Here is a 54770-nt window from a genome sequence, read left to right as displayed (position 1 = left end):
GCCTGGCCAACGGCGGATTCGAGTCCGGCATGGCGAACTGGGGCGACTGGGGCAATACCCTGGTCGTCGACGGCTCAGGTGCGTCGGGCACCTGGCGCGCCCTGCGCGTGGGCACCGCTGCCGGCGGTGCCGCCCAGGACGTCACGGGCCTCGTCGCTGGCACGCGTTACCGCCTCAGCGGCTTCGCCCTCGTGAGCGATCCCTCGGAAACGGTGATCCTCGGCGTCAACATGGTCGACCAGTGGGGCAACAACCTCGCGCAGCAGGCCGTGCGGATCACGAACACCGTCTACGCGCAAGGCAGCGTGGACATCACGGCACCCGCGAATGCGGTAAAGGCCCAGGTCTACGTCTGGAAGAACTCCGGTCCGGGCTACGCCTACGTCGATGAGCTCTCGTTCACCGCAGTGACCGGCGCCACGACGACCCCGACGACCCCGAGCGGCGCCGGCAACCTGGTGGCCAACGCCGGCTTCGAAGGCGGCCTCGACAGCAACTGGCAGAACTGGGGCAATGCCTCCACGGTGACGGGGCAGTCGAACTCCGGCTCCTATGCAGTGCGCATCGGCACCGGCGCCGGCGGCGTCGGCAACGTGGTGTCCGGCGTTCAATCCGGCCAGGCCTACCACATCACCGGCCAGGTGAAGGTGAGCGATGGCTCGGAGGTCGGACTCCTGGGCCTTGCGTTCCTGGACTCCCTGGGCAATCACCTGTCGGAGCAGAACGTGGCCGTGCGGTCCACCGGCTACACGACGGCACAGCTGGACATGGTGGCACCGGCCAACACCAGCCGCGCACTCGTGTACCTGTGGAAGAACGCGGGTAGCGGTTACGTCTATGCGGACGACATCACCGTGGCTCCTTCGGCCGGCACGAGCGCGCCTGCGCCTGCGCCCGCACCCGCGCCTGCGCCCGCACCCGCGCCTGCGCCCGCACCCGCACCTGCGCCGGCACCCGCACCCGCTCCTGCCCCGGCAACGGCACCCTCGGTCATCGACTTCGGTGTGGTGCCGCTGTCCTCCTGGCCCACCACCCTGCTGCAGACCGGCAACGCCTCGGATGCGTACTGGGTGGAAGACGGTGTCTGGGGGCCCGGGAGCCTGACGCGCGGCACCTACACCGGCATCTACGGTTCGACCTACGAGCAGTACACCGGCGTGAGCCCGAAGGTCGGGCCCAGCGGCGAGATTGCGTTCCGCATGGCGTGGAAGTGGCCCGTCGGCACCAGCGAGATCAAGAGCTTCCCCAGCGTCGTGAGCGGACAGAAGCCGGGCTGGTACAACAGCTGGACCAAGCCGGGCGGCTTCGACGTGCTGCTGCCCAACGGCAGCTACTCGCAGGTGTATCCCTCGGGCAAGACCCCGGGAACGTTCCTCCCGCTGCAGATGCCGATCGCGTCGCTGAAGACCCAGTTCAACTACCAGCACATGAGCCCGCCGTCCGGAATGGGCCACCTCGCGTACGACATCTTCCTGCAGAACACGTCCACGCAGTACAACGGCTTCGGCCCGGGCATCACGCATGAAATCATGATCCCGCTGGACTACTGGGGCGGCTACGGCACGTACCCGAACCGCAATCCGCAGTGGTACGACCATGACGTGACCATCGACGGCACCCTGTTCCACGTGTACATCGCGAAGGACGCCAGCGGCCGCGTGCTGGCGAACTGGAATGCCGGCTGGAAGTTCATCGTGTTCGAGCCGGATCGCCCCATCCCCGCCGGCACGCTGGACCTGGCGAAGATCATCAACTACGTCAGCACGCGACGGGACGTCTTCGGAACCCCGTGGGCCAACGGCAACGAGTGGGCGACCAGCGTGGAGCTCGGTGTCGAAGCGGCCCAGGGCACGGGCGACATCCAGGTGAACAACTACCGCGTCTACCGGTAAGCGCAGGGCGGCGCACGCCGCCATCAACAACCCGCAGCGGCCCACGTGGCCGCTGCGGCGTTTCTGTCTCCCCCAATTCCCGCTTCCGCCCCAGGGCCTCGCCACGACGGCCCTGCAGCCATCGAGATGCGAAGGTAACCTTCACAGGTCGCCTTCCTATCCACCATGGCTGCCGAACCTTCCGCCTCCGATTCCGCCCGACTGGCCGTCCAACTGCACGAGCTCGTCATCAAGCTGCGCCGGCGCCTGCGCGAGCAGGCGGATGCCGGCGACCTGCCGCCTTCGCAGGTGGCCGTGCTGCGCCGGCTGGAGCGCGAAGGCCCGATCACGGTGAGCGCGCTCGCGCGCGTGGCCGGCGTCCGCTCGCAGTCCATGGGTGCGACCGTCGCCGCCTTGCAGGCCGCCGGCCACGTGACCGGCGAGCCCGACCCCGCGGACGGCCGGCAGACGCTGCTGTCGCTCACGCCCGCCTGCCGCAGGTGGCTGCGCCAGAACCGCGCGGCCAAGCAGGACTGGCTGCTGCGTGCGATCGAGGGCGAACTCAGTGCGCGCGAGCAGCAGGAGCTGGCGCGCGCGCTGCCCCTGCTGCAGCGCGTCTCCGAAGCGCAGCCCGCGCACGCCACCCCGGGGAAATCCTGAAGTCCATGCCCGCCCGCCCGTTCGCCGCCGCCCTTCCCGTTCCCATCGCATGAGAGGCACCTTCCGTTCCCTCGCCGTCTACAACTACCGGCTGTGGGCGGGCGGCGCGCTCGTCTCCAACATCGGGACGTGGATGCAGCGCACGGCGCAGGACTGGATCGTGCTCACGCAACTGACGAAGCACGACGCTACCGCGGTCGGCATCGTGATGAGCCTGCAGTTCGGTCCGCAGTTCCTGCTGCTGCCGCTCACCGGTTACGTCGCGGACGGCCTCGAGCGGCGCAAGCTGCTGTTCTTCACGCAGGCCGCGATGGCCCTGCTCGCCGCCGGACTGGGCGCGCTGACGCTGATGGATGCCGTGCAGCTGTGGCAGGTGTACCTGTTCGCGTTCCTGCTCGGATGCGTCACCGCCTTCGACTCGCCCACGCGCCAGAGCTTCGTCGCCGAACTGGTGGGCGACGCGCACCTGTCGAACGCGGTCGCGCTGAACTCCACGTCCTTCAACGCCGCGCGCATGATCGGCCCCGCTGTGGCCGGCGTGCTGATCGCGGTGGTCGGCTGCGGTTGGGTCTTCATGCTCAACGCGCTGTCCTTCGTTGCGGTGCTCGCTGCGCTCGCGATGCTGCGGAAGGCGGAGATCCACCCGCGCCTTGCCGGCGCAGGCCAGCGCCGCGGCATCACCGACGGCATGCGGCACGTGTGGGGCCGGCCCGACCTGCGCGCCGTGGTCGTCATGTTCTTCCTGATCGGCGCCTTCGGCATCAACTTCCCGATCTACATCTCCACCATGGCGGTGTCGGTGTTCCACGTCGGCGCCGGCCAGTTCGGACTGCTCTCGTCGTCCATGGCGATGGGCTCGGTCGCCGGCGCGCTGATGGCGGCCGCACGCGAGAAGCCGCGCATGACGCTGCTGCTGTCGGGATCGCTGGCCTTCGGCACCTTCCTGCTGATCGCCGCCGTGATGCCGAGCTATCGCTGGTTTGCCGTGGCCCTGTTCTTCGTGGGCGTGGCGACGCAGACCTTCCCGACGACGGCGCATAGCGCGGCGCAGCTGTGGAGTGACCCGGCCCTGCGCGGGCGTGTGATCGCACTGGTGCTCGCCGTCTACGCCGGCAGCACGCCGCTGGGTGCGCCCCTGATCGGCATGGTGGCCGATACCTTCGGGCCGCGCTGGTCGCTCGCGGCAGGTGCCGCCTCGGGGTTCCTCGCCGCGCTCTTCGGGCTCCATTCACTGGCCCGTCAGCGCCGCACGCGCGTGCGTGTCCACGAACAGCGAACGTAGTGCGGACGAAGCCTCCCGGCATCGGCATATCGCAGTGCGAGGGAATCGGACCGGCGCTTGGGCGGGAGCGAAACTGACTGCCAGCCACTGCGCGCTACGCGGTTTGCATCTGTTACTTCACTGTCCAGCGCCGGCTCTGACCACGGCCTGACGCCATGCGGGCTCTCCCGGATGAAGGTCGCCGCACCGCGGCGTACGTTGTCTCTCGCTGTACGAAACGAACAGCGACCAACCCTAGGGAGACTACACATATGCGAAAGACGACAGGCTGGATCTCCGTCCTGCTGGCGGCACTGCTCGCCGGCTGCGGCGGCGGCAACGGCAGCGGCGGCAACGGAGAGCTGACGCCCCAACTGCTCCCCGTGAAAGGCGCGAGCGCCAACACGAACTTCAGCTTCGACATCTCGGCGGTGATGGGCAACCGCTACTACTTCACCGATCGCACCAATGCCGCCGTCGACGTGTTCGACACGAAGACCGGTGCGCAGGTCGCGCAGATCAAGGGAACCGGCGCGCTGGCGTTCGCCGGCCAGGGTGCGAGCAACGGCACGTCCGGGCCCGACGGCATCAACCCGGTGGGCAACCTGCTCTACGTGGGCGACGTGAACTCGGTGAAGATCGTCGATCCTGCGACCAACACGGTCGTCAAGAGCATCACGGTCGGCAACGAGAACGTGCGCGCGGACGAAGGCTGTGTCGACTCGGTGCACAACCTGTACATGGTCGCCACGCCGGAAGCCGCCACGCCGTACATGACCCTCATCAACACCCAGACGCAGGCAGTGGTCGCGAAGGTGACGTTCACCGATCGGTCCGGCAACCCGTCCGCCGGCCTCGAGGCGTGCGAGTACGACCCGAACACCGATGCCTTCTACCTCAACAACGACGGCACGACGGCCAACCCGCACGGCGAACTCACGGCCTTGTCGGGCGCGTCTGTCCGCGCGATCGCGAACGGAGCGACGGTGAACTACACCAACCTCGCCGGCACGCGCTCGTATGGACTCGGCAACTGCGACCCGACGGGCCTGGCGCTCGGCCCGGACAACGACATCGCGGTGAACTGCCGCGAGGCCACCCCGGACGCGTTGCTCGAACTGCTGATCATGGATCGCACCAACGGCACCGTGCTGGCGAACCTCAACGCGGGTGGCGGCGACCAGCTCTGGTATGCGCCCGAACGCAATCGCTACTACAACGCGGCCTCGCGCTGGACGGCCAGCGGCAAGTCTTCCGGCGCCGGCTGCACGAGCGCGTCGCCCTGCGTGCCGCGCCTGATCTCGATCGATGCGGGTAAGCGCAGGTTCGCCGGCATGGCCGACACCGGCAACAACGCGCACTCGGTCGCTTCCGACCCGGCGACATCGAACATCTTCGTTCCGATCTCCTCGGACACGGCGCCTGCGGGCTGCCCGACCTGCAAGAGAGGCACAGCGGGACTGCTCATGTTCACGCCGCCGCTCGACGGCCTCTGACCGAACCCCCGCTCGCGCCTTGCGTCCTGCGCACGTGATGCGCGAGCGGGGCGGCGGCGGGCGCCCCACGGTGAGGCGCCAGCCCTGCCTCTTCCATTGGCGAACAGCGATGAGCAAGCGCCGAGCTCATGCCCGTTCCCGACCGCAGCGCGCGCCCCGTGCATCACCCCCCAGCCGCGCCATCCAAGCGCATACTTATTTCCGCCCATCCACTCGCAAGGAGAAAGAGATGCTCGCTGGAAAGCGCATGAAGATCGCGGCGGCCGTAGCCTCCGCGTTGATGCTGGTCTCGGGCTGCACCGTGAACCAGGGCCCGCCCCAACCTTCGGACAGCACGAGGGAAGGCGTGGAAGAGGGAGCGTCCCGCACGATGGCGACGCTCTATGCGTCGGTGCCGGGTGCGCGCGACCTCGAACGCAAGGCAGTCGCCACGCTCGTCTTCCCGCGCATCCTCGAAGCCGGCTTGGTCGTCGGTGGCGAGCACGGACGCGGCGTCCTGCACGCCCGGGGGCGTCCGGACAGCTTCTACGACATCACCGGCCTGTCGGTCGGATGGCAGGCCGGCGCCCAGTCGAAGGCGATGGTCTTCATGTTCCTCACGCCGCAAGCGCTCGACAAATTCCTGGCCAGCCATGGCTGGACCGCCGGCGCGGATGCGTCGGTGGCGGTGGTGCGCGATGGCGCCAACGCCACGCTCGACACCTTGAGCGCGAAGAACGACGTTGTGGCCTTCGCGCTCACGAACTCGGGCCTGATGGCGGCCGCGAAGGTCGACGGGACGAAGATCACGCCGGTCGCGATGTAAGTGCGAAGCGCGCGCGGGCCGTCGCTGTCGGGCGGTCCGGCGCCTCACGGGCGAGGCTGGCCTAGCGTCCCTCGCGTGCGGCAGCGACTTCCGGGTCCTCCAGGGCACCGGCGGCCTGTTGGTCCCGCAGGCCGTCGACGAGCCACTCCAGGAAGCCCGCCACGTCGAGTGTCGGCGCTGCGCTCTCGCGCGTCGGGTATTCAACAGCATGCGCGGTGGTGTGATGCACACCGCTCGCCATCTGCACGAGCGCGAAGACTGCCACGGCGCAAAGGACTTGAGCAGGCGACATCAGGGTTCCACTCCTTCGCCAGCATTGTTGGTAAAGGAGGAAAGTTTTCCCTCGCCCGAACGGGTGAACGTTCGGGCTATTTGCTGTCAGCCTGCCGGCTTCGGGATCAGCGGCAGCGTGACCGTGAAGGTGCTGCCCTTGTCGGGGCCGTCGCTGGCGACATCCACTTCGCCGCCGTGGCGCGCCACCAGGTGGTGCACGAGCGTGAGGCCGATCCCGAGGCCGCCCTCGCTGCCGGGCGGCTTGGCCTCGCCCTGCACGAACAGCTCGAACACGTGCGGCAGCAGGTCGCTCGGGATGCCGATGCCGTTGTCCATCACCTTCACCACGGCGCGGTTGTCGGCGCGCGCCACGTCGATCTCGATCACGCCGCGCGTGGGCGTGTAGCGCGCCGAGTTCTGCAGCAGGTTGCAGATGACCTGGCGCAGGCGCGTGGCATCGGCCTCGACCCACAAGGGCTCGCCGCTCAGGTGCACCTTCAGGTCGTGGGCCTTTGCGGCGACGGCCGCCCCGCTCATCTCCACCGCGCTGGTGACCAGCGCATTCAGCTCGGACGGCGCCTTGCGCAACTGCACCTTGCCCTGGCTGACACTCGCGGCGTCCATCAGTTCGTCCACGAGCTTGGTCAGCTGTGCGGTCTGCCGCCCCATGACCTCGCAGCGCGCGAGCAACTCGGCGGCGGCAAGCTCCGGCTTGCGTCGCAGCAGCGCCAGGTTCATGTCCAGGGTGGAGAGCGGCGTGCGCAGCTCGTGGACGAGCGTCTTGACGAACTGGTTCTTGCGCTCGTCGGCCTGTTCCAGCGCCGCCTGCTTGTCGCGCAACTCCTGGTGGATCTTGAGCAGCTCGCGGTTCTGCTCCTCGAGCTCCTGGAGCGGCGAAGCCGGCTGGCGACGCGCGATTTCGGCGGCGATGCCCTGCACGTCTGCGGGCGAGAGGGTGCGCGCCCCGCGCGGCAAGTCGATCTCCATCCGCACCACGGTGCCGCCGGGCGGCGGGCACACGACCGACATGCGGTCCACCAGACGCCAGCTGCCGGCGAGGCCCGAGGACATGCGGCCCGATGGCAAGCGGACACCGCGGACGGCAGCATCGATGTCGCGGATGCCCGGACCGTCGTCGCTCACCTGTGCGACCAGGCACTGGCCCTGGGGCGCGGTGTCGGATGGCTCGATGCGGAACTCGAGCATCCCGCCGCCGGCGAAGTCGCGGGCGTTGCGCGCGATCTCGGAAACGGCCGTCGCCATCCGCGCCTGCTGAAGCCCCTCGAGCCCTACCAGCCCGGCCGTTTCCCGCGCATGCTTGCGGATGGTCGCGAGGTCATGGCTGGCGAGGTGGAGACGGAGGATGAGAGACTGCATGCCCGGGTACTGCGAGGGACAAGAGCAATGTACCCGATGGGGGCCACAGAACTGATGAGCCGCGCGCGCGCCGGGCATTGGGATGAGTCTCGCGCGAAGGCTGGTCCTGACGAGGCGGCCGCCCGTTGTGGTCGACGCAGCCGAGGCGTAGGCTGCCGGATGTCAAAGGAGCGCTGGATGGCTCGCATCATCGACCCGCTGGTGGCCGACCTGGTCGCATGGATCGGCAGCGGACGCCCCTACCTGGAAGTCATGGACGCGTGGAAGACGTCGTGCCCTCGCCTGCCCGTCTGGGAGGAAGCGAACGCCCGTGGCCTGTTGGCCCGCAGCCGCGACCGGAGCGGAACGGAATGGGTGCATCTCACGCCGGCGGGCGAAAGTCTGCTGCGCCAGGAGCGCGGATAGGGCAGCGCCACTCGTGCGCGAGGGCTACATCAAGACGTCGCCCGACGTTCATCCTGCCGCATCGGACAGCTCGGCCCGGCACGTGCCTGCGTCCTCGCGCATGGCAGCTTGGCGAGAGGGCTCATTGGGAATCAGGACGATCTTGCCGGTCACGCCGCCCTGCCCGAGCAGCTCCTGCGCCTGCCTTGCCTGCGCGAGCGGAAACCGCCTGAAGATGATCGGCCTGATCTTTCCCGTCCGGAGCAGGTCGAGCAGCGCACCCAGGTCCTCGCGGAACAGGTCGGGCCGGCGCCGCTTCAACCACTGGATGCTGTAGGGCACCACGCGTCTTCGTCCCGGAAGCACCCAGGCGGCTGCAATGTACAAGCCGTACATCGCGAGACCGCGCAGGCGGTGCGGACGCTCTCCGGTGATGCGCCCGCCGCGCAGCGATCCTGTGAGCCCGTACGCGATCACACGCCCCCCCGCACGCAAGGCCTCGCGCGAACGCCAGATGTGGGATCCTCCGATGCTGTCGAAGACCACGTCCAGCCCTTCTGGAACGAGCCGGTGGATTTCGCGCACGAAGTCCTGCTTCTCGTAGTCGATCGGCGTGGCGCCGTGCGCGGCAACGACCGCGGCGCCTGGCGCTGCACAGGTACCGTACATCTCCAGGCCCGCGAGCCGGCCCAGTTGCAGCAGTGCGGTTCCGACGCCGCCGGCAGCGCCGTGGACGAGCACGCGGTCGCCGCGCTTCACGTGGGCGGCGCGGTGCAGCATCTGCCAAGCCGTGACGTAGTTCAGGCCGATGCTCACGGCCTCGGCCGGGTCCACGCCGGGCGGCACGCAAAGCAGTTCTTCCCTGGGCAGGCAGACGTACTGCGCATACGCTCCGGTGATGGGCACTGCGGCGACGAGCTGGCCTTCGCGAAGGTCGCGCACTCTTGCGCCGACGCGATCCACGGTTCCCACGAGATCCCAGCCGGGCGTGAAGGGCGGAACGGGTTTTTCGGGATGAATGCCCTCGCGCATCATCACGTCGGGCAACGAAACGCCCGCAGCCAGCACGCGAACGCGCGCTTCATCCGGCTTGGGTTCGGGGCACTCCTCCTCGATCAACGACAGGACGTCAGGCCCGCCATACCGGGTGACGACGACGCGCATGTTCTTCATGGAGGGCCTCCCTGCGGGCGGCACTGCGCCTTCGGCTGAGGGAAAGGGTTCGTCGGCAGGCCAACCTGCCCACATGGCACGGATTCAATATAGGAACCCGTCGCGCACTGTCACTGATGCAGGTCAAAACGGGCGCGACCCGCTGCGCAAGGGCACGCTTCCGGCCTCACCCTGATGATGGGCCGCCGGCTTCCTCCTCCTCCTCGCCTTCCCACAATTCCCAGCCTTCGTGGATGACGAAGATGGCCAGGATCGCTCCCGCAAGAAGGTCGATGACGCGCCAGCCACTGGCAGCGACGAGCGCACCGGAGACCAGCACGCCCACGTTCACGAGAACATCGGCGCGCGTGTCGACCCAGGTCGCGCGCAGATGCAACTCGGGGCTCTGTCGGTACCGGCGCAAGGTGTGCAGGACGAAGCCGTTCACCAGGAGGGACAGGCAGGCGAACAGCATGATCCAGCCGCCGTGCGGCTCCGCGCCACCGGCCCAGCGATGCGCGACCTCCACGAAGACGCCGATCCCCAGCGCGATGAGCATGGTCCCGTTCCATCGCGCCGCTGCGCGCTGCAGCCGCTCGCTGCGTCCCACCGCGAGGAACGCGACCGCATAGCCGGACGCGTCGGCCAGCATGTCGAGCGCGTCCGCAAGCAATGCGGCTGAGTGGGCAACGCGCCAGCCGACCAACCCCACCGCGAACATGACGACATTGGCGACGAGCGCCGTCGCCAGGGTGCGGCGGTCGGCTTTCGTCTTCTCGTTGCGGATCGGTTGCGAGGTTTCTTCTTGGGTCATGGTGGGCAGGTGTCCAGCCGCGCATTCTGTCATCGCATGTCAGTGCGCCGGGCTGACGCAGGCAGGCACCCGTGACTGCGGCACAATCGCGCCCGTCGCCTCAACCTGGAGCCCGCCATGCCCCTGGAGTCCGTCCACAGGCCCCTTCCCGGACTGCGTCAGATGGTCTCCGATTCCGGCGGGCTCTATCTTGCCAACGCGGTGATCGGCTTCCTGTTCGCTGCCTCGGGGCCGGTCGCGATCATCCTCGCAGTCGGTGCGCGTGGCGGCCTGAGCGAATCGGACCTGTCGTCATGGATCTTCGGCGCGTTCTTCGTCAACGGGCTGATCACGCTTCTCTTCTGCACGCTGTACCGGCAGCCGCTCGTGTTCTTCTGGACGATCCCGGGCACCGTGCTGGTGGGCCCCGCGCTCGGCCACCTCCGCTGGGCCGAGGTCGTCGGCGCGTTCCTCGCCACGGGATTGCTCATGCTGGCCCTGGGCCTCTCGGGCTGGGTGCGGCGAGCCATGCAGTCCGCGCCGATGCCGATCGTGATGGGGATGGTGGCGGGCGTGTTCCTGCGCTTCGGCCTGGGCCTCGTGTACGCGGTGCGCGACGACGCCTGGATCGCGGCGCCGATGATCGTCGTGTTCGTGCTGCTCGGCGCCTCGGCCACATGGTCGCGCCGCATGCCACCGCTGATCGGTGCACTCCTCGCCGGGGCGGCGGCCATCGCCCTGCTCGGACAGTTCCACTGGAACGGCGGGGCGCTGCACGTGCTGGCCCACCCGACCGTGGTCGTGCCCGTGTTCTCGTGGCGCGCCATGGTGGAGCTGGTCGTCCCACTCGCGATCACCGTGCTCGTCGTGCAGAACGGCCAGGGCTTCGCCGTGCTCGATGCCGCGGGACACAGGCCGCCGATCAACGCGATCACCGTCGCCTGCGGCGCGGGTTCGATGCTTGCCGCGCTGGTCGGCACGGTCTCGACCTGCCTCACCGGCCCGGTGAACGCCATCATCTCGGGGTCGGGCGAGCACAGCCGCCACTACGCGGCCGGCATCGCAGTCGGCGTGCTGGCGCTGGCCTTCGGCCTCTTCGCCCCGCTGTTCACCCGCCTGATGCTGGCGGCCCCGCCCGCTTTCATCGCCACCCTCGCCGGACTCGCCATGCTGCGTGTGCTGCAGACGGCCTTCGGCGTCGCTTTCCGCGATCGCTTCACGCTGGGCGCGCTCGTCACGTTCATCGTCACCGTGGCCGACGTGCCGATCCTCAACGTCGGGGCACCGTTCTGGGCCCTGGTGATCGGCTACGCCGTATCGCGCCTGCTGGAGCGCAAGGACTTCGGCGCTGCCGTTGCTGGGGCAGCGGCCGCGAAGGCCGGCTCCACCGCGCGTTAGCGTCGCCGCCTGCTCAATTCGCCGTCGAAGGCGCGCCGTGCGTCATCAGGTGCAGCGGGAAGGGCAGCGGCCATTCACCGTCGACGCCGGAGCCTGACTCGCTGGGCAGGTCGAGCAGGGGCCACTCGCGCGGGCCAGCCCACAGCTTGTTGTTCCCTACGCGCGCGCACTGCGCCGGGTAGCTGTCGGTGCCGCCGAGGTCCATGAAGAGGGCCAGGCTCGGCAAGGTTTCGCGTGCGGTGCCCCACACGTGCATGGACGCCGCGCCGAATGCGCGGCACGAGGGCGAAGCGACGATGTAGCGGTCGTTGCCCGCGGCGTCGACGAAGATGCCCGTGGCGTTCGCGTACGCGCTCCCCAGGCTCATCCTCCCGACGGTGTACTCGTCGTCACCGCCCTCGTCCACGAACACGCCGACGGAGAAATCGCTCCCCGAGCCCAGCACCATCTCGTGCGTGGAGCGATAGATATCGTTGCCGACGCCGCGCTTCAGGAGAATCCCGGCGGCGGTGTGGACCCCGGAGCCCATCCCGTACCACGCCGTTGTGAAGTGGTCGTTGCCGCCGTCGTCGATCAACATGCCGAGGCCTTCGTAAAAGCCGAAGCCCTGCGCCATCAGCTGCGCTTCATAGCGATCGTTGCCCGCCAGATCCAGCAACAGGCCGATCCCGCCGGCGGTGGCGCGGCCGTCGAACAAATCCCCGCGCATGCCGTAGCCCGCGCCCTGCCCCATCGACGTGTTGCGGTCCGCGAGCTGCGGTGACGGCCGGACCAGCGGGTCGTTGCCTAGCGTGTAGCGGTCGTTGCCGCCGGTGTCGACCAGCACCGCGACGCCGCCCGGGCCGCCGCTGGCCTGCGAGTGGGTCTGCGCGGTGTACTCGTCGTCGCCACCGCCGCCCACCAGCAGCGCGAGGCCGCCGATCGCGTGGGCCTGCGAATGGCCGCTGGCCACGAAGCGGTTGCTGCCGCCCCCATCGACCAGCAAGGCCGCGCCGAAGAGCGCGGACGCCTGCGCCTGCTGCGTTCCCTCGTAGCGGTCATCGCCTTCAGTGTCCCAGAGGATGCCGTACCCCAGCGTTGCGCTGGACGGGTCGGCGCCGGGTGCGGCCGTCACATACCGGTCATTGCCGCCCTGGTCCAGCAGCACGCTGATCTCGTGCGTGTCGCTCGGTGGCAGGAACTCGTATTCGTCGTCGCCGCCGACATCGAGCACCAGCAATGGATCCTTCAGCCGGTAGCGGTTGTTGCGGCCGGTGGTGTCGACGACGATCCAGCCGAAAGGCGTTTCCAGCGACCACGCGACCGAAGGCAGCGCCGCTTCGCTTTTCACGAAACGCTGCAGGTGTTCGACGGCGCCTGCCAGGTCGAGCATCCCTGCGACGACGGCTTCGCGCTCGACCAGGGGCAACAGCTGCCGATAGTCCGGCGTCTCGAACGGCGTGAGCCGGCCGTCGAGCGCCTGCCGCCGCAGCAACTGCGGCGTCACGCCCGGGGGAAAGCGCTCGAACGCGCGTTGCAGGAAGGCGTGCGACTGCGCCATCGCGGCGAGGACACGCGCGAGCTCGTAGCGCAGGGGATTGGGAAGTTGTGCCTGGTCGGGCAGGACCGGCGCCCAGCCGGCCCCGGATTTCGTCGCAGCCATCCACGCCAGGCCGGCTGCCAGCGGGTCAGGCGCGGCGCGCAGCGATGCCTCGATCTCGCCCATGCCGAAGTCGATCGAGCGCTGCAAGCGCACGCCCCAGAGCGCCCCGGCCCAGCCGACCAGTTGATAGGGCGATCCGACCGCACCGCGCAAGGAATCTCCCAACGCACCGGCGCGGTACGGCGCATCGAGCGGCGCGGCCATCACCGCGCGGAAGAACGGCAGCTGCTGGGCGCGGGTCGGGGAGTTGTCGAGGAACGTCGGATCGGGAGCGCCGCGGGTCGTGGTGGCGCCGGCGCGCTGCAGCAGCTCCGGCAACGGGGACCGGTCCCTGGTTTGCGCGCCGGCAGGCGCCACGAGGGCGAGCGCGATCAGGAGGGCGGCCGGAAGTCCATGCATCGCCGGCTACTGTAGCAACGCGACGTGCAGGCCGGCCGGTTTCCTCCGCCGGGTGCTGCATCACGGCCACAAACCGTTCCCGGGACTCAAACCGGACTGCGCTCTCCGCTGACGTCGTACGCCCCGAATTGCTGCGCGGGTGTGCGCGTCTCCGGCAACACGTACACGATGGCTCCGTGCTTTTGCACCGTCGGCCACAACACGCCACTGAAGAACCGGGGTGGCAGGTTGATGCAGCCATTGGAGATGCGGTGCTCGCGCGGGTCCGGCATCGCCATGCGTTCGGCGCGGCGCTCGCTCGGCGAAACGCTGGCGATCGCATGCATCGAGAGCGCGGCGTCGTAGTCGATCCAGACGACGTCCTTGCCGTAGTTGTCCTTGCCGGGCCGCGCCTCGAAGCGGCCCGCCGGGGTGGTCTTCTCGCTCGGCTTGAGCTGTGACAGCCGCTTGCTGCCCACGCCCGGTGCGGAATCGTCGCCCACGGCCTTTCCGATCAGCACCGGCGAGGTGTTCCACAGCCTGCCCCAGCCGTCGAACACGTACATCTGCGCCGCCTTCTTGTCGACGATCACGAAAGGCCTGCGGTGGCTGTCGTACGTGTAGGAGACCCAGTTGGCGACCTGCACGACGTCCTTGCTGGCCCGCACTTTGCCCATGTCGGCGAGCGGGCCGTGCGCGCCCTTCGTGGCGGCACTCTTGCTGGCGTGCGGCTTCGTCGCGTGCGGCTTCGTCGCGTGCGGCTTGCTCGCGTGCGCCTCGTGCGGCTCCGACGCGAAGCATGGAGCGGTGACGAGGGCAAGGGCCAGCAGCAAGGGCGTGGCGACGGGCGGACGGGCAAGCGCTGGCATTGGGGACTCGTTCGGGAAAGGCGACTCGGGCAGGCTAATGCGGCGCGCACAGTGGCGGAGTGCGTGCGCTGCCGTTACGGCTGTAGGAATCTCGCCGGGACCGGCCTCGTGACGCCACCAACCTGTTCGGGCGTGCGGCTGATGAGCCTGTCGGACCTCGCCCTGCCGAGGCGGCACGAGCCGGCACCTGCGTCTGGCCGACGCAGGTGCCGGGCTGCAGCGCGCCTGCTACTTCGCCTTGCCCGGGTCCGCCACCGCCGGGATCGTGAGGATCTCGACGTTGAACAGCTGGCCGCGCACCTTGTCGACCTTGCGGATGTAGACGTTCTGCACGATGTCGCGGGTGGCCGGGTCGACCGACCACGGACCGCGTGGGCTGTCCACCTGCAGCCCCTTCATCGCGGCGACCAGCGCGTCGCCGCCGCCCGTGCCCCCGGTCTTCGCCAGTGCGGCATAGAGCAACTGCATGCCGTCGTAGCCACCCACGGCCATGAAGTTGGGCCGCTGTCCGCTGTTCGCCTTCTGGTACGCCTGCACGAACGCGTCGTTCGCGGGCGACGCATGCGCCGCCGAATAGTGGTGCGCCGTGAGGATGCCGAGCGCCTCGTCGCCGATGCGGTCGAGGCTGTCGTCGTCCACCACGTCGCCGGTTCCGATCAGCTGCACACCGGCGCGATCGAGGCCGCGCTCGCGGAACTGCTTGACCACGGCAGGCGCTTCCGGGGCGGGAACGAAGATGAACAGGCCGTCGGGATGGAGGTCCCGCACCTTCTGCATGAAAGGTGCGTAGTCGGGGCTCTTGAGCGGCACGCGCAGCGTGTCCAGCACCTGGCCGCCATCCGCCTTGAAGCGCGCAGCGAAGAACTGCTCCGCGTCGACGCCGGGCGCGTAATCGGTGACCAGCGTGACGACCTTGCGCATGCCGTTCTTCGTGACGTAGTCGGCCAGCGGCACGCTCACCTGTCCGACCGTGAAGCTGCTGCGCACCACGTAAGGCGATGCTTCGGTGATGGCGGAAGCCGCAGCAGACATCACGATCAGCGGCGTCTTGGACTGGGTCGCGAGCGGCGCGACCGCCAGCGCGCTGGGGGTGATCGCGAAGCCGGCGAGCGCATCGACCTTGTCGCCGACGATCAGTTCCTGCGCGATGCGGCGCGTGTTGGCCGGCACGGCGCCGTCGTCCTTGAGAATCACCTCGATCTTGCGGCCGGCCACGGTGTCCCCGTGCTGCGCCATGTACAGCCGCACGCCGGCGTCGATCTGCCGGCCGACGGAGGTGAACGGCCCCGTCATCGGCACGATCAGGCCGACACGGAATGGTTTCGTCTGCGCCGAGGCCGGCAGGCCCACGAGCGCGGCGACGCACAGCGCCGCGGCGCACACCCATCTTCTGTTCTGCATTGCTTGTCTCCTGGTTGTTCGTTCAGGCCGCGATCGGCAGGCCGGTGAAGTTCTCGGAGAACTGCAGCCGGCCCGGAGCCGTGGTCGTCATGTATTCGAGATCGGCACGCTGCAGCCGGCGCACGAAGGCGTTGTCGCCCGGGAACTGGTGCACCATCGTGCAGAGCCCGGCGGAGAAACGCTGCACCAGCCACATACGCTTGAGGCAGGTGTCGGAATAGCGCTCCAGCCACTCGCTGCGGCCGCTGCGATAGTGCTCCGCCAGCGCGCGCCCGAGCACCTTCACGTCCGCGAGTGCCGAGTTCAGGCCCTTGGCACCGGTCGGCGGAACGATGTGCGCCGCGTCGCCCGCGAGGAAGAGGCGTCCGTGCTGCATCGGCTCGGCGAGGAAGCTGCGCATCGCGGTCACGCCCTTCTGCGTGATCGGACCCTCTTCCAATGTCGGCAGCCCGGGCACGTCCAGGCGCTTGTGCAGTTCGCTCCAGATGCGGTCGTCGGACCAGGCCTGCGCGTCCTCGTCGGGCGCACATTGCAGGTACAGGCGCGTGACGCTCGGCGAACGGATGCTCATCATCGCGAAGCCGCTCTCGTGGCAGCCCCAGGTGATGTCCTTGATCGCGGGGCGCGCCTCGGCCAGTATGCCGAGCCAGCCGAAGGGATAGATCCGGTCGAACACCTTGAGCTTGTCGGCGGGAATGGCGGAGCGGCTCACTCCGCGGAACCCGTCGCAGCCCGCGACGTAGTCGCACTGCAGGGCGACCGGCTTGCCGTCCTGCTCGTAATGGATCACCGGCTGCGAACCTTCCAGCCCCTCGATGCGCGTCACCGGCGCGTCGTACAGCACCGGCAGTCCGCTCGCGTCGCGTGCCGTCATCAGGTCCGTAACCACCTCGTGCTGCGGATACACCCACGTGTTGCGGCCGCAGACCGCCTCGAAATCGATCGGATGCGATTCGCCGGCGAAGCGGAAGTCGATGGCGCGTTGCTTGAGGCCCAGCTTCGCGACGCGGTCGCCCACGCCGAACTCGCGCATCATCTCGACCGACCCCTGCTCGAGCACGCCGGCGCGCAGGCGCGTGCGCACGTGCTCGCGGCTGGCGCGTTCCACGATCACCGACTCGATGCCCTGCGCGTGCAGGATCTGCGCCAGCATCAGGCCGGCCGGTCCGGCGCCGATGATGCCTACCTGCGTGCGCGTCACGCCTGCTCCTCGAACGTGATCAGGCCCATGCCGGTGGTCATCGGCGCGTAGTAGTTCCTGTGCACGCGCTGCGCGCCCGACGACAGCGCGCCGCGCATGACCAGCCACATGATCAGCTCGATGCCTTCGACGCCGTATTTCTCCATCATCTCCTGGTGCGTGAGGGCGGCCAGGCTTTCCGGGGCGTGTTCGAGGCGGTCGAGGAACTCCTGGTCCTCCCCTGGGTTCATCAGCCCGAAGTTCGGGCCCGTGAGCTGGTGCGACATGCCACCGGTGCCGACGATCGCAACCTTGATGTCCTTCTCGTAGCTCTCAACGGCCCGGCGCACCGCCTGACCCAGGCGCCAGCAGCGGCGTGCCGTGGGCAAGGGATGCTGCAGCACGTTCACTTCCAGCGGCACGCAGGGAACGGGCCAGCCGTTCTCCTGGGGATCGAAGCAAAGGTGCATGGGCACGAGGAAGCCGTGCTCGACCGCCATCTCCTGGCAGATCGTGAGGTCGAACTCGTCGTACACCAGCGAGCGGCACAGGTGCTGGGAAAACGCGAGGTCGCCGGCAATGGGGGGGAGCGGCCGCACGCCGAAGCCTTCGTCGGCGATCGGATAGCTGTCGGCGCAGCCGACCGCGAAGGTCGGGTACTTGTCGAAGAAGAAGTCGGCCCCGTGGTCGTTGTAGACCATGATGCACACGTCGGGCTTGAGCTCGTTCAGCCACTCGCGCACGGGGACGTACGCATCGAACAGCGGCTTCCAGGCCGGTGTCGCGGTCTTGCCGCGATCGTAGGCGCCGCCGATGGAGGGAACGTGCGAGGTGCCGATGGCTGCGACGATGCGTCCCATCACGTGGCTCCCCGGTCGTTGCGCGTGGCGAGGAACTGCTCGTAGGTTTCGCCGCGCATCCTGGCGCCCATCGCGTACAGCCCGTTGCCGGTGACGACGCCGAGCTTGATGAGGAAGTAGATGTTGCCGCCGGCGGCGAGCAGCCCCTGGAAATCGCGGTCGCGCACCAGCTGCTTCTCCCCGGGCGCCAGGCGGAACGCGTCCATGAACGCTTCCTCGTCGCGCTTGAACGCATCGCGGTTGGCGGCCTGCGAGAGCGCGTTGCACATCTTGTTGATGCGAAAGCCCCGCCAGGACTGGGCGAGGTCGAAGACTTCCGAGCCGTGAATGCGGGCCGCGGGGTCGAGTTGGGTAGGGGTCATGGGGAAGGAGCGCTCGAAACGATGCGTCCAGTCTAGGAGACGACCCGATAATTCATCTATACAACTACCGCCGCGCGACGCTCCGCGAAAACCCGAATGTCACTCGCCGAACCGAAGACCGTCGATGACTTGCTGAACTACCGCATCAGCCGCCTGTTCGCCAGCAGCGGCGCGATGGTGATCCGGCTGTGCGAAGGCCGCTACGGCATCACGCGTCGCGAATGGCGCCTGATCGCGCTGCTCGCGGCGCACGGCGCCATGTCGCCCTCGGAGCTGTCCGAACGCGCGCATCTCGAACGCGCCCGCACGTCGCGCCACATCACGGAACTCGCCGCGCGCGGACTCATCCGCCGCGTGCCGGACCCGGAGGACGGCCGGCGCGCGGAAGTGGACCTCACGCCGCGCGGCCGGCAGCTTTACGACGAGCTCTTCCCGCAGTCGATCCGATTCAACGGCCAGGTGCTCGCGGCGCTCACGCCCGCGGAGGTCGATGCTTTCGAGCAGGCGCTCGCCAAGCTCACGGCCCAGGCGGAGCGCATCGCCGCAGGCAAGCCGGTGCCCGAGAAGGCGGATCGCCGGCACGGAGGTGCGCGTCGGGTTCGCGGTGGGTGAGCGGGGGGCGGACTGCCTGCAGGGGGCGCGAATCAGGCGATCTGGCAGGGAACCGGTTCGTCCTCGTTGCGCAGGTAGGCAGCGCACACACGGTGGTATCCGTCGGCGACGAGCAGCCTCGCTTGCCCGGGAACGCGAACGAGCAACACCGGGGACAGCTTTTCTCCGCGCTTGATCTTCTTGAGTTGCTTCGCGACGTCAGGATCCGTCTTTGGCTTCGGCTCCAGCCCGGCGGCCCTGAGCACGTCCTTCGCGGGGAATTTCTGGATCGCTGCGTCCCTCAGGGAGGCAGTGAGGGTCTGCGCATCTTCCGGGCGGAACAGGAGACCCAGGTATCGGCGCGCGGAATCGAAGTCCTCCGGCGCGACACGCTTGGAGCCTCGGCTAGTCCCCAAGCAACTTGGCAGAGCGATCGAATTCGGTGATGAACGCTTCGCCGAGCTCACGGCTCGCTTCTCGCGTAGTAGGCAGCACCCTCAACCAGCTCAAGCTCCGCCTGCGCGTCGAGGGAGATCTTCACGAGATCGCGCGGCGGGCGCGGGTTACCGCATCATCGAGCGACACGAGAGGAGCACCCACTTCAACCTCGGCCAGGCGACGCTCAACCTCCTCCGCCCACGCTGCGTCGATGTCGGGATCGCTCGACACACTCGCGAGGAGGTGGTCTGCCAAGAGCACGCGCTCCTCTGAAGAGAGTTGCAGCGCTTCGGCTTCGATCTTTGCAAATGAGGATGCCATTCGAACGCTCCGGTCGTGGTGAGCAATCTAACTACCCTGCCGTCTAACGTGAAGGTGACCGGCACGTTGCGGCGAGGGGCCGCACGGACATAGCTGTGCGGCCCCGAAGTACCGATAATTGAGCTCCCGCGATTGGCGCTCGACGAAGCCGGAACGAACCTCCTCGTCCTAGGCAAGCGCTTGATTGACCTGTCAGGCGCCGTGCAGTTGCTTCAAGCGATTGCCATGACCCTATTTGGCAGCAGGTTTGTCCACCGGCATGCTTCTCTCGGCAATCAGACCAGATACCGCCTCATGGAATGGCTTGCCGGGATTGGCAGAGCAATAAGTGGTCAACCACTGATTCATCGAGTCCGGGTCAGGAAGGTCCGCATACCTTTGTGATTTCATGTAGAGGGCGACGTTCAAGCCAGTCATGAAGCCCTGCGCCCATTGGTTGTACGTAGCCTTGTTTGGCGTAATGCCCTGTTCTTTGCGAACGGCCAGATATTGATTGCACGACGCGATGCCGAGACCTCGCATAGTCACCGGACCACCGTCGGCGGCAGCAGCCGCAGTGGACGCCAGCAGTCCAGCCGCCAGCAAGATAAGAACCTTCATAACTCCCTTTGCAAGTAAGAACTTTGCGGTCTAACGTAAAGGTGACCGGCACGTTGCGGCAAGGGGCCGCACGGTGCAGGATATCCAACGGCACTGTGCGGCCCCTTGCCGCAACGTGTCCGATTCGACCGTTCTGTTATACGGCGACATCCACGTAGTCGACCGTGCTCTCACCAGGAGGAACAGGGAGACCGTCTTCGCGGAGACCTTCGAGATGGAACACGATGGCCTCGCGAATCTCGGATTCGGCTTCCGCGAGAGTTGCGCCAGTGGCGATGCAGCCCGGAAGATCCGGAACGTATGCGGAGTAGTTGCCCTCCGCTTTTTCGATCACGATCGCGTAGCGCATAGCAGCCTCACTTCAACCCGGCCTGCTTCCGGATGCTGTTCAGAGTTCCAAGGGCCACGTCGTCGCTCGGCTTCCCCGGCACGGTGACCCGCCCAGGTTTGGTCGGGTGCTTAAACTGGCGGTGGCTCCCGCGAGATGCCACAAGGTACCAGCCGTCCTCATGGAGCAGGCGGAGCACCTCGGCAATCTTCATCGCCAAAAGGATAGCAGGAGCGGCCTAAGGCTCCAAACGGGCCGTTGCACTCGCCGTATAACGTGAAGGTGACCGGCACGTTGCGGCAAGGGGCCGCGAGGTGCAGGATATCCAACAGCGCCTCGCGGCGCCTTGCCGCAACGTGTCCGAGTCGACCGACCTGTTATGTGGCAGTCTCACCGTACTCTTTCCAAGCTTCGTTGCTGATCAAGGTGGACTGAAGAATCTTGAGTCCGTCGCAACCCGGAATCGTTCGAAGCAGCTTCTTCGTTTCGAAGTAAAGCTTGCGGTTCATCCACGGACTGAGCGTAACTCGCTCGATGGCGGTCAATGGGATCGGAATGTCATACGAGTTCAGTCGCTCCCCAGGAGATTCGAAGATGACTCGGTACTCTTCCTCGTGCTCGTACGCATACCTCTTCAAAAATGGGAGCTCCTCGATTCCGAGTGGTCGTCCGTCAATTTCGTCAAGCGAGAGGTACTTAACAAGTCCACGCCGGACACCGTCAACCTTATCGAGAGCGGCAATGAGTCTTCGCCGATCGAACTTGACGCAAACGCCGCTGCCGCCGTTCGCAAAGACATGCCAATGGTGATATGTCTCATCCGACTCAGAGAAGCACGCGGCGAGGAGCGAGCGAAGCTTCTTCCCGCGTCGGTACAGGGTCATGAAGTGAATGTCGTTCGTGTCGTCCCACGAATCGGGATTCAGCAGCGTGACGCACCTGTTCTGGAGCAGGTACACGAGCGCCGACAGGTCCATGTATCTCCGGAGGTATCTCGACGTCACAGCGTGCCCTCTGCCATATAACGTGAAGGTGACCCGCACCTGGCAGCGAGGCGCCGCGAGGTGCAGGATATCCAACGGCGCCTCGCGGCGCCTTGCTGCCAGGTGTCGGTGTCGACCGTTCTGTTAGATGCGCTCATCCCTCGCACATGGCCGGAGAATAGTTCGACACGACGCCGTTTCGGAACTCGACCCTGCACCTACACACGTGGCTGCCATAGCTCTCGACACCGAGCCTCCCCGCGTTCCCACCGGAATAGATCAATAGCCTTCCACCGTTAGCCTCGGCCAACTTTCTAACTTCACCCGCCGTCTGGCCGGGGCGGAGTTGGGCACAGATTTCATTCGAGCGGGAGTATGCACGGGCGTCGCTCCATGAGCCGAAGAGAAACCAGGCGACAGCGGCCGCACAAAGCCCGAGGCCGACTCGCAGCACACTCTTTCCGATGGCAACGAACGAGCGCATCTAACGTCGGAGATGACCGGCGGACAGTAGGCCGGCGAAGCCGGCCGATAGGACGTCCGTGTCGATCGACCTGTTAGACAGCATTCGCAGCCTCTGTGTTCCCGTCAAACCAGCTTGTGAAACTTCGGCTTGGGAGAAAAGACCTTGGGCGCCTTTTGCTTAATGTGCAACCACTCAGGCGCATTGACGCTGATGAGGCGATGAGACTCAATAATCAGAGACTGCTGCGCCGCCTCATTCAGCGCTCCCTCTATATCGAGAACCGTGGCTTCCGGGTATTTCTCAATTTGCTCTTGCACCTTCTGTGCTTTGGCGCTGGGTTTCGTGTAGTAAGGTGGCGTGGGCTGCTTGCCGAGAGTGCACATCGATCGCGCCACGGCGTGGTAGGCGTCATTGAACAGGCCCATGAATCCATTCGGGTCCGCAAGCGAAACCACCCACAGCCCTTTGGATCGGTCGTACTTAACGCCTGCGTGGTTCGCGTACTCAATGGACTCAGGCACGATACCGAGACGCAGACCGCGGCCGCCCTCAAGCTGAGTTACGTTGGATTTGACTGTGGCTGCGAAGTTGCGCGTGTCACCTTCCGCCGACAGGAAGAGATCAGTCTTCCAGATGTGCCGTATGCGCTCATTCAACTCGGCTTCCGCAGCTTGACCCTTTGCCGCCACCTGAACCCAGGGGCCGAACCTGAAAGGACGACCACTTCCCTCCGGAAGAAGGAAAGCATCGTTACCTGCGTCTTCTACGACAGCGTCGAGGAAACCAAGGTATCGTGCGCGCTCATGGCCGAACAAGAGCGAGCGCGGAGCGGCATCCTTCACAAATGATGACGCCTTTCGGAGCGCGCTGTGAATAGGTTCGACGACTTTCGGTTCGCCACCGGATATCGCCTCATGCACAGCCCACTCAAAGCCGTCACCTCGCATGCCCTTGTCCCGCTCGAGCCGAATGACCTTGGCAAGTTGCCGCATACGGACGTTCTTAATTTCCGTATTGAGGTCAGCTAAGTCTTCCGCGCTGAGAGAGTCAAGTAGTGCGCGAATAATCGACCGGGCCACCGCATAGAGTGCGCGGCCATATTCGTCGATCGGTGCGTTCTGCTCCAGAAACGTTACTTGCGGGGCGTTTGCCATAGTTATCGAACGGATGAGTTGTGCCGGATTATGTCCGCAAGCAGCCGGGCCTCCGATGCGGTCTAACGTGAAGGTGACCGGCACGTTGCGGTAAGGGGCCGCACGGTGCACGATTTCCAACGGCGCCGTGCGGCCCCTTGCCGCAACGTGTCCGAGTCGACCGACCTGTTAGAGCTCACTTGCCGCGCCCCAAAATCGAGACGTTCCTCTTAAGAAATGCGAGAACAAACTCGTCCATGCTGCGCACGTCGACCCCCTTGGGTGAGAGGTAGGTGACCTCTATGTCTTCCATGTATCGACGACTGACGCTGTTCTTCACGAATGGAGGATAGGCGATTTGTACACCGACGAGAGATCCGTCGCTTCCGGTGAACACATGCGTCTCAGGTTCCTCGCCGTGGCGAGTTCGGTACGCGTAAACACGCACGCCACGCTCTTCTCTCGCGAGCCACTCTCGGGCACTGGGATTCGCTGGTCGCTGCGGCAACGCGTGACTCACCATCCACTCAGTCCGCGTCTTATGGCCACCGCGTGGCTCAAGAGTGATATTCAGAACTGAGGGGGATGGGGCCGCCAAAGGGCTCACTGAGACCGACTTTCCCGAGGGGTACTCCACGTGAAAAATGAGGAAGCCCGTGTTACGAGGTTGAGTCGTCTGAACGCTGGGGGCGAGTGCAAGGGTGACCTCGCCACGAGATGAGGGTGAACGGAGGGTGACGATCTGCTCGCCCGCGTTGACTGAAACCGCACCACAAAAAAGCAGCGTTGCAGCTGCGCATCGCGCTACAAGCACAGGGAACTCCCAATTTCTTAAACAATGCACTTCGGTGCGCTCTAACGTGAAGGTGACCGGCACGTTGTGGCGAGGGGCCGCGCGGTGCACGATTTCAAACGGCGCCGTGCGGCCCCTTGCCGCAACGTGTCCGAGTCGACCGACCTGTTAGACCGCATACGCCACCTCTCCGCTTGCCACCGCCTTGATTGCAGGCCCGAAGCTCGTGATGTTTCCTAGCGTGGCGTTCTCGTGCAACCGAATGGCAGCTGCAGACGCGTGCTCTTTATCATGAGTAGTGTGTGCGTCCGAGACCAGCGTGACGGAGTAGCCCAGCGCAGCTGCACGCCTGACGGTGGTATCTACACAGAACTCGGATGCATAGCCGCACACCACGAGATGCGAGACGTCCAGAGTCTCGAGAAGGTGCTTCAGGTTGGTCCTGAGGAATGAGTCGGGCGTTGTCTTGCGCACGAAGTGGTCGTCCCCATGACGTTCCAGCCGCGCTTCGAGTTGCCAGCCGGTACTCTCGAATTCCAGAGGAGCTCCAGGACTCTCGTGCTGAACGAACACAACGGGCGCGCCAGCAATGCGTGCACGACTGGCCAAAGAATTGATCCGCGCGACCACAGCATCTGCTTCTAACGGAGGTCGCTCAACCTCGAAGAGCCCGCGCTGGACGTCGATGATTAGAAGAGCCGACTTCATCGTAGAGATAGTAGGCGATGCCTGCCCGTGCGGTCTAACGTAATGTAGACCGCTGCTCACGACTTGAAACCCCGTAAGTGCGGGATAAAAGTGCCGAAGCGGATGCGGCAAGTTCTTGATTCGCCAACTCATTCGAGAGGGAATGCGGGATAACAGGTCCCACGAGTCTCGACCTGAAACCCCGCAGGGCCGCGACCTGCGTCAGTGTTCGCTGCACGTCCTTGAGCGACTTGCCTTCCGCCACGCCTCTCTCCTTCGTTCAGACGATGCGCACGCTTGGTCACTGGAATCGGCCGCCATACACTGTCTTTTCATGCAGCTCCATGCCAGTGCCACCTCGCACCCAGCCCGTCTTGCAGTCCGCGCGCCTGTTGGACCAGGTGCGGGAGCGGGCACGCTATCTGCACTATAGCCTTCGCACCGAAGAGGCCTACATCTACTGGGTGCGCTTCTTCGTCCGGTGGCACGGGCTGAGGCATCCACGCGACATGGGTGCGCCGGAGGTGCAGTCCTTCCTCACCATGCTCACCACCGAGCGGCACGCGTCCTCGTCGACGCACAACCAGGCGCTGAGCGCCATTCTCTTTCTGTACCGGGAGGTGATCGGCGCCGAGTTGCCCTGGCTGGAGGAGCTGAACCGACCGGGGTACACCCGCCGCATTCCCACGGTGCTCAGTCCCGAAGAAGTGACCAGGCTGTTGCAACAGATGGACGGGACTGCTCGTCTTCTGGCGCGCCTCCTTTATGGCACCGGAATGCGGTTGATGGAGGCCCTTCGCCTGCGCATCAAGGACGTGGACTTCGACAAGCAGGTCATCGTCATTCGGGAAGCCAAGGGCAACAAGGACCGTGTCGTCATGCTGCCTCGATCTCTGCAAGCCGATCTGCGCAGCCAGCGGGCGGCCGCCCGTTCTCAGTGGGACCAGGACCGGCGCTCCGGGCATGTCGGTGTCGATGTGCCGCACGCGTTGGAGAAGAAGTACCCGAAGGTGGGCCAGACCTGGGGGTGGTTCTGGGCTGAAGGTGTCCGCGGGCACCACGACGAGTCCGCTGGACGCGATCTCCATCGGGTGAGGGCTTCTTCCGGCCGGAAGCTTCCGTCGGCCGGGCTGTGACTCGGTACCGTCGAGTTCGCCCGCCCCGATCGGCAATCCGCCACCCGGTCCCGGCCCGACCCCGCCCTTCACACGGCCCCATCGCCGCGAATGAATGCGAACCGCCTTCGCATTCCTGCCGAACGAAGCCCACGACACGCCTCAGCTTGGCTATAGTCCGCGGTTCCGTTCCATGATGTACGGCTTGGGAGGCAAGGAGATGGACAGCTGGTGGAGCCTTGGCGAGTGGTCCGGTTTTCCGGGAACGAAGCTTGCGCTGGACAAGATCACTTGCCCGTTCTGTTCGGAGCCGGGCAAGTTCACGACGGAGTTCCACGCCGAGAAGAAGCAGCCCAAAGGCGCGAAGGTCCTGAATTTCGATACGCTCAAGTGCAGCAACTGCGCATCGTTCGTCCAGGTCTTCTGGTCCGCCGGCAACGAGCGCCATGACTTCCGCACGCAGCCCTGGTCGCTCTCCTTCGACAAGCCGCCCGAACACTATCCGGCCGACGTGGCGCGCTACTGGCTGCAGGCCAAGAAGAGCCTCGTGGCCTGCAACTACGATGCGGCCGTCGTGATGGCCCGCAGTGCCGTGCAGCTCGCCCTGCGCGCGCATGAAGCGAAGGGAGCCACTCTCCTCGATGCGATCGACGACCTCGCGAGCAAGGGGCTGGTGCCGCCGGTCCTGCAGGATTGGTCGCACAACGTGCGCGAGCTTGGAGAAGAGGCGGCCCAGCCCCGGACCGCGCAATCCCCGAGCGCCGCCCAGGAAGCGGCGGAAGTCGTCAATTTTTCGGACTTCATGTTCGAGTACCTGTACCTGTTCCCGAAGCGGATCGGCGAGTTCCGCGAGCACAAGCCGGGGTAGGCTCACACGAGCGCGATGATGTCGGTCAGCCCGACATCGATCCCGGCCTGCGACAGGAGCGTCGTGACCTGTCCGCGATGGTGCGTCTGGTGGTTGAAGAAGTGGGTCATCGCCTGCCAGGCGGGATGCTCGCGCTGCACCTTCTTCGTGTTTGCATACCTGAGCGTGAAGAGCAGGAAGCCGGAAGGCATGTCGCGCACCCAGTTCTCGATCGCGAGGTCGAGTTCGGCACGCGTCGCCCGCAGGTGCGACCAGTCTTCGTGGATCACCGTCTCGTGGACGGCGCCCTCGGGAAGCTTCAGCAGATCGTCCGCGAGCGCGGGGAAGTCCCAGCCTTGCGATGCGAAGCGCTGCAACCAAAGGCGATCGCCCCACAGCAGGTGGTTCAATGTTCCATGGATCGACCGGAAGAAGGCGCCCCGGTCGCGACGTCGCTCGGCATCCGGCAGCTGCTCGCACGCGTCGTACAGACGCTCATTGAACCAGCGGTTGTAGCGGGCGAGGAACTGGTAATTGGCGAGCAGCGTGTCGGCACCGATGTCCATGCCGCATTCTGCAACCGTGCGGCGGGGCGGGTCCAGCAACGCGTCGCTCACGCACCAACCGGCGGCCGCCGCAGGTGCCAGTCCGTCGCTTCCTGCAGCGCCCAGCCTGTCCGCAGCGCCGTCGCCTCGTCGCCACCGCGGCAGACGATCTGCAAGGAGGTCGGCAGCCCGCGCGCGTCGGCGCCGTTGGGCAGCGCCAGCGCCGTGAGGTCCAGGTAATTGGCGAAGCGCGTGTAATGCGCCGGGGCCTTGCCCTGGTCCACTTCGTCGATGGGGATCGCCGTCGTCATCGTCGTCGGCGTCAGCAAGGCGTCCACGCCCTCCATGGCGCCGGCGAACTGCTGCTTCATCGTGTCGCGCATGCGCAGCGCCTCGATGTACTGGCGCGCGCTGACGTCTCGGCCCGCGGCAATGCGCGGACGCACATGCGGGTCCAGCGGCGCCTGTTCGTCGTCAATCAGCTCGTGGTACAGCGCGTAGCTTTCTGCAGCCATGATGCGCAGGTTGTGCGCGGCGACATCGGCAAAGGCGAAGGGAAGCTGCAGGGAAACGATCTCGGCGCCCAGCTTCTCCAGTTCGGCCAGCGAGCGGTCATAGGCCGCCAGCACCTCGGCCGACGAGAACGGGCGCTCGGCATCCGGCATGCGCGCCAGGCGCAGCCCGCAAATGCCGCGCTTGAGCGTCGGCAGCGGTTCCGTGTAAGGCAGCCCGCGCGTGACCGGGTCCAGCGGGTCGGCGCCCTGCATCGCGGCGTACAGGAGGGCGGCGTCCTCCACGTTCCGCGTCATGGGCCCGGGCGTATCGAGCGTGGGGCTCAGGGGCAAGACGCCGTAGGTGCTCACACGCCCGATGGTCGTCTTCAGGCCCGTGATGCCGCACCACGATGCCGGCAGGCGCACCGAACCACCCGTATCGGTCCCCACCGCCCACGGCGCCAGCGCGGCGGCCACGCTCACACCGGAGCCACTGCTCGAACCGCCCGGCGTGCGCGCACGTTCCGCATCCCACGGGTTCCAGGGCGTGCCGCGGCGCGTGTTCGTGCCCCAGCCGCCCATCGCGAATTCGACCGTGTGCGTCTTGCCCAGCACGATCATCCCTTGCGCAATCAGCTTGCGCGCGAGGGTCGCCGTGCGCGTCGCCATGCGCGCTTTCCACGCCTCGGAGCCGCCGGTGACGACCTTGCCGTCCAGCTCGATCAGGTCCTTCAGCGCGACCGGCACGCCGTGCAGCGGGCCGACCGAATGGCCGGAGCGGATCGCCGCGTCGGCGGCTTGCGCCGCCAGCCGCGCGTCCTGCGCGAACACCTCGGTGAAGGCATGCAGCTTGGGCTCGTACGCCTCGATGCGAGCCAGGAAGGCGTCGACGAGCTCCACCGGCGACAGCTTGCGCTGCTGGATCTGGCGTGCGAGCTGGTGCACCGGCACCCGGGTCAGGTCTTGTTGCGTCATTGCGTCTCCTTGGAGGTGCGCCCAGGGCGCAGTGAACGAACCTCGCACATCGGTCCCACGGTCATCGAGCTGCCCCGCCACGGCATTCTGGCGACATCGCCGTCATCCGGCGGATCACGCAATTGAATCCAGCTGACCTACAGAGTCATCGACCCGGGTGGGCCGACACTGCGTCCGTCGGCGCATCCGACTGGAGACTTCGATGACCACCCAAACCATCGCCAATGTTGGCCACCTTCGCTCGCAGCTGACGGCGATCAGCAGGGACGCCGAACTTGCGTTCGAACGCGCTTTCGATCTCCAGCAGGCCGGTGCGCCGGCGGAGCGGGTCGACGCTGCCATCGCGGAGATCACCCGGCTGCAGGAGCGCGCCCGCCGCCTGCGCGAGCAACTGGGACAGGAGCCCGTGCTGCATTGAAGCGTCCTTGACTGCTTCCGGCTCGTTGCAGCCGGGGCGCCGGATCGCTACGGCTGCCGGGCTCAGTCGATGCGCGCGCCGGACGCCTTCACCACCTTGGCCCACTTCACGATGTCTTCCTGCAGCACGCGGCCGAACTGCTCGGGCGTGCTGGCGTAGGGATCGGCGCCGGCGGCCGCGAATTTCTCCTGCACGTCCTTGTCACGCAGGATCTCGTTGACGTCCGCGTTGATCTTGCGGGTAACGGCCTCCGGCATGCCGGCGGGCCCGAGCAGGCCGAACCACGGACTGATGTCGAAGCCGGTCAAGCCGCTTTCGCCGAGGGTCGGGACCGTGGGGAAGGCCGGGGACCGCTTCGAGCCGGTGATCGCGATCGCGCGCAGCTTCTCGTTGCGGATGTGGCCCGCCACGGAAGGCAGGCTGCTGAAGACCATCTGCACCTGCCCCGAGATCGTGTCGGTCATCGCGCCCGCCACGCCCTTGTAGGGAACGTGCACGAGCTGCGTTCCGGCCTGCATGTTGACCATCTCGCCCAGCAGCTGGTTCAGCGAACCGTTGCCCGCGGAGCCGAAGTTCACCTGGCCGGGGTGGGCCTTGGCATACGCCACCAGCTCGGACATGTTCTTCGCCGGGAACTGCAGGTTCGTCACGAGCGCAAAGGGCACGGTGGCGACCGTCGCGACCGTCGTGAAGTCCTTGTACGGATCGTACGTGAGGTTCTTGTAGACGCTTCCGTTGATGGCCTGCGTGCCCACGTAGCTCATGAGAAGGGTGGTGCCGTCGGCCGGCGCGCGCGCGACGAACTCCGTACCGACGTTGCCGCCGGCCCCGGGGCGGTTCTCCACGATCACCGGCTGGCCCCAGCGCTCGGAAAGCTTCTGGCCGACGATGCGCGCCAGCGCGTCGGAGGCGCCACCGGGCGTCTGCGGCACGATGAGATGCACGGGCTTCGTCGGGAACGTATCTGCGCTGGCGGCAGTGGTAGCGATGGCGCCGGCCAGGGACAAGGCGACGGCCAGGAAGGGCTTCAGGCGAATGGACATGCGGGAACCTCGGGGAAAGATGCGTTCAGCGCGGCGTGTCGCCGGCCAGCGTGATGCGGTGCATGACACGGCGGAAGCCGTGATAGTCGTTGATGGGATTGTGCTGGGCACAGCGGTTGTCCCAGAACGCGAGTGAGCCCGGCCGCCAGGCGAAGCGGCAGGTGAATTCCGGCTTGACCTGGTGCTGGAACAGGTACTGCAGCAGCGGCGTGCTTTCCTCCGGGGTCATGCCCCTGAAGTGCGAGGTGTGCGCGACGTTCACGTAGAGCGCCTTGCGGCCGGTCTCGGGATGCGTGCGCACGGCCGGGTGCTCCGCGACGTAGTCCTTCCTGGCGTCGGCCCGGCCGTCGGAGGCAATGCGGTCCTCGCGCGTTTTCGACACGTCGGCCTTGGCTGAACTGTTCACCGCCACGAGGCCGTCGAGCAGTCGGCGCATGCCCTCGGAGAGGCTTTCGTACGCCAGGTACTGGCTGGCGAACAGGGTATCGCCGCCGAAGGGCGGTACCTCGCGTGCCAGCAGCATGGAACCCATGGGCGGCTGCTGCAGATAGGTCGTGTCCGAATGCCAGATGCCGCCGAAGTTGGTGCGCTCGTGCTCCAGCTTCATGACCGGGATGATCACGGGATACCCTTCGATGCCCTTGACGAAGGGGTACTCGATCGGTTGGCCCATGGCCTGCGCGAACCGCAGGAACTGTTCGGAGGTCAGGTCCTGGTCCCGGAAGAAGATGACCTGGTGATCGAGCAGCGCCTGGCGGATCGCAGCGGCAAGGCTTTCGGTGAGATCGCGCGAGAGGTCGACTCCGCCGATTTCGGCGCCGAGTGCGCCGGCGAGACGCTGGATGACAAGAGAGGACATGCGGTCCGCATGCTAACGCCTTGGCGTCGTTTCTCCACTGCGGGAATCCCTCGTTGCGAAGCACGCGGCCATCCGCCGGCTCATCGGTCACGTGCCCGCGCCATGCCCGCGATCAGTACCCGAAGCGCAGCGCCTGCGCCTGAGCGCACTCGTCCATCACCTGGAAAGACCGGATCACCGGCTGCGGACCCGTGACGAACGGGTTCGGCGCTGCCGCCCCGTCGGCGCGCAGCGCCTTCATCTTCACGAGGGAGCCATCCCAGCCGGAATGGTTGGACAGCAGGACGTCGACGGGGAGCTTCCCGGCCATCGTGGCCATGCGCTCGGCATTCGCTGAATAGCTTTCCAGCCGGCTGAAGTCCTTGCCGAAGTTGAATGATGTGCCGCCCCACAGCAATGCGTGGTGCACCTGGCCGTGGCTGCGCACGTCGAACAGCAGCGACAGCGTGCCCAGCGTATGGCCGGTGGTCACGAAGAAGGTCAATTTCGTGTCGCCGAACGTCATCACCTGGTCGTCACGCACGGTGATGTCGCGTGCGGGCGGCGCGTCCCACAGCTTCGACGTGAACTCCAGCTGGCCTTCCATGGTGTTCCAGTCGGACTCGCTCGCGATCACGTGCGGATGGTATTTGCGCACCAGGTACGCGGCGCCCCCGTAGTGGTCGCCATGGGCGTGCGTGACCACGATGTACCTGATGCCGCGTGGGTCCAGGCCCAGCCGCGCCATGCCGCCTTCGATCACCTCGTGCGCCTCCTGGCCGTTGTTGAGGGAATCGATCAGGACGAACCCCTCCGACGTCTTGAGCAGCCAGGCGCTTACCCAGTCGCCACCGACGAAATACAGGTTGTCGAACACCTGCATCGCCGGCGGCGCCGGCTTCGCGATCAGCTTGCGCAGGTAGTCGTCCATCTTCTCGTCCGGCTTCGCGCGTTCGGCCGGCTGCGGCTCGCACAGCCGCATCAGGTAGCCGAGGTCGCTGCCGGCGAGCTGGCGTGCGTGTGCGACATGCGCGTCGACGGTGGCGCCCGGTGCTGCGGTCGGCGCATTTGCGCAGGCGCCGAGCAAGCACGCGAGCGTCAGCGTGGACAGGAACTTCTTCATGGATACGTCTCCTTGGATCTACGCGACTTCAGAACTTCGCGCGGCGTTCGAGGAAGTCCAGCAGCACGCGGTTCACTTCATCCGGCTTCTCGAAATAGGCGGAGTGCCCCGCCTGGTCGATCACGGCCAGCTCGCTGCCACGCACCAGGTCCTGCAGTTCACGCATGACTCTCACCGGCACGATCGGGTCCTCGCTGCCCACCAGCAGCAGCGTCGGACACGCCACGCGGCACAAGGCGTCCAGGGGTATCAGCTTGTCCGCCCCGAGTGCGCCTGCGAGCGCGGCGCCCCACTCCCCGTCCGGAATGGAATGCGCGCTGGGATTGAAGTGGTTGATCTGCGCGTACAGCTGCGCCTTGTCCGCGCAGTTCTCCAGGAACCAGCGCCCGAGCGAGCGCTGCTCGATGCTCGCGGCCTTGTGCGTGATCCTGCGCCGGGCGATGGCGTCCAGCAGCACCGGGTGGTCGATCGCCAGGGAACTGTCGCAGGCGGCGAACGCGGCAACGCGTTCCGGATGCGCCAGCGCGGTCTTCAGGCCGACGAAACCACCGAGCGACTGTCCGACGAATGCGGCACGCTGCACGCCCGCTGCGTCCAGCACCGCGAGCGCGTCGGCGACGAAGTTGTCCAGGTCGAACTCCTGCACTGGCGCCACGGACCGTCCGAAGCAGCGGATGTCCATGGTGATGCAGGTGTGCCTTGGACTGAAGACTGGCAGTTGCTGCCACCAGGTCGCGGCATTCGAACCGGCGCCGTGCAGGAACAGGACGGCCGGGCCCTCGCCCTGCCGCTCGTAATAGAGGCGGCGCCCCCGGGATTCGGCGAACGGCATCAGTTCGCCCGGATGTGGAGGCTGCGCACCAGTTCGCCCCAGCGCTCCGTATCGCTGCGAACCAGTTCCGCGTATTCCGCAGGGGTGCTCGTCCGGGGCGACAGGCCGATCGCGTCCAGCCTCTGCAGCAGGGACGGGTCCTTCAGCGCGGCATCGAGAGCCGCGTTGACCTTCCGCACGATGGGCGCGGGCGTCCCCTTGGGCGCAGACAGGCCCACCCAGGCCGTCATCGTGAGCTGCTTGTACCCCAGCTCCGCGAACGTCGGCGCCTGCGGGATGAGCGGGCTGCGCTCCGGGCTGGAGACGGCCAGCAGCCGCAACTGTCCGCTCTTCACATACGGCAGCGCCGCGCTCGACGGGACCACGATGACGGGCTCGACGCCGGCCAGCACGTCCTGCATCGCCGGTGCGGCGCCCTTGTAGGGAACGTGCGTGAGATGGATTCCGGCCGCGCGCTGCAGCAGCTCCATCACGAGATGCCCCGTGCTGCCCGCACCCGAGCTCGCGTAGTTGATCTTGCCTGGATTGCGCGTCGCCTGCTCCACCAGATCGGGGACGCTCTGAATCCCGGCGTCACTTCGCGCGACCAGCCATTGAGGGCCGCCACCGATCGTGCCGATGTGCTCGAAGTCTTTCACGATGTCGAAATGCAAGCCCGCGTATTCGGCTTGCGCCAGCGTGTTCAGCATGCCCGTCATCGTGAGCGTATAGCCGTCCGGCGCTGCTGAGGCGCCGGCCTGGGTGCCCAGGATGTTGCCGGCGCTCGGACGGTTGTCGATGATGACCGGCTGCTTGAGCGTCTGCGCCATGTGCTGGGCGATCGGCCGCATGGTGGCGTCGTACGGACCTCCCGCAGGTGCAGGGACGATGACCCGGATCGGATGGGTCGGCCAATCCGTGCCCTGCGCCTGCGCCTGGCCAAGGGGGACGGCCAGGCATGCGGCCGCCAGCAGGGGGAACAGGAATCTCACGCTTGTCTCCTTTGGTTTTCGCGCATCTTCCCGGCCCAGGCCATTCGCGCCAAATTAAATTCGCGGCCGGTCCATTAGACTTTGCGATACCTTGCAGCACACGGCCACGTCCCTCCTGCACCGCCTGCTCGCGCGGGGCAAGTTCCGCCACGCCCAGGTGCTGCTGCAGCTCGCCGAGCTGGGGAGCGTGCAGCGCACCGCCGAGGCGATCGGCATGACGCAGTCGTCAGTCACGCAGACACTCGCCTACCTCGAGAAACTGCTGGAAGTGCGCCTGTTCGAGCGGCATGCGCGCGGGGTGCGCCCTACCCCCGCCTGCAAGGACCTGCTGCCCGTCGCCCGGCAACTGCTGCTGGGCGTCGCCAACACCGCGCAGATCGTCGCGGCGCGCCAGCAGCAAGGCGATGGGGTCGTGCGCGTGATCGCGTCGGCGTCCGCCACGAACGGACTGCTAATCGACGCCTTGCCGGAGTTCAGCGAACGGCATCCCGGGGTCCAGGTGCATCTCGGCGAGGCGGAAGGCGAGGACCAGTTGCTCGCCATCGCGCGCGGCGAGGTGGATCTCGTCGTGTGCCGGCGGCCGCCCGTGATTCCGGAAGGCTGGGAATTCCATCCGCTGCGCGAGGACCGGTTCGTGATCGTCTGCCGGGCGGACCACCCGCTCGCGCAGCGCAAGCGCCTGAAATGGGCCGATGTCGCACAGGCCACCTGGCTGTTGCTGCCCGCTGCGGTCGCGGCACGCCAGCGTTTCGACGAGCTGGCACTGCGCTTCCCCCAGCCGCCACGAAGCCACCCTGTCGTCACGCGCTCACTCCCCATGATGTGGCGGCTGCTCCGCCTGCACCCCTTGCTCGCGTTGCTGCCCTTGAACCTCGCGCGCCCCTTCCTGGACGAGGGAGCGCTGGTGCAGTTGCGCATCGGCGAGGCCGTTCGCATCGACCCGATCGGCTTGCTTCAGCCGAAGGCGGGAATGGCTGCGGCCGCGGTGCGGCTGGGGGAGTTCCTGGCTCGGCGTGCTGAGGCGGGACCGTCGGCGTAGGACCACGGCTACCCATCATCGGGCGTTCGCCGCGGAACGCCTTGGTCCGGACGATCTCCATCCTGGTAGCTCGGGCGATTCATGCCCATCACCCAGGAGAGATCGATGACCAAGCTGAACGAGAAGGATCGCGACGGACTTGCCGAGTCGCAGTTCGCGTTCGAGAAGCAGCGCAAGGAGCCGCTCGAAAACGCCAGCCATGTGCGCAACGCCGTTGCCCGCTTCAACCAGGTGGAGGGCGTCAGCGATGCGGACCGCGATGCCGCATGGAAACGCATCAAGGCCGCTGCGAAGAAATTCAACGTCGAAGTGCACGAGAGCGACTGGCGGGAGATCGGTCACAAGAAATCCTGAGGACAGCAGTCAGCGGACGCCGCAGGCACGACGGTCACGTGCGGCCCGGACTTGGGTGTCGCGCTGTGAGTCTCGCCCGACACACGCGTCATCGCCTTCCCTCATGCGCCCGGCGCGGTGGCCTTCGAATCGTGGCACGCCCGCCGAGTCCAACAGGATGACCTCACAACCATAGCAAGAAGGAGTGCAACGATGAAGTTCCAGACCCTCGCCCTTGCCGCCGCGGTTTCCCTCGGCGGCCTCGCCGCCGGACAGGCGTTCGCCCAGGACCGCGACGTGACGGTCACGCACGAGACGCCGAGCGGCGACGTGGTGACACGGCACGTCCATTCGGGAGACGGCGCCGACGGGCCGGTGGTGCATCGGTCCACGCGGATCGTTCACCCGGACGGCAGCGTCGAGTGGCGCCGCACGACGCGCGTCACCCACTATGCGCCCGTGGAACCCGCGAGGGCGCATCGGACCGTGGTCATCCATCGCCACTATGACCCGGAGACCGGGCAGATGGTGGTGACGCGCACGGTTCGCCGCGACATCGACTGACGCGCGCCCTCGCGCAGCAAACAAACAGGCCCGCCATGAGCGGGCCTGTTGGTTTGTCGCTCGGGAGATGGCGACCCGATGGTCGTCGCAGGCGTGCGCGCTGCAACGACCAGGGACGCCTACCCCGGCGTTCTCATCGGACGGCTCAGGCGGCCGCCTTCTTCTTCGCGTGGTGGTGGCCCACGACGGCACCGACTGCAGCGCCCGCCTTCGCGTGATGGCCCGCAACGTGTCCCACCGCTGCGCCCACTGCGGCCCCCTTCAGGGCTCCAGCGTTGGCGGAGAACGGTGCGGCAACTGCGAAGATGGCTGCGAGGGCAGAGGCAACGACGATTCTGTTCATGATGGCTCCCTTGGGAAAGTTGGAATGACTGCAATCTAAGCATCTGCCTGCCCCGGAACGGTCGGACGGCCCACGCCACGACGGTAGGACAAACGCGGTACGAAGATCTCGCCGAACGCTGGAAGAGCGAGCACCCTCGCCGAGTCTGAACGGGCGCTGACCGCAAGCCACGCATAAGCACGCGCCGAATGCCCTCCGTCGGTTGCGCGTGCCTCTTCATCGCCACGCAACGAACTTTGCAAGCCGTTCACGGTAGCCCGTGCACGTGAACTGCTGGCATCTCGTTGTGGCGAGGTCACGACTTGGTGACGCCACAGGAGAACGACAATGATCCGAACCGCCTTCGCCATCGCGGCGCTTGCGAGCGCTTCCGCCGCGTTTGCGCAAACGAGCGCGCCTGCGGGCGCTCCGCAGGAAGTTCTGCAACGCCAGGCCCATCAGCAGCAACGCATCGACAACGGCCTGAAGGACGGCTCGCTGGGCACGCGCGAAGCGGCTCGGCTGGAGAAGAAGGAGGCAGCCCTCGACCGCACCATCGCGCGCGACGAGAAGCACGGGCTGACGCTGCAGGAGGCGCACCGCATCAACCAGCGCGAGAACGCACTGAGCCGCCGGATCCACGCAGAAAGGACCAACGGCGTGCGCGGCAACCCGAACAGCGCCAGCAGCCGCCGCATGCAGGCGGACGTGCAGCGCAACGCGAACGAGGACCGCCGCATGGCACAGGGCGCGGGCGCCGGGCAGCTGTCGCCGAAGGAGATCTCCACCGTCGAGCGCGGCCAGGCGCACGTCGACCGCCGCGAAGCGCAGGCCGGAGCCGACGGTCACGTGGGTGCAGGCGAGCAGGCGCGGGTCCAGCGCGCCGAGAACCGCCAGAGCCGCCACATCCACCACGATCGCGCGGTGAACTGAGATGCGTACTGGGCACTGATGGATGGAGCCGTCGCACGAGCGGAGGCTCCGCCGCGTGCCGGCCAGCCGTGTGCGTCGGCACACGGCTTCGGGATCGCATCCTGTCCTGCGGTGCTACTGGTGCGCGCCGGGCACCGCCACCGGCGCCGCGCCGCAGGAGGGCCGCACGTCCGGACCGCAAGCGCGCGGTGCCAGGTCCTTGTCCACGCAGATCCGCACCTCGGTGAGCGCGCCGCCGCCGCAGTTGACGACGATGGCCCGCGACGGCAGCGACGGATTCGCGCCGCGCAGTGCCCGCACGATGTCCGCGGCCCGCATGCTCGCCGTGCGGTCGCCCGGCTGCAGCTCGGACGGGATGCGGATGCTGTCGCGTGCGCTCGCCGCGGCCTGGAAGTAGTCGCGCGGCGACAGCCCGGAACAGGTGCCGTGCCGGGCCCATTCATGGGCAGCGAGCTGCGCGCTCGGGTACACGGTCGCGGCGACCTGCGACTCTTGCGGCGTGAGCAGGCGGCCCGAGCAAGTCTGCGGGTATCCGCCTGCCGCGTACTGCGGCCACAGCCCATGCAGCACGAAGCCGTGCGGTTGCGCGCATTCGTCGCTGCGGTCGCGATGCGTGGCGCAGAAGGTCGGCGCCCACGAGAGGCTCAGGACGTAGTAGTCGAACTCGACCGCACCAGGGTTCCGGTCAGCTTCGTGGTGATGCCGGCGCGCATGGGACGTGCCTGCCGCCATGCTCACGACGAGTGCCAGGACGATAGTGACCAGTCTTGCCATTCCACTCTCCTGCGGGGATCGGCCGCGAGCATAAGGCCGCGCGGAATTTCCGTGGGACGAGTGGCGGCGGCACCTGCGCGATCCCGCAGCAGCTAGGATCGTCCACGTCCTTTTCCTGTGCTCCCCATGCGCACCGAACTCCCACCTTCAGCGAGCCGCGTCGCACCCCGCACGCTCGAGCGCGTGTCCGCGGCCGTCGTGGTGGCGCTCGCATTGCTTGCCGTGCTGTGGCTGCACGTGCTCGGCGTCCTGATCTGCGCGCTCGTTGCGCATTCCGTGTACCGGCGCCTGATGCGCCTTCTCGAGAGGAAGCTGCCGGCGCGGACGGCGACGGTGGCCGCCATTCTCTTCACTGTGCTGGCGCTCGCCGTCCTCGCGTGGGCGGTATGGCAGGCCACTGCGTTACTGAGTTCGCCCACGGGCGGTGTGCCAAGCCTGCTGCAGTTCCTGGCCGAGACGCTCGACCGCCTCCGCAGCAGCCTGCCCGCCTGGATCGCGGACCGCATCCCGAAGTCGGCCGACGATTTCACCCGTGTGGCGGCGTCGTGGTTGCGTGGGCACGCGCAGAAATTGCAGCTCTGGGGACACGCAGCGCTGCGTGCCGCCGCGCACGTGCTGGTGGGCCTCATCATCGGCCTGCTCGCGGCGTTCGAGCGCAAGCCGAGGGCCGCGTCACCCTGGGCAGTGGCTTGCGCGGAGTCGCTGGCCAATGTGGCTCGCGCATTCGACCTGATCGTGTCCGCGCAGGTTCGCATTGCCCTGATCAACACTGTCCTGACGGCTGCCTATGTGTTCGTCGTGCTGCCGCTTGCAGGGACGCACCTGCCGCTGGCAAGGACGCTGGTCGCAGTCACGCTGCTTACCGGGTTCGTTCCCATCGTCGGCAACCTCGTGTCGAGTGCGGCCATCGTCATCGCTTCGCTCGCCGCCGGCACTGGCGTCACTGTGGCGTCCGTCGCCTTCCTGCTGGGAGTGCACAAGCTCGAATACTTCCTGAACGCCCACTTCGTGGGACGGTCTGCGAACGTGCCCGCGTTCTGCCTGCTCGGCGGCATCGTGGCGCTGGAAGCGGCGTTCGGCGTGTCCGGCCTGCTGGCGGCACCGATCTATTGTGCGTGGCTGTTCGGGGAGTTGCAGGCGGCCGGTCTGCTGGCGCCCGATCCACCGCGATAACCCGCTTCAGGCCCAGCGAGGCCCATGGCGGCGGCATCCGGTGATCACGGATGGATCTTCTCGCCGCGGGCAAGCATCTCCACGAGCGTCTCGATCCGCCTCGTACGCGTCTCCGATCGCTTTGCGGTCTGGACCCGCCACAAGACGGCATAGCGGTTCGCGCCATCCAGCTGGGCGAAGAAGCTCCTTGCATCGGGCCGTGCATCGAGGGCTGCCTGCAGGTCAGGCGGCACGACTGCCGTGCGCGGGCCATCGTAAGCCGCATCCCATCGCCCGTCCCCCTGGGCGCGGACGATCTCCGCCATTCCACTTGGCTGCATGCGACCCGATCGGATCAAGCCCTCCGCCTTCTCGCGATTCGCCTTCGACCACAGGCTGCGCGCGCGCCTTGGCGTGAACCGCTGCAGCCAGTGCTGTTCGTCCACGGCCTTCTTCTGCCCGTCGATCCAGCCGTAGCAAAGCGCGATTTCCACGGCATGCGCATACGTGACCGTCGGTTCCCCGGCGCCAGTCTTGGCAATCAGCAGCCAGACGCCATCGGACGATGCGTGGTTCTTGCGCAGCCACGCCTCGAACCCGCGGGAGGTCGCAAAGCGAAGCGGCTCCGGCGTCGAGGCCATTCCCTTGACCATGATCCCAGTGTACGTGCGGCACAGTGACCGGAGCTGTCTGCCCCTGGCCGGACGGTCCCGCGGCGATTGATCGCCTTCACCGCGTCACAGGGCCCATGGAATCCCTGCGATCCGCCTCCTGCTGCTTCCGGTCGTTCGCAGCCAGCCCATACCAGCCCAGTTCCGCCGGCGGCAGTGCTCGCCCTTGCGGCGCCTGGAGCATCGCGTCGTACAGCGCGGGCGGCACGTTCACCTCCTTCAGGTAAGCCCTGACGAAAGCATCCAGCCTGGCCTGCTTGCTCTCCCGTACTTCGGGCGGGAGGTGATCGTCGTCGGGGTCGTACGGCTTGTGGACGCCGACGACCGCTCCGGGCTGCACCACGCGGTAAGGCGCGCCTGCCAGCACATAGACGCAAGCACTGAAGCACGAGGATCCTGCTTCTACTATCGCGACACCCTTCATCTGCCGAAGCAGTCTGCCGATGGCGATCGCCGAGACGAGCTGGCCTCCTCCGGAGTCCAGGTGCACCACCATGCCCTGCCGTCTGCGCTCGATCAGGCTCTGCAGGTCACGCGGCAGGATCTCCCCCTTGAGCCAGGTTGCGCCTGCGACGCCGACGACTTCGGCACGGTCAGGCGCAACGAACGCGGCCAGCGCGAACGCAAGAAGGGAGGCCAGGAACCGGGATACCGACATGAAGCCCATCACGCACTTCAAGAGGGTTTCACACTGTGCGGGAGATCTTCAATGGCACGAATGGCTCCCCTGGGCGAAGTCACGAAGACCTGGCGCCTGTTGGGCACCTATGCCACGACCGGAGCCAGGATGCAAAATGCCCGCCGAAGCGGGCATTGCCGAAAGCGCAGGGAAGCCTTACTTGCGGGCTTCTTCCTTCTTGGCATCGGCCTTCACTTCGGCCTTTTGCTCCTTGGCATCTGCTGCCACGTCGGCCTTGGTCTTCTTCGCATCGGCTGCGTGGACCTTCTGGTCTGCCTTGGCGTTGGCAGCGGCCTTCTCGGCGTTTTTCTGGGCGGCCGCAGCCTTCTTGGCAGCCTTGGCCTCTGCCTTGGCCTTCTTCTTCTCCGCAGCCGAAGTGGTCTTGGCTGCCTTCGTGTCCGCCTTGGCTTCGGCCTTCATTTCGGTCTTGGCAGCGGCGGAATCGGCGGCCGTGGGAGCGCTGGCTTGCGCAAACGACGACGCGGCAAAGAAGGTGGCAGCCAGAAGGGCAAGAAGCTTGTTCATGATGGTGATCTCTCGGTAGGGAAGCGAAATGAGTTGCCGGACTGGCCTCCCTGCTTTAACGCTGTAGCGTAGGGAACCGTTGACCGTTGAGCGTGAATCAATTCGCGCGTCGCATGCGGTCCATTTGCGCCAATGGATCCAGACCTGCAATCAGCCTCAGGTGGCCGCGAGCAAGAACCTGGCAGTTCGAGCGCGCGCGAATCAATGGCCACGCGGCGCGGGAGCGGGACGGTCGCGACCGGCAGCCCGGAGTCGTCAGTTCTGCGAAAAGAGAGGTACGGCGCCGAGAATCTCGCGCACGGCCTGTGCGAGCTCGTGACGACGGTATGGCTTGGCCAGCAGTTTGACGCCGTCGTCCAGGCGCCCGTCGTGGACGATCGCGTTTTCCGCGTAGCCCGAGGTGTAGAGGACCCGCAGACCCGGGCGTCTCGCCAGGGCGCGGTCGGCCAGTTCGCGCCCGCTCATTCCCGGCATCACCACGTCGGTGAACAGCAGGTCCACCTTGCGTTCGTCGTCGTCCAGGATCTGCAACGCATGTGACCCGTCGCCGGCATGCAGGACCGTGTACCCCAGCGACACCAGCTGCGCGTGCGCGTAGCGCCGGACCGGTTCGTCATCTTCCACCAGCAGGATCGTCTCCACGCCGCCGGCCGGTTTCGCGTGCAAGCAGCCCGCGGCCGGGGCCGCCGCGCCGTCGGCCCGGGGCAGGTACAGCTTGACTGTCGTCCCGCGTCCCGGCTGCGACTCGATGTTGACGTGGCCGCCCGACTGCTTCACGAATCCGTAGGTCATCGCCAGACCCAGCCCGGTGCCTTTGCCCTGCTCCTTGGTCGTGAAGAACGGCTCGAACACCCGCCCGACGTGCTGCGGTGCTATCCCCTCCCCGGTGTCCGACACGGAAAGCATCACATATGCGCCGGGCTGGGAGTCCGGGCACCGCCTCGCATCCTCAGCGTCCAGCGTCACGTTGGCCGTCTGGATCGACAGGCGTCCTCCGCCCGGCATCGCATCGCGGGAGTTCAGGCACAAATTGAGCAACGTGTTGTCCAGCTGGGCCGGGTCCACCTCTGCCGCCCACAGCAGCGGCTCGGCCTTGAATTCGATCCGGATGTGCTCTCCCAGCGTGCGCCGGAGCATCGCATCCGTCCCCATGACCAACTGGTTGATGTCCACCTTGCGCGGCTCGAGCGCCTGTTTGCGCGCAAATGCGAGCAACCGTTGCGTGAGCTCCGCGCCTCGCTGGGCGGCGTCCATCACGACATGGGCCATGCCATGCAGCGGGCCGCATTCGCCACGGAACGCCAGCTGCTCGGCCAGCATTTCCGCGTTGCCCAGGATCACGGTCAGGAGGTTGTTGAAGTCATGCGCCACCCCACCGGTCAGCTGGCCCACCGACTCGAGCCTCTGGGTCTGGCGCAGTCGCTCCTCCAGGGCCATCCGCTCGCTGATGTCGGTCGTGCTGCCCATCATGCGCACCGCGCGCCCCGCGGCATCGCGCGTGATGTAGCCGCGGCCGATCACGTAGCCGGCACCGCCCTGCGGGGGCTGGATGCGATAGGTTTCCGACCACGTCGGCGCCATCCCGTCCATCGCATCGCGGATTCGCTGCAGGACACGTTCGCGGTCAGACGGATGGATGTGGTCCTGCCACGATCGACTGCTCACGACCGTGCCGGGGCCGCACAGCTCGTTGAAGTTCGCGTTGCACCAGACGGTGTCGCGTTCCAGGTCCCAGTCCCAGATCGCATCCTTCGACGCACGCGCGAGGATGGCCAGGCGTTCATCGCTCTCGCGCGCGGCATGCTGCGCCGCCCGCAGCTGCGTGAGGTCCTGGATCGCGCCTTGCAGCCGGACGATGGTCCCGTCGTGGCCGCGCACCGCCTCACCGCACACGCGCACGCAGATGATCCGACCGCCCCCTGTCAACATGTCCGCCTCGACGTCGAACGGTTCGCCGGTGCGGCGGCAAGCGTCCAGCGCGGCGACGATCCGCCCGCGGCCCGGTTCCCGGTAAAGCGCGAGCGACGACAGCAGCGCCGGCGCTGCCGACTTGTCGAACTCGAGGATCTGGTAGACCTCGTCCGACCAGAGCACATGCTCGGTCGCCAATTCGATGGCCCACCCGCCGATGCACGCGATGCGGCCGGCAAAACGCAGCAGCGAATCCTTTTGCCGCGCCTCCTCTTCGGCCAGCCGGCGCTCGGTGATGTCCTGGAAGGCCCCCTGCAGCCGCACGATGCGTCCGGAAGCGTCGCGCACCGCTTCGCCCATCGATCGCACCCAGATCGGCCTGCCCTTGGCCGTCAGCTTCGGCAGTTCGAATTCGTAAGGCGTGCCATCCTCGATGCACCGCTGCACGAGCGCCTTCACCCGGTCGCGATACTCGGGGGGAAACAGGGCGATCCCTTCCTCGACGCGCGGCATGTGCCCCGCCGGCACCTCATGGATCGCGCAGGTTTCGTCCGACCAGGTCAGCCGGCGCTCGGCCAGGTCCATGCTCCAGCCGCCGATCCCCGCCACGCGGCTTGCCACGCGTGCCAGCATCGTGTTTTGCGCGAGCTGGTCGGCGGCGCCCTTTTGCTCGGTGATGTCCATCACCATCCCGATGCGCGCGGTGATGGTGCCGGCGCTGTCGAACCTGGCGGTGCCTCGCTCGCTCATCCACCGCACGGAACCGTCCGGGCGCTGGATGCGGTACTCCGCTTCGAGCAGCGGTGCTTGCGCGGTCACCTTCGCGTGCACCGCGAGATACCTGGCACGGTCCGCGGGAACGACGAAGCCCATGAACTGTTCGAACTCGCCTCGGAAATCCTCCGGTGCGATGCCGAAGAGCTCGCAGGTCGCATCCGACCACTGCAGGATGCGCGTGCGCCCGTCGAACGCCCAGCTGCCCATGTGACCCATGCGCTGGGCAGTCAGCAGCATGGTGGCCTGACCCCGCAGCGCCTCCTCGGCTCGCTGGAGGTCCGTCATGTCGCTGAAGCACACAGCCACGCCTGCGATCCGGCCATCACCGTCGTTGACGGGAGAGCACACGTAATCGACGGGAAAGCTCGAGCCGTCCCCGCGAAAGAAGACCTCGTTGCGGACGCGCCGGCGCTGTCCGTCCATCAGCGTGTGGTGGATGGGGCATTCGCATTCCGGGTAGACCTCGCCCCCGGGGCGGTGATGGTGCACCAATGAATGCGCATCCGCACCGAGCAGCCCGCGGTGGGTCCAGCCGAGCATCGCCAGCGACGCGGCATTCTCGAAGACGATCTTCCCTTGGCGGTCGATGACATGCACGCCTTGCCCCAGCGACTGGAGCAGCAGGGAGCTGTCGGCTTCACTGATGCGCGGGACGCTCATGTGCGTGCGATGCTCACGCGGCGCTCGCGGTCACCTTGGACAGCGCCTTGCGAACGTCGGCCAGGCGTGGCGGTTTGGCAAGAACCTCGTCCACTTTTGCGCACCAGTCGTCCGACGCGTCCAGCCGCGCACCCCAACCTGTGAGCAGGAAGACCGTCGTGCCCGGGCTCGTGGCCTTGACGCGGCGCGCCACCTCCCCGCCGTCCATGTGCGGCATGCCGAAGTCGGTGATAACCAGGTCGAACCCGGGGCCGGCCTCCAGCGAACGCGCGAAGGTCGCCACCCCCGCGGGGCCACCCAACGCGCGTGTGACGTGTTGGCCGTCGTACTCCAGCATGTCCCCAAGCGTCGTCAACACCGCCGGGTCATCGTCGATCAGGAGCACTCGCAGGGCAGGCGAACCGCGCTGCGGCGGCTCGGTTGATTCGCGAGGCGCAGCGGGCGGCCGCGCACCCGCATCGGATGCTTGGGCCGAAGCCAAGGTAAACGCGAAGAGCGCGCCGCCTTCCTTCAAGGCTTCGGCACGTACGGTGCCACCGTGCCGCTCGATGATTCGCCTGAAATTGGCCAGCCCCATGCCGCTGCCCTCGAATTCGGCGATCGGGTGCAGCCGCTCGAACGGGCGAAAGAGCGTGTGCGCATAGTTCGCATCGAATCCGGCACCATTGTCGACCACGCGGATTTCATGGCCATGCTCGCAGCAAGATGCCTCTACCCGGATGCGCGCGGGCTGCACTCCCCGAGTGAACTTCAGGGCATTGGACAGCAGATGAACGAAGGCATGCTGCAGCAGGGAAGCGTCCCCGCACACCATCGGCATTCCGCCTATCGTCCACTCGATGTCCCGCCCCGCACAATCCGGTGCCAGCCCTTCCCGCGCGCGCTCCAGCACCTGTGCCAGGGCTACGGGACGAAGGTGCACTTCCTGATTGCCAAGTCGTTCGTAGGCGACGAGGTCGTTGACCAGACGGTTGCCGCGCAGGCTGGTATCGACGATCCGTTGCAGGTAGTGTTGTTCCTTGTCGTCAAGCTTCGCCCCGGCCCTATGAAGGAGGGCGGTTGCAAACCCCTCGTTCGCCTGCATCACCGCCTGCAGGTCGTGTGCGATCCGGCCAGCGAATGCATCGCGGTCCCTGAGGGTCGCTTCCAGCCGAGTGGTGGAGGCGGTCGCCCGCACAGTCTCCATTGCAAGTTGTTGGCGCAGCATCCGTAGCTGCATCGCACGCGCAACCATTCTTCGCAGCGCGCCAGGCACGAACGGCCACGGCAGAAACTCGAGAACGCTGATCTCGGCGGGATCCGCGCCGCTTGGGTCACCGGCCTCGTCACCGACCAGCGCCGCCACAATTTCCGGTTGGATCGCCGCGGCGTTCTGCGCCAGGGCTGCCCGGTCAAAGCTGCACGCCCCGCTTTCAATCAAAAGGATGTCGTAGGTATGGCCGCCCAGGTCGACCAAGGCGTCTTGCGGATCGGAAAATCCCGTCGCGTGGAATCCGTTGTCGCGCAGCCAGGAGCAAATCTCTTCAAGCCGGGACCCGTCCTCGGCTACCACCATCAGCCGTTGCGACACGGTCATTGCAAACTTTCGTTATCTCGGCATTCGGGGGGCCGCGAGCCGGACCTCGCCTTTTTGTTGTCCCTGCAAACGAACAGACCTTGCACGCCTGGACGAGTGTAAGCCGAAGCGATGTTAGGTCGTCCTTGGAGAATTGACCGTACGCTAACGGACATTGCACTCGCGCGTCGTGTCGGTCATCCCGAACTGCAATGGGCGCTGTGTCTCGCGCTGCATGACGATGGCGCTCGCGGCTCGGTCATTCGCGACGGTTGCGGGGAGCGCGCAGCGTCATCGGGCCGCCGCGATCTGCCGCCATGGCACAGTGGCGGCCATGGCATGGAACCTGATTTCTCTTTCCGAAGCGCCGGCCGCGCCGTGGCGCAACGGCGGCGGCGTGACGCGCGAGCTGGCGGTGAGGCCCACGCGCGAAGACTGGGCCTGGCGGATCTCGGTCGCCGACGTCACGGCCGACGGGCCGTTCTCGCATTTTCCGGGCGTGCAGCGCTGGTTTGCGGTGGTGCGGGGCGAGGGAGTGCGCCTTGCCGTGGACGGCGAAGTCCATGAGGTGCTGGGCACGAGCGCGCCTCTCCAGTTTGACGGCGCGGCGCAGGTGGATTCCTGGCTGCTCGCCGGGCCGACCCAGGACCTGAACCTGATGGTGCACCGTGAGCGCGCCTCGGGCGTCATGACGCGCCTGGCCGCCGAGCGCCGCTTCACGACCGCCGCCGAGGGCGTGGTGGCAGTCTTCGCGCTCGGCGCACCGGCGTCGGTTCGCCGACACGGCAACGACAGCCTCGTCGAAGTGCCGCCATACAGCCTCGCCTGGGCGGCGCTGCCGGCCGCTACCGCCCTCGAGATCGCAACCTCCGGCGCGCTCTGCATGGAGATCACGTCGCGGCGATGACACCGGGCAGACGCCGCGCCGGTCCACCACAAAAAACGCGAACTCATTCCCACTGAGTGGGACGCAAGCCTTTCCAACACCGTTGCAACGCTTAGATACTGGCCCGATGCCCACGACAGAGGCCCAGACCACTGCCACGTCCGACCGCGTCCTGCAGGTCCTGGCCGTGCTCGCGCAGCATGGTCGGGTGCTGAGCGCGGGAGAGTTGATGGCGCATACGGGACTGGCGCGCAGCACCCTGTACCGGCTGCTCGCGCGCCTGAAGCGCTGGGGTTTCGTGGTGGAGAACGAAGGCAGCTATGCCCCGGGTCCGCTCAGCCTGCAGCTGGCCCTGGGCTTCGATCTTTCCTCGCACCTGGTGCACCAGGCGCGCCAGGAGATGATCGCCCTGGCCCGCCAGTCCCGCGAGAGCGTGGGCCTCATCGTCGCCGTCAACGATCGCGCGATCTGCGTGGAAATGGTGGACAGCGAGCAGTCTCTGCGCTGCTCGTTCGAGAAGGGCCGCAGCGTGCCGCTGCGTGCGGGCGCCTCGGCCAAATGCCTGCTGGCCCACCTGCCCGACACCGCTCGCGAGGCGCTGCTCGCCATCCACTACCCACAGCCCACGCAGCGGCAAGCGGCCGAAGCGGAACTCGCCGCCATCCGGCAGGCAGGCTACGCGATGACCGCAGGCGAGGTCGACCCCGGCGTGTGGGGCGTCAGCGCTCCCCTCTTCGGGCCGGGCCGCCGCGCCGTGGGCGCCATCACGCTGATGGCGCCGGTGATGCGGGCGGAAGGCCAGGAGTCCGCCCTGACCGACATGACCGTGGTCGCCGCTGCGCGGATCTCGCGCGGGCTGGCGCTGCCCTGAAACGATTTCAACCAAGGAGACTCACCCATGAACATCCGCCGTCATTTCCTCGTCGCCGCGCTCACCGTGGCCGCCCTCGGCAGCAGCGTCGCGCGGGCCGAAGACAACGTGCTGCGCGTCGGCACCGATGCGACCTTCCCGCCCATGGAGTTCACCGACAACGGCAAGCGCACCGGCTTCGACGTGGACCTGGTGGAGGCCATCGGCAGGAAGCTGGGCAAGCAGGTGGAGTGGGTCGACATCGACTTCAAGGGACTGATCCCCGGCCTGGTGTCGCACCGCTTCGACATGGCCGTCTCCGCCATCTACATCACCGACGAGCGCAAGAAGGTCGTCGATTTCACGGAGCCCTACTACGCCGGCGGCCTGGTGGCCATGGTGAAGGACGGCAGCAGCATCAAAAAGCTGGCTGACCTGGAGGGCAAGAAGGTCACGGTGCAGGTGGGCACCAAGTCGGTCGGCTTCCTGCAGGAGCACTACCCCAAGGTGCAGCGCGTGGAAGTGGAGAAGAACCAGGAGATGTTCAACCTGGTGGACATCGGCCGCGCCGACGCCGCCGTCACCGGCAAGCCGGCCGCCTACCAGTACGTGCGCACGCGTCCCGGCCTGCACGTGCTGCCGGAGCAGCTGACCACCGAGGAATACGGCATGGCGCTGCGCAAGGACGAGCCCCAGCTCACCAAGGCGGTCAACGGTGCGATCAACCAGCTCAAGGCTGACGGCACCTACGCCGCGATCGTGAACAAGTGGTTCCCCGCGGCGGCCAAGTAAGCCGCCGCCTGCGGATCGTCCCCCATGGATCTTGACTTCTCGCCCGTGTGGGCCGGCTGGCCCCAGTTGCTGCACGGCGCGCTGGTCACGGTGGAGATCACCGCCGTCTCGCTGCTGCTCGGTTGCGTGCTGGGACTGTTGATCGGCATCGGCCGGCTCGACCCGCGGCGGCGCATCGTGTACAGCCTGTGTACGGCCTACGTGGCGGCGATCCGCGGCACCCCGCTGCTGGTGCAGCTGTTCATCTGGTTCTTCGGCCTGCCGCAGTTCGGCATCATGCTGCCCGCCTTTGCGTGCGGCATGGTGGGCCTGGGCATCTATTCGGCCGCCTACGTGTCGGAAATCGTGCGCGGCGCGATCCAGTCGGTGGACCGCGGACAGATGGAAGCAGCGCGCTCCATCGGCCTGTCCGCCGGCCAGGCGATGCGCAGCGTGATCCTGCCGCAGGCGATCGTGCGCATGATCCCGCCGCTCGGCAACGAGTTCATCGCGCTGATCAAGAACTCCGCGCTGGTGTCGCTGCTGACCATCCACGACCTGATGCACGAAGGGCAGAAGATCATCAGCGTGTCCTACCGCTCGCTCGAGGTGTACCTGGCCATCGCGGTCATCTACTTCATCCTCACCGGCCTGACGACGCTGGCGCTGGGCCGGCTGGAAGTGCGGCTGCGCGCCGGGGGGATGGTGCAATGAAGCCGCAGGAAACGGGTGCGTCGCCCATCATCCGCATCCGCGGGCTGCGCAAGTCCTTCGGCGGCCACAGGGTGCTGGACGGCATCGACTTCGAGGTGCAGCCTTCGCAGGTGGTCGTCGTGATCGGCCCCAGCGGCTCGGGCAAGAGCACGTTCCTGCGCTGCTGCAACGGGCTGGAGCAGCCCGAGGGCGGCCGCATCGAGATCTGCGGGCAAACGCTGGTGGACGAGGGCCGTCCGCTGGCCGAAGCCGGCCTGAACGCGCTGCGCCAGGAAGTGGGCATGGTGTTCCAGTCCTTCAACCTGTTCCCGCATCTCTCGGTGCTGCACAACGTGACGCTCGGCCCGCGCAAGCTGCGCAACCTCTCGCGCGCCGAGGCCGAGACACGGGCCCGCGCGCTGCTGGAGAAGGTGGGCCTCGCGCACAAGGCGGACGCCATGCCTGCCAGCCTGTCGGGCGGCCAGAAGCAGCGCGTGGCGATCGCCCGCGCGCTGGCGATGGAGCCGCGGGTGATGCTGTTCGACGAGCCGACCTCGGCGCTGGACCCCGAGCTCGTGGGCGAAGTGCTGCAGGTCATGAAGCTGCTGGCGAGCGAGGGCATGACCATGCTGGTGGTCACCCACGAGATGGGCTTCGCGCGCGAAGTGGCCGACGAGGTGGTCGTGATGGACGGCGGCGGCATCGTCGAAGCAGGACCGCCGGAAACCATCTTCCGCAACCCGAGCCAGGAGCGCACGCGCAGCTTCCTGCAAGCCGTGCTGTCCCGCGCATGACCCGCTCCCTCTTCGCGGAGCACGTGCTGCTGCCCAACGGGTGGGCGCGTGACGTGCTGCTGGAATGGGATGCGGGCGGCACCTTGCAGGTCGTGCAGCCGGGCGCGCAACCCGCTGCGGACGTCGAGCGCGCTGCCGGCCCCGTGCTGCCCGGCATGCCCAACCTGCATTCGCATGCGTTCCAGCGCGCCATCGGCGGCCTGACCGAATACCGCGGCGAAGCGCAGGACAGCTTCTGGAGCTGGCGCACGCTGATGTACCGCTTCGCCTGCGCCATCGCCCCCGACCAGCTGGAGGCCATCGCCACCGGCCTGTACGTGGAAATGCTCGAGGCCGGCTACACCAGCGTGTGCGAGTTCCACTACCTGCACCACGACGCCGCTGGCCGGCCGTATGCCGACGACGGCACGCTCTCGTACTGCCTGCTGCGCGCCGCCGAGCGCGCGGGCATCGGCTTCACGCTGCTGCCGGTGCTGTACCAGACGGCCGGCTTCGGCGGCACTGCGCCACGCGCCGAACAGCGCCGCTTCGTCCGCAGCACCGAGTCCATGCTGCGCCTGCTCGAGCGCCTGCGCCCGGTGTGCGAAGCGCAAGGCGCGCGGCTCGGCCTGGCGCCGCATTCGCTGCGCGCGGTGCCACCCGACAGCCTGCGCGAGGCGCTCGCGGGGCTCGACGCCCTCGATGCGACTGCGCCCATTCACATCCACATCGCCGAACAGACCGGCGAGGTGGACGACTGCGTGGCCTGGAGCGGCCAGCGGCCGGTGGAATGGCTGCTCGATCATGCGCCGGTCGACCGCCGCTGGTGCCTGGTGCATGCCACGCACATGACCTCCGATGAGAGCCGGCGCGCGGCGGGGTCCGGCGCCGTCGCCGGCCTCTGCCCCACCACCGAAGCCAATCTCGGCGACGGCATCTTCGATGTGCCGGCCTGGCGCGCCGCCGGCGGCCGCTGGGGAGTGGGCTCCGACAGTCACGCCTGCGTGAACGCGGCGGAAGAATTGATGATGCTCGAATACACGCAGCGCCTGCATGCGCGCCAGCGCAACGTGATCGCCGGCGAGGCGCAGCGCTGGGTGGCCACCGCCATGACCCTGGAATCCGTGGCCGGCGGCGCGCAGGCGAGCGGGCGGCCGGTGGCGGGCCTCGCCGGCGGACAATGCGCCGACCTGGTCGTGCTGGATGGCGCGCACCCTTTGCTCGCAGGCTTGCCGTCGCCGGATGCGATGCTCGCCACCCACGTGTTCGCGAGCCACCGGCATTCGGCCATCCACTCCGTCTGGGTGGGCGGCCGCCGGCAGGTGAAGGACGGCCGCCATGCGCTGCACGAAGCGGGCGCGCGCGAAGCCGCGGAGGCCCGGCGCGCGCTGATCCGTGCCCTCGACTGAAAGTTACCGACTTCCCGACCATGCCTGATTCCGCTCCCCCGCCCTTCGTCTTCCATCGCGGCACGCAGCCGCTGCTGCTGTCCATTCCGCACATGGGCACCTACGTGCCACCGGCGATCGCGGCCCGGCTCACCGACGAAGCGCGCCACGTGCCGGACACGGACTGGCACCTGGATCGCCTCTACGCCTTCGCGCACGAGCTCGGCGCTTCAGTGCTGCAGGCCACGCACTCGCGTTACGTCGTCGACCTGAACCGGCCGCCGGACAACGCGAGCCTCTATCCCGGGCAAGCGACCACGAGCCTGTGCCCGGACCTCACGTTCGACGGCACGCCGGTGTACCGCGATGGCCAAAGCGTGGGCGATGAGGAAATGGCGCAGCGTCGCGACACGTGGTGGCGTCCGTACCACGAGCAGCTGCGCCGCGAGCTCGATCGCATCCGCGCGCAGCACGGCGTGGCCATGCTGTGGGACGCGCACTCGATCCGCTCGGTGCTGCCGCGGTTCTTCGAAGGCAAGCTGCCCGACCTGAACATCGGCACCGCCCAGGGCACCAGCTGCGCACCGGAGCTGGAACGGCGCATCCGCGACATCGCGGCGGCGGCGCCGGGCCACACCTCGGTCCTCAATGGCCGCTACACGGGCGGCTACATCACGCGCCATTACGGCCGCCCCGCCGAAGGCTTCCACGCGGTGCAGCTCGAGATGACGCAATGCAGCTACATGGAAGAGCGCTTGCCGTTCGACTACGTGCCCGCGAAGGCGGACGCCATCCTGCCTTGCCTGCGGCGGATGCTGGAGGCGATGGTGGAGTTCGCAAGCCGTCGGGCCTGACGGCAGCGCGGGCGTCGCAGGCGAGTGCCTGCAAGCCAGCCTGTGGACCGCTGGCGCCGGAGCATGCCCGGCACAGACGGGACAGACGGGACAGGTAGACTGAATGGAGCGCTTCCCGTGTTGCCCCATGTCTCACTCCTCGCCCAGCTCCTGGAGCCCCGCTCCGCTCTCCGAACAGTCGATCGTCGTCCGCTTCGTACGACATCGGGATTGCCTGGAAGCGGTGATGCACGGCTTCGTGAACGCAGTGGCCTGTGCGGCCGCCCTGCACGAGATCGCCGTCGAGGTGCACAGGACCCATGCGAAGCGTTTGCTGATCGACACCGGCCCGGTGATTGGCCAGCTCACGAAGAGCGAACATGCCACCGTCGGCGAACAGGTGGCGGCGCTCTTCCCCGGCATCCGCGTTGCCGCGATCGCGCCTGTCGGCCGTCCGGTGGGTGAAATCGCACCTGCTGCGCGCAGCAAGGGGGCCGACTACCTCGGGTTCGGCACGCGTGCCGAGGCGCTGGCCTGGTTGCTTGCCGACTAGCTCTGCCTGCTGGAAGCGCAAGGGCGTGATCGTGCTGGACTCCCGGATGGCCGGTTGCGACACAATGGGCGCATGCAACACGTTCGATTTGGCTGCACCGGCCTGAAGGTGTCCCGTCTGTGCCTCGGCACGATGACGTTCGGCCTGCAGTGCGACGAGGAAACCTCCCGCGCGATCATGGATCGCGCGTTTGACGCAGGCATCGACTTCTTCGACACGGCGGACGTCTACCCCCTGGGCGGCGGGGTGGAAATCGCCGGCCGCACGGAGGAAGTGATCGGCCGCTGGATGCAGGGGCGCCGCCACAGCCTGGTGATCGCCACCAAGGCGGCCGGGCGCACCGGCACCCGGGCCTGGGACGAAGGCAATTCACGCAAGCACCTCCTGGACGCGATCGACGCGTCCCTCAAGCGGCTGGGCACCGACTACGTGGATCTCTACCAGCTGCATTGGGACGATGCCAACACCCCGCTGGACGAATCGCTGGAGGCCCTGGACGTCATCGTGCGTTCCGGACGCGCGCGTCACGTGGGCGTGTCGAACTTCGTGGCCTGGCGGCTGGCGAAGATGCTCGGTCGCGCGGACTTGCTGCGCGTGGCCAGGCCCGTCTCGGTCCAGCCGCGCTACAGCCTGCTGTTCCGGCAGTTCGAGCGCGACCTGTTGCCGCTCGCGCAGGAGGAAGGGCTTGCGGTCATTCCCTACAACCCGCTCGCAGGCGGCATGCTGACCGGCAAGTACAAGGTGGGCATGCAGCCGCAGGAGGGAACGCGGTTCACCCTGGGCAACGCAGGGGCCAGGTACCAGGAACGCTACTGGCATGAGCGCGAGCTGTCTGTATCGACGACCTTCGCGCAGGTCGCGCAGCAGCATGGTGTCGTGCCGGCGCAGGCCGCGATCGCGTGGGTCCTGGCGAACCCGGCGATCACCAGCGTCATCATCGGTGCGAGCAAGGCCGCGCAGCTCGCCGACAGCGTCGCCGCTGCAGACCTGGCGCTGGCGCCGGAGCTCGCTGCACGGCTCGAAGAGCTGACGCGCGAGTTCCGCTATGGAGATGCGGTGCGGTGAGCGCGCGAGCGCAGGATCTCGCCGACTGCCTGCCATGCCGGCAGCAGGTCACATGCAAGCAGCCCTGACTAAAGCACGTCTGCCGCCGACACGGACGGTGTCTCGGCAATGCGCGCGGAAATCGCCGCGCACGCGTCCAGCAACGGCCGCACGTAGGCCTCCTGAGGCTCACCCTTCTGGCGGAACAGGAGGGTGCTCACGCTGATTGCGGCGACCGGCATTCCGCGTTCTCCGCGGATGACCGCGCCGTAACAGCAGATGCCCGCCTCGTTCTCCTCGTTGTCCACCGACCAGCCGCGCTGCCGGGTGCGCGCCAGTTCCTCGCGCAGTGCAGGCAGCTCCACCAAGGTGTTCGGCATGTAGCGCGTGAGCTGCAGGTTGGCGAGCAGCGGCTCGAGGTGTTGCGCATCGAGCGCAGCGAGGTAGGCCTTGCCGACAGCCGTCGCATGCAGCGACACGCTGGTGCCGATGCGCGACGCCATGCGCACTGCGCTCGGGCTTTCCAGCTTCTCGATGTAGACCATCGATCCCGCGTTGGGCACGGCGAGGTGCACCGTCTCGCCAGTCAGATCGCGCAGCCGCTTCAGTTCGTCGACAGCCGCGAGCCGCAGTTCCGAGCGGCCCCAGCTGCGCGCTGCGAGCTGCATCAGGCGCGGCCCGAGCGCCAGTCCGCCATTTCGCGCCTCCAGCAGCATCCCTTCGGCGACCAGGGCAGCGACGATCCGGTGCACCGTCGGCCGCGGATATCCGCTTGCACGCACCAGGGCCGCCACGCTGGCAGGCTCGCCTCCCTCGGGCCAGTCGGCGACCAGCTGCAGGACGTGCATGAATTTGCCGAATGCAGCGGTGCCGGCGACGGCGGCCGGTGGGGACGGGGAGGACATGAAGGTGAGAGGGTGCGACCCGCAGGAGAAGCGGGTGGCCATTATCGGGGTGGCTGCTCCCGCATCCGGAGGGCTCAGCTCACCATGTAGCCGCCGTCCACGGGCAGGATCACGCCAGTGATGAACGCAGCGGCCGGCGTGCAGAGGAAGACCGCCGCGCGTGCGACGTCCTCGGGCGTCCCCCAACGCGCCATGGGCGTGCGGGCGAGGATGGGCCCGGAGCGCGCAGGGTCCTCCTGCAGCGCGCGCGTCAGCGGCGTCGCGATCCAGCCGGGGGCAATCGCGTTCACGCGAATGCCATCGGCCGCGTAGGCGATCGCCAGCGACTTCGTGAGCTGGCCGACGCCGCCCTTGCTGGCGGCGTAGCCAGGCACCAGTCCGCCGCCGAAGAAGGTCAGCATGGAAGCCGTGTTGACGATGCAGCCACGACGCGCCTTGAGGCGATCGCGCGTCGCGGAGCACACGCGCATCGTGCC

The 54770-nt window shown here is 67.2% G+C and carries 60 protein-coding genes (2 of these 60 running past the window's edge); 25 read left to right on the top strand and 35 right to left on the bottom strand.

The window, feature by feature from the left end; genetic code table 11:
* The 5 genes from JJB11_RS14415 to JJB11_RS14395 all read left to right on the top strand — a co-directional run.
* Positions 1 to 1892, top strand: the 3' portion of a protein-coding gene (locus JJB11_RS14415; RefSeq protein ID WP_201172367.1) for a carbohydrate binding domain-containing protein. 208 nt of this gene lie to the left of the window's left edge; the window shows 1892 of its 2100 coding nt (coding positions 209-2100); the start codon falls outside the window, past its left edge; its stop codon occupies positions 1890 to 1892.
* 165 nt (positions 1893 to 2057) lie between these two features.
* Positions 2058 to 2531, top strand: a complete 474-nt coding sequence (locus JJB11_RS14410; protein WP_201172364.1) for a MarR family winged helix-turn-helix transcriptional regulator — start codon at positions 2058 to 2060, stop codon at positions 2529 to 2531.
* A gap of 49 nt (positions 2532 to 2580) precedes the next feature.
* Complete coding sequence (locus tag JJB11_RS14405; protein WP_201172362.1) at positions 2581 to 3813, top strand: MFS transporter; 1233 nt, start codon at positions 2581 to 2583, stop codon at positions 3811 to 3813.
* Positions 3814 to 4064: 251 nt separating this feature from the next.
* Positions 4065 to 5288, top strand: a complete 1224-nt coding sequence (locus tag JJB11_RS14400) for a YncE family protein (protein ID WP_201172360.1) — start codon at positions 4065 to 4067, stop codon at positions 5286 to 5288.
* Positions 5289 to 5517: 229 nt separating this feature from the next.
* Complete coding sequence (locus tag JJB11_RS14395; protein ID WP_201172358.1) at positions 5518 to 6093, top strand: BPSL1445 family SYLF domain-containing lipoprotein; 576 nt, start codon at positions 5518 to 5520, stop codon at positions 6091 to 6093.
* A 61-nt stretch (positions 6094 to 6154) separates the two neighbouring features.
* Here the strand turns inward: JJB11_RS14395 and JJB11_RS14390 are convergent, their stop codons facing one another.
* Complete coding sequence (locus JJB11_RS14390) at positions 6155 to 6385, bottom strand: hypothetical protein (protein WP_201172356.1); 231 nt, start codon at positions 6383 to 6385, stop codon at positions 6155 to 6157.
* An 86-nt stretch (positions 6386 to 6471) separates the two neighbouring features.
* Complete coding sequence (locus JJB11_RS14385; protein ID WP_201172354.1) at positions 6472 to 7743, bottom strand: ATP-binding protein; 1272 nt, start codon at positions 7741 to 7743, stop codon at positions 6472 to 6474.
* A gap of 177 nt (positions 7744 to 7920) precedes the next feature.
* Here JJB11_RS14385 and JJB11_RS14380 point away from each other — a divergent pair, with 177 nt between their 5' ends.
* Positions 7921 to 8148: a hypothetical protein gene (locus JJB11_RS14380; protein ID WP_201964851.1), complete on the top strand. Its 228-nt coding sequence runs from the start codon at positions 7921 to 7923 to the stop codon at positions 8146 to 8148.
* Between the two features lie 48 nt (positions 8149 to 8196).
* Here the strand turns inward: JJB11_RS14380 and JJB11_RS14375 are convergent, their stop codons facing one another.
* Positions 8197 to 9300, bottom strand: a complete 1104-nt coding sequence (locus JJB11_RS14375; RefSeq protein ID WP_201172350.1) for a medium chain dehydrogenase/reductase family protein — start codon at positions 9298 to 9300, stop codon at positions 8197 to 8199.
* Positions 9301 to 9466: 166 nt separating this feature from the next.
* A complete protein-coding gene (locus tag JJB11_RS14370) occupies positions 9467 to 10093 on the bottom strand; it encodes a cation efflux transmembrane domain-containing protein (RefSeq protein ID WP_201172348.1) in 627 nt (208 codons plus the stop codon).
* Positions 10094 to 10210: 117 nt separating this feature from the next.
* Between JJB11_RS14370 and JJB11_RS14365 the strand changes: the two genes are divergently transcribed.
* Positions 10211 to 11470 (top strand): benzoate/H(+) symporter BenE family transporter, encoded by a 1260-nt coding sequence (locus JJB11_RS14365; protein WP_201172346.1) that lies wholly within the window; start codon positions 10211 to 10213, stop codon positions 11468 to 11470.
* A gap of 13 nt (positions 11471 to 11483) precedes the next feature.
* On the opposite strand, the gene JJB11_RS14360 is transcribed toward JJB11_RS14365, so the two are convergent.
* From JJB11_RS14360 to JJB11_RS14335, 6 genes are all read right to left on the bottom strand, one after another.
* Positions 11484 to 13511, bottom strand: coding sequence for a hypothetical protein (locus JJB11_RS14360; RefSeq protein WP_201172343.1), 2028 nt, complete (start codon positions 13509 to 13511; stop codon positions 11484 to 11486).
* Between the two features lie 86 nt (positions 13512 to 13597).
* The gene (locus JJB11_RS14355; protein ID WP_201964850.1) at positions 13598 to 14359 is read right to left on the bottom strand and encodes a L,D-transpeptidase; all 762 of its coding nucleotides are present in this window, start codon (positions 14357 to 14359) and stop codon (positions 13598 to 13600) included.
* 228 nt (positions 14360 to 14587) lie between these two features.
* Positions 14588 to 15760 (bottom strand): ABC transporter substrate-binding protein, encoded by a 1173-nt coding sequence (locus JJB11_RS14350; protein WP_201172340.1) that lies wholly within the window; start codon positions 15758 to 15760, stop codon positions 14588 to 14590.
* A 22-nt stretch (positions 15761 to 15782) separates the two neighbouring features.
* Entirely contained in the window at positions 15783 to 16961 is a 1179-nt protein-coding gene (locus JJB11_RS14345) for a 4-hydroxybenzoate 3-monooxygenase (protein ID WP_201964849.1), read from the bottom strand.
* Positions 16958 to 17800 carry a class III extradiol dioxygenase family protein gene (locus JJB11_RS14340; RefSeq protein WP_201172337.1) on the bottom strand — a complete coding sequence of 281 codons (843 nt, stop codon included), beginning with the start codon at positions 17798 to 17800 and terminating at the stop codon, positions 16958 to 16960. Before JJB11_RS14340 ends, JJB11_RS14345 begins: the two co-directional genes overlap by 4 nt.
* Positions 17800 to 18162 carry a protocatechuate 3,4-dioxygenase gene (locus JJB11_RS14335; protein WP_201172322.1) on the bottom strand — a complete coding sequence of 121 codons (363 nt, stop codon included), beginning with the start codon at positions 18160 to 18162 and terminating at the stop codon, positions 17800 to 17802. The genes JJB11_RS14340 and JJB11_RS14335 overlap by 1 nt, the downstream gene beginning before the upstream one ends.
* Before the next feature lie 96 nt (positions 18163 to 18258).
* On the opposite strand from JJB11_RS14335, the gene JJB11_RS14330 reads away from it, so the two are divergent.
* Positions 18259 to 18774, top strand: coding sequence for a MarR family winged helix-turn-helix transcriptional regulator (locus tag JJB11_RS14330; protein ID WP_201172315.1), 516 nt, complete (start codon positions 18259 to 18261; stop codon positions 18772 to 18774).
* A 32-nt stretch (positions 18775 to 18806) separates the two neighbouring features.
* On the opposite strand, the gene JJB11_RS14325 is transcribed toward JJB11_RS14330, so the two are convergent.
* From JJB11_RS14325 to JJB11_RS14285, 9 genes are all read right to left on the bottom strand, one after another.
* Positions 18807 to 19220 carry a hypothetical protein gene (locus tag JJB11_RS14325; RefSeq protein ID WP_201172314.1) on the bottom strand — a complete coding sequence of 138 codons (414 nt, stop codon included), beginning with the start codon at positions 19218 to 19220 and terminating at the stop codon, positions 18807 to 18809.
* 70 nt (positions 19221 to 19290) lie between these two features.
* Entirely contained in the window at positions 19291 to 19512 is a 222-nt protein-coding gene (locus tag JJB11_RS14320) for an addiction module protein (RefSeq protein ID WP_201172313.1), read from the bottom strand.
* A 231-nt stretch (positions 19513 to 19743) separates the two neighbouring features.
* Entirely contained in the window at positions 19744 to 20112 is a 369-nt protein-coding gene (locus tag JJB11_RS14315; protein ID WP_201172312.1) for a hypothetical protein, read from the bottom strand.
* 136 nt (positions 20113 to 20248) lie between these two features.
* A complete protein-coding gene (locus JJB11_RS14310; protein ID WP_201172300.1) occupies positions 20249 to 20461 on the bottom strand; it encodes a type II toxin-antitoxin system HicB family antitoxin in 213 nt (70 codons plus the stop codon).
* A gap of 7 nt (positions 20462 to 20468) precedes the next feature.
* A complete protein-coding gene (locus JJB11_RS14305) occupies positions 20469 to 20654 on the bottom strand; it encodes a type II toxin-antitoxin system HicA family toxin (protein WP_201172299.1) in 186 nt (61 codons plus the stop codon).
* 163 nt (positions 20655 to 20817) lie between these two features.
* On the bottom strand, positions 20818 to 21417 hold the full coding sequence (locus JJB11_RS14300; protein ID WP_201172298.1) for a DUF2971 domain-containing protein: 600 nt from the start codon (positions 21415 to 21417) through the stop codon (positions 20818 to 20820).
* A 594-nt stretch (positions 21418 to 22011) separates the two neighbouring features.
* Positions 22012 to 23163 (bottom strand): hypothetical protein, encoded by a 1152-nt coding sequence (locus JJB11_RS14295; protein WP_201172296.1) that lies wholly within the window; start codon positions 23161 to 23163, stop codon positions 22012 to 22014.
* A 55-nt stretch (positions 23164 to 23218) separates the two neighbouring features.
* Positions 23219 to 23362 (bottom strand): hypothetical protein, encoded by a 144-nt coding sequence (locus tag JJB11_RS14290; protein WP_201172295.1) that lies wholly within the window; start codon positions 23360 to 23362, stop codon positions 23219 to 23221.
* Between the two features lie 621 nt (positions 23363 to 23983).
* A complete protein-coding gene (locus JJB11_RS14285; protein ID WP_201172293.1) occupies positions 23984 to 24523 on the bottom strand; it encodes a cysteine hydrolase family protein in 540 nt (179 codons plus the stop codon).
* Between the two features lie 353 nt (positions 24524 to 24876).
* Here JJB11_RS14285 and JJB11_RS14280 point away from each other — a divergent pair, with 353 nt between their 5' ends.
* Both JJB11_RS14280 and JJB11_RS14275 read left to right on the top strand, forming a co-directional pair.
* The gene (locus tag JJB11_RS14280; RefSeq protein ID WP_201964848.1) at positions 24877 to 25638 is read left to right on the top strand and encodes an integron integrase; all 762 of its coding nucleotides are present in this window, start codon (positions 24877 to 24879) and stop codon (positions 25636 to 25638) included.
* A gap of 199 nt (positions 25639 to 25837) precedes the next feature.
* Positions 25838 to 26485 carry a DUF4145 domain-containing protein gene (locus JJB11_RS14275; RefSeq protein ID WP_201172292.1) on the top strand — a complete coding sequence of 216 codons (648 nt, stop codon included), beginning with the start codon at positions 25838 to 25840 and terminating at the stop codon, positions 26483 to 26485.
* 2 nt (positions 26486 to 26487) lie between these two features.
* On the opposite strand, the gene JJB11_RS14270 is transcribed toward JJB11_RS14275, so the two are convergent.
* Both JJB11_RS14270 and JJB11_RS14265 read right to left on the bottom strand, forming a co-directional pair.
* Positions 26488 to 27030 carry a DinB family protein gene (locus tag JJB11_RS14270; protein ID WP_201172291.1) on the bottom strand — a complete coding sequence of 181 codons (543 nt, stop codon included), beginning with the start codon at positions 27028 to 27030 and terminating at the stop codon, positions 26488 to 26490.
* A 47-nt stretch (positions 27031 to 27077) separates the two neighbouring features.
* Positions 27078 to 28478, bottom strand: coding sequence for an amidase (locus JJB11_RS14265; RefSeq protein ID WP_201172288.1), 1401 nt, complete (start codon positions 28476 to 28478; stop codon positions 27078 to 27080).
* Between the two features lie 202 nt (positions 28479 to 28680).
* Here JJB11_RS14265 and JJB11_RS14260 point away from each other — a divergent pair, with 202 nt between their 5' ends.
* The gene (locus JJB11_RS14260; RefSeq protein ID WP_201172286.1) at positions 28681 to 28896 is read left to right on the top strand and encodes a hypothetical protein; all 216 of its coding nucleotides are present in this window, start codon (positions 28681 to 28683) and stop codon (positions 28894 to 28896) included.
* A gap of 62 nt (positions 28897 to 28958) precedes the next feature.
* On the opposite strand, the gene JJB11_RS14255 is transcribed toward JJB11_RS14260, so the two are convergent.
* The 5 genes from JJB11_RS14255 to JJB11_RS14235 all read right to left on the bottom strand — a co-directional run bounded on the left by JJB11_RS14255 (position 28959) and on the right by JJB11_RS14235 (position 33703).
* On the bottom strand, positions 28959 to 29939 hold the full coding sequence (locus JJB11_RS14255; RefSeq protein ID WP_201172282.1) for a Bug family tripartite tricarboxylate transporter substrate binding protein: 981 nt from the start codon (positions 29937 to 29939) through the stop codon (positions 28959 to 28961).
* A gap of 25 nt (positions 29940 to 29964) precedes the next feature.
* Positions 29965 to 30798 (bottom strand): TauD/TfdA dioxygenase family protein, encoded by an 834-nt coding sequence (locus JJB11_RS14250; RefSeq protein ID WP_201172279.1) that lies wholly within the window; start codon positions 30796 to 30798, stop codon positions 29965 to 29967.
* A gap of 112 nt (positions 30799 to 30910) precedes the next feature.
* Positions 30911 to 31900, bottom strand: a complete 990-nt coding sequence (locus JJB11_RS14245; RefSeq protein WP_201172264.1) for an MBL fold metallo-hydrolase — start codon at positions 31898 to 31900, stop codon at positions 30911 to 30913.
* A 28-nt stretch (positions 31901 to 31928) separates the two neighbouring features.
* On the bottom strand, positions 31929 to 32732 hold the full coding sequence (locus JJB11_RS14240; protein WP_201172261.1) for an alpha/beta fold hydrolase: 804 nt from the start codon (positions 32730 to 32732) through the stop codon (positions 31929 to 31931).
* Positions 32732 to 33703, bottom strand: a complete 972-nt coding sequence (locus JJB11_RS14235; RefSeq protein ID WP_201172259.1) for a tripartite tricarboxylate transporter substrate-binding protein — start codon at positions 33701 to 33703, stop codon at positions 32732 to 32734. The genes JJB11_RS14240 and JJB11_RS14235 overlap by 1 nt, the downstream gene beginning before the upstream one ends.
* Positions 33704 to 33794: 91 nt before the next feature.
* Between JJB11_RS14235 and JJB11_RS14230 the strand changes: the two genes are divergently transcribed.
* The 3 genes from JJB11_RS14230 (at position 33795) to JJB11_RS14220 (ending at position 35639) form a co-directional block, all read left to right on the top strand.
* A complete protein-coding gene (locus JJB11_RS14230) occupies positions 33795 to 34742 on the top strand; it encodes a LysR family transcriptional regulator (RefSeq protein WP_201172256.1) in 948 nt (315 codons plus the stop codon).
* Positions 34743 to 34847: 105 nt separating this feature from the next.
* Entirely contained in the window at positions 34848 to 35096 is a 249-nt protein-coding gene (locus JJB11_RS14225) for a DUF6582 domain-containing protein (protein ID WP_201172254.1), read from the top strand.
* A gap of 192 nt (positions 35097 to 35288) precedes the next feature.
* The gene (locus tag JJB11_RS14220) at positions 35289 to 35639 is read left to right on the top strand and encodes a hypothetical protein (RefSeq protein WP_201172252.1); all 351 of its coding nucleotides are present in this window, start codon (positions 35289 to 35291) and stop codon (positions 35637 to 35639) included.
* A gap of 145 nt (positions 35640 to 35784) precedes the next feature.
* Here the strand turns inward: JJB11_RS14220 and JJB11_RS14215 are convergent, their stop codons facing one another.
* Positions 35785 to 35982, bottom strand: a complete 198-nt coding sequence (locus JJB11_RS14215; protein ID WP_201172250.1) for a hypothetical protein — start codon at positions 35980 to 35982, stop codon at positions 35785 to 35787.
* Between the two features lie 327 nt (positions 35983 to 36309).
* Here JJB11_RS14215 and JJB11_RS14210 point away from each other — a divergent pair, with 327 nt between their 5' ends.
* Positions 36310 to 36894, top strand: coding sequence for a hypothetical protein (locus JJB11_RS14210; protein ID WP_201172247.1), 585 nt, complete (start codon positions 36310 to 36312; stop codon positions 36892 to 36894).
* 114 nt (positions 36895 to 37008) lie between these two features.
* Here JJB11_RS14210 and JJB11_RS14205 read toward each other — a convergent pair whose 3' ends face one another.
* A complete protein-coding gene (locus JJB11_RS14205; RefSeq protein ID WP_201172243.1) occupies positions 37009 to 37668 on the bottom strand; it encodes a ribonuclease T2 family protein in 660 nt (219 codons plus the stop codon).
* 183 nt (positions 37669 to 37851) lie between these two features.
* On the opposite strand from JJB11_RS14205, the gene JJB11_RS14200 reads away from it, so the two are divergent.
* Positions 37852 to 38841, top strand: coding sequence for an AI-2E family transporter (locus JJB11_RS14200; RefSeq protein ID WP_201172240.1), 990 nt, complete (start codon positions 37852 to 37854; stop codon positions 38839 to 38841).
* A 44-nt stretch (positions 38842 to 38885) separates the two neighbouring features.
* Here the strand turns inward: JJB11_RS14200 and JJB11_RS14195 are convergent, their stop codons facing one another.
* From JJB11_RS14195 to JJB11_RS14175, 5 genes are all read right to left on the bottom strand, one after another.
* Positions 38886 to 39473, bottom strand: a complete 588-nt coding sequence (locus tag JJB11_RS14195; RefSeq protein WP_201172227.1) for a YdeI/OmpD-associated family protein — start codon at positions 39471 to 39473, stop codon at positions 38886 to 38888.
* Between the two features lie 76 nt (positions 39474 to 39549).
* Entirely contained in the window at positions 39550 to 40158 is a 609-nt protein-coding gene (locus JJB11_RS14190; RefSeq protein WP_201172218.1) for a COG3904 family protein, read from the bottom strand.
* 168 nt (positions 40159 to 40326) lie between these two features.
* Positions 40327 to 40695, bottom strand: a complete 369-nt coding sequence (locus tag JJB11_RS14185; RefSeq protein ID WP_201172215.1) for a hypothetical protein — start codon at positions 40693 to 40695, stop codon at positions 40327 to 40329.
* Between the two features lie 255 nt (positions 40696 to 40950).
* Positions 40951 to 44043 carry a PAS domain-containing hybrid sensor histidine kinase/response regulator gene (locus JJB11_RS14180; protein ID WP_201172213.1) on the bottom strand — a complete coding sequence of 1031 codons (3093 nt, stop codon included), beginning with the start codon at positions 44041 to 44043 and terminating at the stop codon, positions 40951 to 40953.
* Positions 44044 to 44056: 13 nt separating this feature from the next.
* Positions 44057 to 45619: an ATP-binding protein gene (locus JJB11_RS14175; protein WP_201172194.1), complete on the bottom strand. Its 1563-nt coding sequence runs from the start codon at positions 45617 to 45619 to the stop codon at positions 44057 to 44059.
* Positions 45620 to 45932: 313 nt separating this feature from the next.
* On the opposite strand from JJB11_RS14175, the gene JJB11_RS14170 reads away from it, so the two are divergent.
* The 9 genes from JJB11_RS14170 to JJB11_RS14130 all read left to right on the top strand — a co-directional run bounded on the left by JJB11_RS14170 (position 45933) and on the right by JJB11_RS14130 (position 53410).
* The gene (locus tag JJB11_RS14170; RefSeq protein WP_201172192.1) at positions 45933 to 46505 is read left to right on the top strand and encodes a HutD/Ves family protein; all 573 of its coding nucleotides are present in this window, start codon (positions 45933 to 45935) and stop codon (positions 46503 to 46505) included.
* Positions 46506 to 46611: 106 nt separating this feature from the next.
* Entirely contained in the window at positions 46612 to 47355 is a 744-nt protein-coding gene (locus tag JJB11_RS14165) for an IclR family transcriptional regulator (RefSeq protein WP_201172191.1), read from the top strand.
* Between the two features lie 27 nt (positions 47356 to 47382).
* Positions 47383 to 48126: a transporter substrate-binding domain-containing protein gene (locus JJB11_RS14160; RefSeq protein WP_201172189.1), complete on the top strand. Its 744-nt coding sequence runs from the start codon at positions 47383 to 47385 to the stop codon at positions 48124 to 48126.
* A 24-nt stretch (positions 48127 to 48150) separates the two neighbouring features.
* Entirely contained in the window at positions 48151 to 48819 is a 669-nt protein-coding gene (locus JJB11_RS14155) for an amino acid ABC transporter permease (protein ID WP_201172187.1), read from the top strand.
* Entirely contained in the window at positions 48816 to 49592 is a 777-nt protein-coding gene (locus JJB11_RS14150) for an amino acid ABC transporter ATP-binding protein (protein WP_201964847.1), read from the top strand. The genes JJB11_RS14155 and JJB11_RS14150 overlap by 4 nt, the downstream gene beginning before the upstream one ends.
* On the top strand, positions 49589 to 50980 hold the full coding sequence (locus tag JJB11_RS14145) for a formimidoylglutamate deiminase (protein ID WP_201172184.1): 1392 nt from the start codon (positions 49589 to 49591) through the stop codon (positions 50978 to 50980). Before JJB11_RS14150 ends, JJB11_RS14145 begins: the two co-directional genes overlap by 4 nt.
* Before the next feature lie 20 nt (positions 50981 to 51000).
* Entirely contained in the window at positions 51001 to 51813 is an 813-nt protein-coding gene (hutG, locus tag JJB11_RS14140) for an N-formylglutamate deformylase (protein ID WP_201172180.1), read from the top strand.
* 226 nt (positions 51814 to 52039) lie between these two features.
* Positions 52040 to 52345, top strand: coding sequence for a hypothetical protein (locus JJB11_RS14135; protein ID WP_201172178.1), 306 nt, complete (start codon positions 52040 to 52042; stop codon positions 52343 to 52345).
* A gap of 72 nt (positions 52346 to 52417) precedes the next feature.
* Positions 52418 to 53410 (top strand): aldo/keto reductase, encoded by a 993-nt coding sequence (locus JJB11_RS14130; RefSeq protein ID WP_201172176.1) that lies wholly within the window; start codon positions 52418 to 52420, stop codon positions 53408 to 53410.
* Between the two features lie 68 nt (positions 53411 to 53478).
* Here the strand turns inward: JJB11_RS14130 and JJB11_RS14125 are convergent, their stop codons facing one another.
* Positions 53479 to 54294 (bottom strand): IclR family transcriptional regulator, encoded by an 816-nt coding sequence (locus JJB11_RS14125; protein ID WP_201172174.1) that lies wholly within the window; start codon positions 54292 to 54294, stop codon positions 53479 to 53481.
* Between the two features lie 74 nt (positions 54295 to 54368).
* Positions 54369 to 54770 carry the 3' portion of an SDR family NAD(P)-dependent oxidoreductase gene (locus tag JJB11_RS14120; protein WP_201172172.1) on the bottom strand. It continues 318 nt past the right edge of the window, so the window shows 402 of its 720 coding nt (coding positions 319-720); its start codon lies beyond the right edge, outside the window; its stop codon occupies positions 54369 to 54371.

This window comes from Ramlibacter ginsenosidimutans, from assembly GCF_016654015.1.
GTDB lineage: Bacteria > Pseudomonadota > Gammaproteobacteria > Burkholderiales > Burkholderiaceae_C > Ramlibacter > Ramlibacter ginsenosidimutans.
This window is presented reverse-complemented; position numbering and strand designations above follow the sequence as displayed.

Coding starts and splice junctions, on each gene's coding strand:
- JJB11_RS14385 (WP_201172354.1), bottom strand. CDS start 7,743: ATGCAGTCTCTCATCCTCCGTCTCCACCTCGCCAGCCATGACCTCGCG.
- JJB11_RS14165 (WP_201172191.1), top strand. CDS start 46,612: ATGCCCACGACAGAGGCCCAGACCACTGCCACGTCCGACCGCGTCCTG.
- JJB11_RS14240 (WP_201172261.1), bottom strand. CDS start 32,732: ATGCCGTTCGCCGAATCCCGGGGGCGCCGCCTCTATTACGAGCGGCAG.
- JJB11_RS14285 (WP_201172293.1), bottom strand. CDS start 24,523: ATGAAGTCGGCTCTTCTAATCATCGACGTCCAGCGCGGGCTCTTCGAG.
- JJB11_RS14205 (WP_201172243.1), bottom strand. CDS start 37,668: ATGGCAAGACTGGTCACTATCGTCCTGGCACTCGTCGTGAGCATGGCG.
- JJB11_RS14315 (WP_201172312.1), bottom strand. CDS start 20,112: ATGAAGGTTCTTATCTTGCTGGCGGCTGGACTGCTGGCGTCCACTGCG.
- JJB11_RS14410 (WP_201172364.1), top strand. CDS start 2,058: ATGGCTGCCGAACCTTCCGCCTCCGATTCCGCCCGACTGGCCGTCCAA.
- JJB11_RS14390 (WP_201172356.1), bottom strand. CDS start 6,385: ATGTCGCCTGCTCAAGTCCTTTGCGCCGTGGCAGTCTTCGCGCTCGTG.
- JJB11_RS14360 (WP_201172343.1), bottom strand. CDS start 13,511: ATGCATGGACTTCCGGCCGCCCTCCTGATCGCGCTCGCCCTCGTGGCG.
- JJB11_RS14400 (WP_201172360.1), top strand. CDS start 4,065: ATGCGAAAGACGACAGGCTGGATCTCCGTCCTGCTGGCGGCACTGCTC.
- JJB11_RS14225 (WP_201172254.1), top strand. CDS start 34,848: ATGACCAAGCTGAACGAGAAGGATCGCGACGGACTTGCCGAGTCGCAG.
- JJB11_RS14300 (WP_201172298.1), bottom strand. CDS start 21,417: ATGGACCTGTCGGCGCTCGTGTACCTGCTCCAGAACAGGTGCGTCACG.
- JJB11_RS14220 (WP_201172252.1), top strand. CDS start 35,289: ATGAAGTTCCAGACCCTCGCCCTTGCCGCCGCGGTTTCCCTCGGCGGC.
- JJB11_RS14310 (WP_201172300.1), bottom strand. CDS start 20,461: ATGCGCTACGCGATCGTGATCGAAAAAGCGGAGGGCAACTACTCCGCA.
- JJB11_RS14320 (WP_201172313.1), bottom strand. CDS start 19,512: ATGGCATCCTCATTTGCAAAGATCGAAGCCGAAGCGCTGCAACTCTCT.
- JJB11_RS14125 (WP_201172174.1), bottom strand. CDS start 54,294: ATGTCCTCCCCGTCCCCACCGGCCGCCGTCGCCGGCACCGCTGCATTC.
- JJB11_RS14305 (WP_201172299.1), bottom strand. CDS start 20,654: ATGAAGATTGCCGAGGTGCTCCGCCTGCTCCATGAGGACGGCTGGTAC.
- JJB11_RS14145 (WP_201172184.1), top strand. CDS start 49,589: ATGACCCGCTCCCTCTTCGCGGAGCACGTGCTGCTGCCCAACGGGTGG.
- JJB11_RS14195 (WP_201172227.1), bottom strand. CDS start 39,473: ATGGTCAAGGGAATGGCCTCGACGCCGGAGCCGCTTCGCTTTGCGACC.
- JJB11_RS14130 (WP_201172176.1), top strand. CDS start 52,418: ATGCAACACGTTCGATTTGGCTGCACCGGCCTGAAGGTGTCCCGTCTG.
- JJB11_RS14215 (WP_201172250.1), bottom strand. CDS start 35,982: ATGAACAGAATCGTCGTTGCCTCTGCCCTCGCAGCCATCTTCGCAGTT.
- JJB11_RS14170 (WP_201172192.1), top strand. CDS start 45,933: ATGGCATGGAACCTGATTTCTCTTTCCGAAGCGCCGGCCGCGCCGTGG.
- JJB11_RS14340 (WP_201172337.1), bottom strand. CDS start 17,800: ATGGGACGCATCGTCGCAGCCATCGGCACCTCGCACGTTCCCTCCATC.
- JJB11_RS14245 (WP_201172264.1), bottom strand. CDS start 31,900: ATGAAGAAGTTCCTGTCCACGCTGACGCTCGCGTGCTTGCTCGGCGCC.
- JJB11_RS14175 (WP_201172194.1), bottom strand. CDS start 45,619: ATGACCGTGTCGCAACGGCTGATGGTGGTAGCCGAGGACGGGTCCCGG.
- JJB11_RS14275 (WP_201172292.1), top strand. CDS start 25,838: ATGGACAGCTGGTGGAGCCTTGGCGAGTGGTCCGGTTTTCCGGGAACG.
- JJB11_RS14405 (WP_201172362.1), top strand. CDS start 2,581: ATGAGAGGCACCTTCCGTTCCCTCGCCGTCTACAACTACCGGCTGTGG.
- JJB11_RS14150 (WP_201964847.1), top strand. CDS start 48,816: ATGAAGCCGCAGGAAACGGGTGCGTCGCCCATCATCCGCATCCGCGGG.
- JJB11_RS14330 (WP_201172315.1), top strand. CDS start 18,259: ATGTCACTCGCCGAACCGAAGACCGTCGATGACTTGCTGAACTACCGC.
- JJB11_RS14395 (WP_201172358.1), top strand. CDS start 5,518: ATGCTCGCTGGAAAGCGCATGAAGATCGCGGCGGCCGTAGCCTCCGCG.
- JJB11_RS14190 (WP_201172218.1), bottom strand. CDS start 40,158: ATGGGCTTCATGTCGGTATCCCGGTTCCTGGCCTCCCTTCTTGCGTTC.
- JJB11_RS14350 (WP_201172340.1), bottom strand. CDS start 15,760: ATGCAGAACAGAAGATGGGTGTGCGCCGCGGCGCTGTGCGTCGCCGCG.
- JJB11_RS14260 (WP_201172286.1), top strand. CDS start 28,681: ATGACCACCCAAACCATCGCCAATGTTGGCCACCTTCGCTCGCAGCTG.
- JJB11_RS14160 (WP_201172189.1), top strand. CDS start 47,383: ATGAACATCCGCCGTCATTTCCTCGTCGCCGCGCTCACCGTGGCCGCC.
- JJB11_RS14210 (WP_201172247.1), top strand. CDS start 36,310: ATGATCCGAACCGCCTTCGCCATCGCGGCGCTTGCGAGCGCTTCCGCC.
- JJB11_RS14335 (WP_201172322.1), bottom strand. CDS start 18,162: ATGACCCCTACCCAACTCGACCCCGCGGCCCGCATTCACGGCTCGGAA.
- JJB11_RS14365 (WP_201172346.1), top strand. CDS start 10,211: ATGCCCCTGGAGTCCGTCCACAGGCCCCTTCCCGGACTGCGTCAGATG.
- JJB11_RS14250 (WP_201172279.1), bottom strand. CDS start 30,798: ATGTCCTCTCTTGTCATCCAGCGTCTCGCCGGCGCACTCGGCGCCGAA.
- JJB11_RS14180 (WP_201172213.1), bottom strand. CDS start 44,043: ATGAGCGTCCCGCGCATCAGTGAAGCCGACAGCTCCCTGCTGCTCCAG.
- JJB11_RS14355 (WP_201964850.1), bottom strand. CDS start 14,359: ATGCCAGCGCTTGCCCGTCCGCCCGTCGCCACGCCCTTGCTGCTGGCC.
- JJB11_RS14380 (WP_201964851.1), top strand. CDS start 7,921: ATGGCTCGCATCATCGACCCGCTGGTGGCCGACCTGGTCGCATGGATC.
- JJB11_RS14375 (WP_201172350.1), bottom strand. CDS start 9,300: ATGAAGAACATGCGCGTCGTCGTCACCCGGTATGGCGGGCCTGACGTC.
- JJB11_RS14255 (WP_201172282.1), bottom strand. CDS start 29,939: ATGTCCATTCGCCTGAAGCCCTTCCTGGCCGTCGCCTTGTCCCTGGCC.
- JJB11_RS14155 (WP_201172187.1), top strand. CDS start 48,151: ATGGATCTTGACTTCTCGCCCGTGTGGGCCGGCTGGCCCCAGTTGCTG.
- JJB11_RS14265 (WP_201172288.1), bottom strand. CDS start 28,478: ATGACGCAACAAGACCTGACCCGGGTGCCGGTGCACCAGCTCGCACGC.
- JJB11_RS14370 (WP_201172348.1), bottom strand. CDS start 10,093: ATGACCCAAGAAGAAACCTCGCAACCGATCCGCAACGAGAAGACGAAA.
- hutG (WP_201172180.1), top strand. CDS start 51,001: ATGCCTGATTCCGCTCCCCCGCCCTTCGTCTTCCATCGCGGCACGCAG.
- JJB11_RS14135 (WP_201172178.1), top strand. CDS start 52,040: ATGCACGGCTTCGTGAACGCAGTGGCCTGTGCGGCCGCCCTGCACGAG.
- JJB11_RS14270 (WP_201172291.1), bottom strand. CDS start 27,030: ATGGACATCGGTGCCGACACGCTGCTCGCCAATTACCAGTTCCTCGCC.
- JJB11_RS14185 (WP_201172215.1), bottom strand. CDS start 40,695: ATGAACAAGCTTCTTGCCCTTCTGGCTGCCACCTTCTTTGCCGCGTCG.